Genomic DNA, 56,524 nt, shown 5'->3' on the forward strand with positions numbered 1-56,524 from the left:
CCAAGCCGGTCCCGGTGACAACACCCCCCGGATCATTCATGACTGGGGGCAGAAACCATGCCGGGACCGACCGGCCAACACCCCTTATCCTGCAACAGGACCGGGGCTACGAAAAAGGTAACGGGGGCCAGCTCCTAAACTGACCGCCCCGCCGCTGTTCAGTCAGCCGTGGCTGGCGCAGCGACCATTGTGCGGCATGAGGGCCAGCGATACGATTCTGGCGGGGAGAGGTCCTTGTCTCGCACATCGACCGTTAGGGGCCTTCAAATGACTGATTTCTTCACCATGCAGCCCGGCGAGACCGCAGCGCCGTTGCCGCCGGGACCCGTCCTGTGTAGGGGAACGGCCGGCATGCGACGCATCCACCGCTTTTTCCTGTGGGCGTACGAGGAGGCACCGGGACTGGTGCGCTCCGCCGCAGCCGGCGACACCGCCCGCGCCGCTTACGTGGGCGAAGTGCTGGGGAACTTCGACAAGGTGCTCCATCTTCACCACGATGGCGAGGACCAGCTCATGTACCCGCAGCTCGCGGAAAGGGCACCGGCGTGCGCGTTGCACGTGGCGCAGATGCTTGAGCAGCACCGGCAGGTGACGCAGCGGCTCGAGGGCATCGAGCCGGTCCGGCTTCGCTGGATGGAGACGGCAGACCCGTTGATTGGCCGGGACCTCGCGGAGCGCTACGAGGACATGAAGACGGTCCTCAACGTTCACCTGCGCCGCGAAGTCACCGAGGTGATGCCCGTCGTGGACAGGGTGCTGACCGAGAAGGAATTGCAGGAGGGCGCTACGCACGGGATCGATCAGCTCGACAAGAAGTTCCTGGTTGGCTACCTCGGGATGGTGCTGGCCACGAATCCACGCCAAGACCAGAAGGAAATGATCAAGGACATCCCCGCCCCGGTGCGCCTTGGCTACCGCCTCGTGGGGCGCAGGATGTTCCGGAAACAGTATGCGACGCTCTTTCCCGGGCGCCCGATTCCGGAGACACTATAGGCCGCGCCATCGGGCTGACGGTTGCCCAAGAGGGGCAACTCATCGCAGACGCCGCTACCTCGCCTCAAGGCCGCCCCAACCGATGCAATCGAGCGAAGCGGTTCGGATTCCCTCTCCCGCCCAGCAGAGGAAGCAGCACGTCAGCAGCAGGCGCCGCCCGCACAGCCCGCCGTCCCCGCAGCTCCGTCCGGATGCGATCCAAACTATGCGGGGCCATGCGTGCCTATTGCATCGGACGTAGATTGTGCCGGAGGCAGCGGCAATGGTCCTGCGTATGTACGGGGACCCGTTACCGTCGTCGGATCTGACATCTATGGTCTCGACAGGGATGGCGATGGAGTGGGATGCGAGTGATGGCCTAGTAGTCCAGCGGAAGCAGGCCGGTCGACGATGGCTTCCAAAGGCCTCCGTCAACCGGTCCTGCCCCGAACGCCTAGGAGAACGAAATAGGGCTAGCCCCGAAGGCTCAGTCCAGGACCGGCGTCGAGCGACGCCCCGGCGAGAACATGAGTACGACGGCCGCGATCGTAAGCAGCACGAATACGCCAACCAGCAGCTTGATTGCTGTTGGCACGTCGACGAAGAACGCCGGCAGTGCGGTGAGGGTGATGAGGATGATCGCGCCAGCCGCGACACGGAGCGCGGCGCGGTTGCCGGTACGCCAGGTAACGATCACGGCGACCAGGCCGACGACGCCGAGCACGCTGTCGATAATGAGGATGCCGCTCGGCGGGCCAACCTGGCCGTCCGGAGTGGGGAACAGCACGCTGAGGATGTTAAACGCGCTGTAGCTGCCAGCCAGAAGGAGGCCGACCTTCTGTCGTTTCGATGTGGTATTCATGGTTGCTCCTCGGATGGGTCGGATGAAGTGGACCACTCCACTGTCGGCCCGCGCCGCTTCCCTCCACGAGAGACGGCCTGCCCGTTCATTTTCCCGCGGATTCCCGGCGAAAGGGAGGAAGTTCCCGGGTCAACCGGAGCGGACGCGCCCATAATGGGTTCATGAACCTCAGGGTGCTGATCGCGGACGACCATCCTGTCGTCCGCGGCGGGCTCCGGGCGCTGATCGAGACCCTGGAAGGACTCGAGGTGGCCGGCGAGGCAGGCGACGGCGAGACCGCCGTGCGGGAGGCCCAGCTCCTCCGGCCCGACGTCGTGCTCATGGACGTCCGGATGCCCGGTCTCGATGGCGTGGAGGCCACCCGCCGGATCCGCGCCTCGGTGCCGGAGACGGCCGTGCTCATGCTGACCATGTACGACGACGACGCGACAGTCTTCACCGCGATGCAGGCCGGAGCCCGTGGCTACCTGCTGAAGGGAGCCGGGCAGGAGGAGATCGTCGCCGCCATCCGTGCGGTGGTCACCGGGCAGGCGATCTTCGGGCCTGGCGTGGCGGCACGCATACTGGGCTACTTCACTGCACCACCCACACCAAGGCCCGCCCCCTTCCCGGAACTCACCGAGCGCGAGCGCGAGATCCTCGACCTGCTCGCGTCCGGACGGCGTACGTCGGCAATCGCCGAGGCGCTGTTCCTCTCCCCCAAGACGGTCAGCAACCACCTGACCAGCATCTTCGCCAAGCTCGAGGTGTTCGACCGGGCCGCGGCGATCATCCGCGCCCGTGAAGGCGGGCTCGGCACGTGACCGCCTATCCCTCACTGCTCGCGCTGGCCGTCCTTGGCGCGAGCGCGGTCATCAGCGGGTTGGCGTTGCTGGGCGTGCGGCGGGTCCGGCCGAGCGCCGTACTCATGGTGTTCGCAGGACTGGCCATCACCTCGGGGACCGTTCTGGAAGCGACCGGAGGCGGCTACCCGCCGCGCCTGGCATTCATCATCGGCGGCGCGTTGCTGGCGCCGCTCGCACTGACCGCTTACCCGGCGCTCACCTGGCGGCACCCGGTGGACTTCGTCTCGCTGGTGGTGATCGGAGGCTCGGGCGTCCTGGCGGTGGTCTGGGCGGCGAGCGACGCGGTTGCCACCGCGATGGTCCTGGTGATCGGCTGTTCCCTGATCGCGCACACGTGGTGGAAGATCGAACGTGCCACGGACCGCGACCGGTGGGCCCTCAAGTGGATGGCGCTCGCGGGTTCACTGGTGCTGATAACCATGTTCATTACCCCGTTCATGCAGCTCGGCACGGTCGGAGAGGTGATTGCCTACCTCGCCCTGGGCACCATCGCACCCGCCCTGTACGTCGGGGTCCGCCGGCCCGAGGTGGTCGATGTTAGGGGCCTGATGGTGCGGCTCGTGGTTTTCGTGACCGCGGTGGTCGGTTACGTGGCCCTCTTCATGACGGTCGAGTCGCTGGTCGAGATCCTGGGCGGCCGTGTCCCGCCTCCGGGCACGCTGGCGATCATCGGCGCCCTCGCGGCGACAACCTTCCATCCGCTGCAGGTGGTTCTGCGGGCCGTTGTTGACGAGCTCCTCTTCGGCGCACGCCCGGACCCGCTGGGGGCGGCCACCCGGGTGGTCGGCCACATCGGTGACGACCCGGTGCTCGCACTGCGGGCGATTCGCGAGGCACTGGTCCTCCCATACTGTGCGCTCCGCCTGGACGGGAAGACCGTGGCCCAGTCCGGGGCGGAGGTCACCCACACCAGGACCCTCCCGCTTTCCTTGGGGCCGGACCGGTCAGGGGAGCTCGCGGTGGGGCTGCGGCCCGGTGATCTGACTCTGTCCGCGGGTGACAGCAACGTGCTCAGCCTGGTCGCGCCGCTGCTGGCCCAAACCCTGCGGGCCCGGGTACTGGCCGACGAGCTGCGGGAGTCACGCGGGCAGGCCATTACCGCAATCGAAGAGGAACGCCGTCGGCTGCGCCGCGACCTCCACGACGGCCTCGGCGCCCGGCTGTCTGGGATCGCGTTCACTTTGGACGCCTTACGAAATACCCTGCCCAACGACTCCTCCGCGGCAGAGAACCTGCTGAGGACCCTGCGCCAGGAGACGGTGACAGCGATCGAGGACATCCGGGGGCTGGTCTACGCGATGCGACCACCTGCGCTCGACGAGCTCGGTCTCGTCACCGCCCTGCGGCAGCAGGCCCTGGCCCTGCGGGCTCCTGACGGGACACCATTGCGGGTCGATCTGCACGCAGACAGGCTGCAGGCGCTGCCCGCGGCCGTCGAGGTGGCGGCCTACCGCATCGTCATCGAGGCGCTGACCAACGTGGCCAGGCACTCGACGTCGACTAACGCGACGGTCAGCCTCACCCTCAGTGACGAGGCCCTCGAGATCGAGATCACCGACGACGGGAGCACCGGTACGTCGTGGCAGGCCGGCGTCGGCATCACCTCCATGGGCGAGCGGGCGGCCGAGCTCGGCGGCACGCTCTCCGCCGAGAGCACACCCGAAGGTGGCCGGGTGTATGCAGTACTACCAACCTCGCCGTGACTGGATACGGCCATTACGACGCCGGGATCCCCCGTCAGCACGAAAGCCTCCTTCGCCGTCCAGGACGGCGGCTACCCCCGTCGTTGGGTCCGTCGAAACCTACGCGCCGCGGCCAACAGACACCAGTTCACGCTCCGGCAGGTGCTCACGGGCTGGACGATCGACGTCGGGCTCAAGCCTTTTGTTTGCCCATCGGCGGAGGGGCTGCTCCACCAGACGGAACGACGCCCAGGCCAAAAGCACGGTCAGCGCCGCAGCCAGCGCGATGCGTAGCGGCAGTTCCGGGATCAAAGGCATCAGCAGGAGATACACAGGGATGTGCCAGAGATACATCCCATAGGAAAGGTCGCGGCCGGGCCCGGCAAGCCAGGGGTGGCTGAGGACCCGTGCGATGAAGCCGGCGGGCTGCAGGACAAGCGAGCCGATCAGCACCGCAGCCAACAGGGAAAGCACCGTGGGGCCGGCAGTCCAGAACGCGTTGAACCAGCGGCCGGGCGTGTCCGGTTCCTTCAGCAGGAACAGCGCTGCCACCAGGGTGAGGGCAGCCAGCGGCGCGCCCCGCCGTGCAGCAGACTGAAGGTAAACGTGGAGCGTGGAACCCGGGCGGATACTGGTGAACAGCAGGGCCAACGCGCATCCGATCAGCAACTCATCGGCCCTGGTGTCGGGCCCGTTGTACAGGCGCCCCAACGGCGCACCGACCAAAACCAGCAGGGACCGTTCCAGCAAGAAGGCGGCAGCCAGGCCGGCAGTCGCCCAGGCGACGGTGGGGACCCTCCAGAACCGCAACATCACCAGCAGGAGCAGCGGCCACACCAGATAGAACTGCTCCTCCACGGCGAGTGTCCACGTGGGGCCGAGGGTCTCCCCGGTGATGGAACCGCCGAACACGCCGACATGGGCCAGGTTCATCACGTACGCGGCCGCCGGCAGGACAAACCCGGTTTGGCCACCCCACGCGGAGCCCGGAAAGACTAAACCGACGGCGACGATCACCCCACACAACGCCAGGAGTGCAGGCCAGAGCCGGGCCAGCCGCTTGGCATAGAAAACACCCAGCCGCAGCCGTCCGGTGGCGAGCCGCTCCTTCAAGATCAGCAGGGTGATCACAAAGCCGCTGAGCGTGAAGAAGACGTCGACGCCGATGAAGCCGCCGGGAACGAGTTCCGTTGCCGTGTGAAAGAAGAAGACACCGACCACAGCCACCGTGCGGAGCCCGTCGAGGGCGTGCTTCCGCCCGGAGATCAGCCAGGTTTCGGGGGCTGGAGGACATTCTTGGACTGACAATTTTCCGCTGCTCGACCTAAAATCCATCCATCCAGCCTACATAACGTTTCGGTAACTCCCCTGAACGGTGTCTGGATGCACGCTTGGAACGTGGGGTTGAGCCCCTTGAACTCACGCTTCTTGATCGCGAGACCGCAGCGGCCCAGAACCCGTCGACAATAGGGTGACGACCGTCCCCCACGGCACCAGCGCAGCACCCTGCATCGGGGCCGCCATTGCACCCTAGCCGTCGAGGATTAGTTCGACGTCGGTCCTGAGACCGCCGCGTTGCCTCAACGCATGTCCTGCCGCGTCGGCTCCGAGAACATCGCCGGCGTCGCTACCGCGATCGCCTTAGGCGGACCGGGCGCCCGTTCTGGATGTGGGCAGTCGCCTTCGTGGGCGCGTCGACGTCGTTCATCGACTAGACGCTCGGCCATTTCTACAACACCGGCGACCCCCTGACCGGCGAGTATCGCGTACCGGCCTACTCCTTCTCCCGCACCTTCGCCCACACAAGGGCGCCGCGTTCTTCAAGGTCTCCAGCTAGTCTTCGCCGGCGTGACCGTTCTGACCTGTGACGTTCTGATAAGTCGATCGGCGGCGCCTCGCGCTGCCGGATTACTGAGGGCTGGGTGGACGCGAACGTCCGCAACGCCATTGTCTTCACCTGTAACGTGCACAGCAACTGGGCCGACGACCTCAAGGTGGACTAGAAGAACCCGGCCTCACCCGTGGTCGGCTCGGAACTGGCGTGCACCTCCATCACGTCCACCGGCAACGGATCCTGCTCCATCGTGGATCCGAACATGTCCTGGAACCGCACCTGAAGTTCTCCAGCGACAACTGCGCCTACGGGAACACGAAGATCATCAAGGACGCGCTCAACGCCGACTTCCGCGTGCTGGGCTAACTTCACGACGCCGGGAGCCCCCGTCAGCACGAAGGCCTCCTTCGCCATCCAGGACGGGTCCCGGGCTGGATGGCGCGGGGCTAACCTGCGCGGTCAAAGCATGACGACGCCGAGCAACGGCTACGTTGCCGGCAGACTGCCGCATTCCACGCCGGGGGCATCGACCGCGCTGCTCCAGGGCGGAGGTGCTGGTAAGCCATTGAGGTTGGTACTCGAAAAGTTTACAGTCGGGCTCAAGGCAGATGTCTACGGCGTACCGTATATCCCGAACCCGCAGGGTGTGTGGTGCCCCAGTTCAGCCGTGCACTCCAAGTGGCATTCAAATTTGGTCGCGCCAGTTTTTCGTTTGCGTTTCAACGCAGGCCCTTAGGCCAACTGCTATTGTATTCGTCCAGAATTGAAGATGATATGAGGATATCAAAAGATTGGATCAAGAATTCCATTCTCTCGCGCTGATTCGAAGCAAGAATATCCGTCCTCTATTGCGCTTTAGGCCGTAAATGCCAAGATTATCAAATGACGACGTATAACCGCCGAGGTCACTACCGGCGCGGGCCGAAAGGACAACGTGTTTGGGTTTCCAGCCACACGGTTACCCGAACGAGCGGACAGACGTATTCGCCCAGATCATCGCCCCGCTATGTGCCCGCCTCATACGTGCAAACGCAACCTAGCTATAAGAATCCGGTTTCTCCGATAGTCCGGATGCCCCGCTCCACAGGATTAATGCGCCCCAATGCTGTCTGCCCGGTTTGCGGTGCGTATGTGTACTTTTACTCGAATGAGTTTGGAAGCCGGGTGTATTTCGACGAGATCGGTCCTCCTTGGCCCATACATCCCTGCACTGATAATGCACGAAACCTTAGTTCACCGAACCCTGGTTCTAACAAGCGCCGCGCTCCAGCGCTTTATCCGGCTGCCGCCGGACGCCGGAAGTTGGTTTCCGAGCAAGTTCCTGCCTCTGTCATAAGAAAAGCGTTCACCATCCTCGGCTTTCGGCAACACGAAAGTGGCACGACGCTGCGTCTCCAGCCGCTTTATCAGAGGTTTGGTGAAGAAGCGTGGGTGACGCCTTTATATGTCGCTCCGCCAGTCGGCCAGCTAGTGTTCGTGCACGATAATGTGCTGTCTTACGTGGATGAGGCACGGATTGAGGCAGTGCAGTTACCCATTCAACTTGATCGGCTGTTACCAAAGGATTCATTTATCGCGCGGCTTCGAAAGAGGTGGAGCTAGGTGCTTTCCTTTGGATGAAGGGAACCGGCGATTGGCCAGCCTTCCCAGAGACGCAGGAATAGACGAGCAAGACTCGAGAGTGTCGTCGAGTCCGGAGCCCGCTGACGCACATTCCGGGTGGTCCACCATAGAATTAGATTTCGCCGCTGGGTTTGACTTCAGCGCATTACTCTTGGTGGCACTCATCACAGTAGACGCTGATATCAACGCACAGGACTGGCGGGCGTGCTCTCGAGGATCCGCCACCAACGATGCGTCCTAGAGTGGGAAAGATGACCAAGAAGACACCTGGAAGATTTCATCGGTTAGCTCATTTTTGAAGCACTGAAGCTCGCATAACTTTGTCGAACCCATTAATCAGGAGTCAACAGTGAAATTGTCCACAATTCTTGACCAGATCGACAGCCAAGATATGGCCCTTCCTGAGTTTCAGCGTGGCTATGTCTGGAACCGCCAGCAGGTCCGTAGCCTCTTCACATCACTGTACAAGGGTTACCCCATTGGCGGCTTCATGACTTGGAATACCGCTGTAATGACGGCCAGAACACGAGGCGGGGAAATTGATCGGGACGGCAGTGTCAAGCTGCTCCTGGATGGACAGCAGCGCGCCACGACTCTCTATGGCGTGATGCGCGGGGTACCCCCGAAATTCTTCGAAGGGAATGCCCAAGCATTTACTGATCTGTACTTCAACGTTTACGACGAAGTTTTCGAATTCTATGCCCCGGTCAAGATGAGAGATAACCCTGGATGGGTCGATGTTTCTGAACTGATGGTCAAGAACGTCGAAAACTATTTGGCTTCTCATCCCGACATAGCGGAACTGGGACCGACGCAGATGCTGAAAGTCATGGCCCGCATAACTAAGCTCGCCGGCGTGCAGCACCGGGATGTTCACATCGAAGAAGTCAGCGGGTCGGACAAGACCATCGACGTCGTTGTAGACATTTTTAATCGGGTGAACTCTGGGGGCACCAAGCTGTCCAAGGGAGACCTCGCCTTAGCCAAGATCTGTGCATCCTGGCCTGAGGCCAGGTCTGAGATGAACGGACACCGGTTGAAGTGGGAATCTGCCGGCTACCGATTCACACTCGAGTGGCTTCTCCGTAACGTGAACGCTGTCGTGACAGGTGAGGCGCTTTTCACCGCGCTGGCACCAGTCACTGAAGACGAGATTCGTAAGGGGTTAAAGGAGACGGCCGGTCTCGTGTCCATGGTTTTGGATGTTATCGCCGCGCGCCTCGGGCTTGATTTCGATCGCGTGTTCCCGGCGCGTTTTGCCGTGCCAATCATTGCCCGATACCTGCATAACAACAACGGACGGTTCCCCAATGCGGTCGAGCGAGACCGAATTCTGACTTGGTACATCCATGCAGCCATGTGGGGACGTTTCGCCGGTTCCACCGAGTCCTTTCTAAATGTCGACCTCAAGGCCGTTGATGAGAATGGTATTGAAGGTCTGATGACGCAAATGCTCCGTTCTCGCGGCGACTTGGCGGTTAGAGAGGGAGACTTCGGAGGCAACACAATTGGCGCCCGCTTTTATCCGATGCTGTACATGCTTACACGTACACAGGGGGCGAAGGACTTCACTACGGGCATTGCTCTCTCAGCTCATATGCTCGGCAGGAACTCGTCCCTTCAGGTCCACCACATTTTCCCCAAAGCCCGACTCTACGAGGCCGGGTACACGAAGGAGGAAGTCAACGCTGTCGCAAACTATTGCTTCCTCACACAGGACGCGAACCTTGATATTACAGACCGCGATCCCGCCGAATACTTCCCTGCCGTCGAGGCCGCCTTTCCGGGGGCGCTTGCCAGCCAGTGGATCCCCCAGGACCGATCTCTATGGTCACTTGATAAGTATCGCGAATTCCTGGCAGCTCGCCGTCAGCTCCTGGCGGACGCCATGAACACCGTTCTAGACGAGCTCTGGCACGGTACAACCTCGGATGACCTCGAACGAACGGCACTCGCACCTGATGTCTCCACGACCACGTTGGCGGAAGTTGAAGAGCTAGTTAGGGACCTATCGGATATGGGGTTCGCTGTTGGTGAGGTAGACGCTGAGGTCCGCGATCACGAGTCCGGTGATCTCGTATGCGTAGCAGAAGCGCACTGGGCCGACGGCCTCCAGCCAGGGATGACCCCGCCGCTCGTGCTGGAACTGGATGGGAATGAGAGTGAACTGAACCAGCTTGCCAGTCTCGGGTATCTTGTTTTCACGGACGTTCAGGCTGTTCGACAACACGCCACTGAGATCGTGCTTGCTCCATCAATTTAGCCGTGCCGGAGGAGCCCGCCGCGTTCCTTCTTGGTGAGTCACACATAGCGCGATGGAAGTGTAACTCGAAATCTTAGTCGACCCCATCGGGTCGGATGCGCAAATCGCTGCTTCGTGAGATGCTTTCCTCTAGCCGTGTCGCCGCCCCGTTTCATCCCGTCTGCTCGCCTTCGCCCCACTCCTCGTGCCCGAGCGGGGCTTCGTTCAGCTCGTCTCGCCGTGCGCGCCAGTTGGGAAGGACCTGGTCCATCAACGCCACGAACTTCTCGCCGTGCCCACGTTCACGCAGGTGCGCGAGTTCGTGGACGACGATGTACTCCAAGCACCGCGGGTCCTTCTTCGCCAACTCCGGATTGAGCAAGATCGTCCGTGACGTGGTGACGCAGGTGCCCCACTTGGTCTTCATCCGACGCACGACGAACCTGTCCGCCTCGACCCCGAGGATCGGCTGCCACTTCTCCAGCAGCGCGGGCACGGCCGCCCTCAGCTCACGCCGATACCAGCGATCCAGTGCCCCAAACCGCCCGACGGCGTCGGTTCCATCGGGCGTAATCACCCACAGCGTGTTGCCGTTGGTCTCGACACCGTACGCACCGCTCGACTTGGAGACGTCGAGGAGATACCGCTGACCCCAAACGTAGTGGGTCTCCCCCGAGACCATCTTGCGCTCTGTCTGCCTGTCCGCATTCTGGAGCTGCTCCCGCTGACGCTTGATCCACGAGAGCCGCTGCACGACCGCGAGCCGGATCGCGTCCTCAGTCGTCCGCCGCGGTGCAGCGACCCGCACCCGGCCTACCGGCGGGTAGACCGAGATGTGCAGGTTCTTGATGTCTTTGTAGACGATGTCGACGCCAAGGCCCGCGACGGTGAGGTAGCCGCTAACGGTACTCATCGTTGTTCTTCAACAGTTCAATGAACTCAGCCAGTGAGTACTCTTCGACGCCTGGGAGTTCCTTGCGCAGCTCACGAGCGAGCGCGCGTTCCTTCATCCTGCCGGCACCGGCGTCGGCCCATCCGTGTTCCTTGCTCGATTGGATTCGGCGATGCAGTGCTTCTTGGTCGACGACCAGATCTCCTGGATGCCACTCAAAGTCCACGATTGCCCGACGCGCAGGTGTGGTCGCCCATTCCGGGTAGGTCTTGCCGTCTGCTGCCTCTCGGGTGCCGACCTTCTTCGTCAGCTCGATGAGATTTCGGAGGTAGTCCGCGTAGTCCTCGGCATCTTCCTTCTGCTTCTCGATGAGTGCGTCGAGGAGTTCGGACATGTGCTCGTAGTAGCGCGGGTTCATCGCGTGCTCGTCCACGATGGTCTTGCGGACGTTGTTGATGATCGTCTCCGCTGTGGCTGCGCTGCTGCCCCTAATTCCAGGTGGCAGCGTGTCGATCGCGTCCGGCCCGCGCTCGACGATCAGCTCAACCAGGGTCTTTTCCAGTTCGGCGACCTGTTCGACGGGTTTGGCGTTGATGTAGGTGTCGAGCAATTGACGCATCCCGGCCTCGTACTGCTTCATGTCGATGTTCTCACCGGCTCCGGCCTCGACCTCGCTCTTGGCGGCGGCGTAGTGGGCGACTTCATCCTTGATCGACGCGATGTCAGCCGCCGTGTAGCCGGCGGCTTCCATGTCGCTGGCGACGGCTCCGAAGGCGCGTACGAGGGTGGCAACGGACTTGTAGAGCAGTACGCGTTTGGGTTCGTTGTCCTTGATCTGGTCGGCATCGCCGGGCGTGGACGCAACGAAGTAGCGCTGGTATTCGAGCGTATCCTTGGGCGGGGCGACCGGCTCGCACAGAGCACGGACGGCGTCGAGAGCCTCCTCGAGATCTTTGCGGTCTTGCTCACTGCGATCGCTGATCAGTCCGTCGACGTCATCGGTCTCGTACTCGCCGAAAGCTTCGGAGGTGTAGTCGGTGACGGTCTTGTCGAGCGACTTGAACAGGTCTCGGTAGTCGACGATGTATCCGTAGGTCTTGTCGTCGCCGTCGAGGCGATTGACGCGGCAGATTGCTTGGAAAAGGCCGTGGTCGCGCATCGACTTGTCGATGTACAGGTACGTCGCACTCGGCGCATCGAAGCCGGTCAGGAGTTTGTCGACCACGATGAGCAGCCGCATCTGCCCGGGCTCTTTGATGAACTTCTTCTTGACGTCGGACTCGAACTCTTCAACGCGGCCGATGGCCTTGTCGGGGTGCTCGCCGAAGTGGTCGGCAAGCATTTGCCTGTAGATCTCGTACTTGCGGAGCTCTTCTGTGTCGCCGTCGCCCGCGTCTTCCTTTGAGATCGCGGTCGGGTTGGGCTTGTAGCTGGTGACGATCGCGACCTTGCCCTTGAAGCCGCTCTTCACGAAGGCCTCGTAGAACGTGCAGGCCTGGTAGACCGAATCGCTCACCAACATGGCGTTGCCACGCCCGCTGAGCAACCGCGGCTGGGTCTCCATGTCCATGAGGATATCTTGGACGATTTGCGCCGAGCGGGGTGCAGAGGAGAAGACCTTCTGCATCGTGCCCCACTTCTTCTTCAGCCGTGCCTTCGACAGGTCGGTAAGGTTGCGGGTCTTAGCGTCAAACCACTTGTCGACCGCGGCAGAGCCCTGAAGCTCCTGCTCAACCTTGCGGGCCTCGTACTTCAGATCGAGTACGACGCCATCGCGGACAGCCTCGTCGAACTTGTACGTGTGGATGAACGAGCCGAAGGTCTCGATGCTGGTCTTCTTGTCGCTCTTCAGCAGCGGCGTACCGGTGAAGCCGATGAACATCGCCCCGGGCATCAGGTCCTTCATGATGCGGTGCATCTTGCCGCTCTGAGTGCGGTGGGCCTCATCGACGAAGACGAAGATATTACCCTTGGCACTGAACCCGTTGGGGATCTTCGTCCTGAGTTCCTTAGCGAAGTCCTCGGCATCTTTGTCGCGGGCTTCGTCGTCGGTACCGCGGAACTTGTGTACCAGCGAGCACATAAGCGGCGGGTTGGATGTGTTGAGCATCGCAAGCATGTCCGCACCCGACTGGGTACGGACGATCTTCTCGCCGACCCCGGAGAAGCCGCCCTCAATCTGCTCGTCCAGCTCAGTGCGGTCAGTGATTACAAGGACACGTGCATTATGTTGGGTCTCCAAGATCCACTTCGCCAGCCACACCATGGTCAAGCTTTTACCCGACCCCTGGGTGTGCCAGATGATGCCTCCCTCGCGCTTGGCGATCCGATCCTGCGCGGCCCGGACGCCGAAGTACTGGTTGTGGCGCGGGGACTTCTTGACGCCCGCATCGTAGACAATGAAGTCATGGATGATCTCCAGGAAGCGCTCCTTTGAGCACATCTGAGTGATGGCGAGGTCGAGGTCGGCGTTCTCGCGTTCTTCCTTCCACCGCAACCAGTACTTCTCCGGGGTCTCAATCACCCCGTAGTGCAGCCCCCCTACATCGTTGCCCGCGAACAGCAGTTGGATGGTCGTGAAGAACGGGCGGACGAAGTCATGGCGCTGGTTGCCGATGTTTTGACGGATACCACTGGCGACGCTCACCGTCGAGCGCTTCAATTCGACCACACCGAGCGCGATCCCGTTCACGTAGAGCACGAGGTCAGGTCGCTTCGTGTGCTCGCCTTTGACCGTGACCTCTTCGGCCACGACGAAGTCGTTCTTCACCGGGTTGGACCAGTCGATCAGGTGGACTGAGTGGGTTGTCACGCCGAAGTCGGTCTTGACCTTCGCGCCGTATCGGAGCAGCTCATAGACCTTCCGGTTCTGGTCGTACAACGAAGAGCCGCCGCCGAACGCAGCGGCGGTCAGGAGCTGCTGTACCGCTCGAGAGGCAAGAGCCTCGTCGTACCCACGACCGAGCAGGTAAGCGCGGAGCTTCACCTCATCGACGTTGCGGTTGTCCTGATCCTTCAGGTTCCCGCCGTAGGCATAACCGAGCTTGTCCTTGAAGAGCTCGACGACCCGGCGTTGTGTCGCGCGCTCCTTCTGACCGACCGTGCTCATGCTTCCTCCGTCACTCTCAGGCGGGTCCGACCCGTCAACAGCTCCTGCATCATCCCAACCTTCACCGCACGAGCAGACTCCAAACGACGCTCCAACGCCCTGATTTCGGAATCAGCGTCTCTGAGCAGCTGTGCGATTGCTGCCTGCTCCTCGATAGTGGGAGGAACCAAGAGCTCAAGAGTCACCAAATCACGCTGATACAAGTGAGTGATCGTTGAGCCTGCACTGAGTCCTGCAACGAACTCCTCGAACACGCGAGACCGCAACATCCAGTAGATGAATTCGGAGTCGTAGGCACCACGCTTTGGACGCAGAATAAAAACGCCACTGTTCAGTGTTGACGGTCCAGGCATCGAGTCGACTATTGCAACTTTCCCAATCGTGCCATCCTTCGTTATAAGCACGTCGCCATTCTGAAGCTGAATGTTCTTGTCCTGATCAAAACGCCGCTTGTCTACGAACGCAGTGGCACCCCAATCGACATGGCCACTCTTGAAGTCAGTACCGCCGACGAGCCGATACTCGCCCGAGGTCAGATATTCCCCGGTGGTCAGTCCTTGCCAGCCGATGCGAGCTTTGAGATGGGAGTAATCCGCCACCGGAAGGATCGCCCATGCGCCGCTGAAACCGGGGAGGCGTGTGCGGCCGGTGAGAAGTTGCTGCATCACGCCCCGTTTGACATCACACTTCTTCGCGATCAGTCTTTCCAGCGCGTCCAAGAGGTCATCAACCCGTCGTATAGCTTCAGCGATCGCACGCTGCTCTTCGATGCGCGGTGGATTGATTTCGAGCTGCGCGAGCTGCTGCGCATTAACTCCAGGCTGCCCGCTACGCATGGACTCCGCGGCGATCCAGTTCCAATAGTTCTTACTCTGGAAGATGCACGATAGATAGTCCGGATCTAGAACATCCGGATCCGGGCGTACCGCCATGAGGAATCCCGCGAAGACGAGATCGCCGTCGACAGGTCGATAGCGGTACGACTTGCCCACACTAGCGCCTGTACGGGCGACGACGAGATCGCCGTCCAGGAGAGAGTAGTTAATTGCCTTTGGGTCGGCGACGCTAACGGCCGGGTCGGGACGAAACCGGCCATACTGGTCGATATCAGTAATCCGAATGTACGCCGGCAGCTCCGCGCTCCACGGGACGGCCGATGCCCCGATTCCATAGCGAGGACGACTCTCAAGGTAACTCTGGAGCGATGGCATCAGACTCCCATCCTGCCCAGGTCATCAGCAACCGCAGCTCCAAGACTTTCAACCTGAGCTTCCAGGGCTTGAACCGTGTGCTGATATCGCCTCCCAAGCACTCCGAGCCGCGCAATGAGGATCTGCCCGAGGGCCGTTACTTCACCGTTAATCTTACGCTGGAGAGTGCCACCCCATTTATCTTCGATGACAAGGTTCTGCACTTCAGTCTCCGTCAGCGACTTGTACTTCGCGACCACCTTCTCGTTGAGAGCCATGGTCGCGTCCTTGGCCGCGCCCTTGGCCTTGGCCTCTGCCGCGTAGAGGACCAGGACATTGGCAAGTGCCGCGATCTCGTCCGGGTCCCCCGTGGTGGTCTTGAGTTCCTTCAGTGCGGCCTTCGCGGCAGCATTGGTGAGCTTGCCCTCGTCGTCCGCGGCATCGAACAGCAGCCCGCCTTCGACGGCGTTCTCTTCGATGTATTCAGCGACCGCGAGAGTGGCTGCGTCGCGTGCCTCTGTGAGGCCGTCCAGTTCGGCCCGTTCCATGGCGAAATAGCGGGCGACCACGTGCTCTGGCGGGAGGAGGTCCATCACCCAGCGTTTCGCCGTCGCGCCTGTGCCGAAGACGATGTGGGCGTCTTCGTACTTGGGCTTATCGTTCTTGTCCTTCCACATGCGTGCGGTGCGCGGCTGCACAGCCTTTGTCCAGCCTTCGCTGGCGATCAAGAAGACATCGTCGTGCATGACGTCGTTCCAGTAGCTCATGAGCTGCTCGTAGACACCGTACTCGTCGATCAACGGTCGCGACCGTTGTGCTTCCAGGAGTGCCTCGGAGATGTCAAGGATGAGGTCAGCGGGCTTGGTACGCGGTTCGATCGTTTCGAGAAGGCCACGCTTGCTCGCCCACCACTGCTGCAACGTGATTGCAGTGTTGTGATCGAAAGCTTCGTACTCACGGGAGCCGGTGACCATGGACCGGATCGCACTCGGCTCGACTTTCAACTCCGAGTAGCCGTCACGCAGCGGCGCAAAAAGCTCGCCACGGAGGCTCGGGAAGGCTTCCCAGTAGGGCTGGAGTGCGTCGAGGTCGCAGTTGGGGATGCCGCCGAGCATATGGGCCCGCAGGTTCTGGATGTCCTCGGGTTCGGAAGAATCGATGTAGCGCGGGATGTTGAGGTTGTAGTCGTTCATCGGATCTGCGATCTCGCTGACGGGCACCATCCGGGAGTACCTCGCGATGTCCTTGCCGCTTGTGAAGGCGTCGACGATCTTGTGCATATCGCGCGGGCGCAGCCGGTTCTTGGGGCCGTCCTTGGCGAAGCCCTTGCTCGCGTTGATCATGAAGATGCCGGTGCGTGCCTGGGCGTCCTCCTTGTCGAGGACGATCAGACAGGCGGGGATACCGGTGCCGTAGAAGAGGTTCGCGGGCAGACCGATAATCGCCTTGATGTAGCCACGCTTGATCAGTTCGGTGCGGATCCTCGCCTCCGAGTTCCCACGAAACAGCACACCGTGCGGGAGAACAACGACGCCCTTGCCCCGCGGCCGCAAGGACTTGACCATGTGCAGGAGGAACGCGTAGTCGCCGCTCTTGTCCGGCGGGGTGTCGAATCCGTCGAAACGGCCGAAAGAGAAGTCGAATCCGTTGCGCCAGGTCTTGACCGAGAACGGCGGGTTGGCCACCAGGTAGTCAAAAGTCTGGAGGTTGCCGTTGTAGGTAAACTTCGGGTTGGCCAGCGTATTGCCCTGCCGCAGGTCGTGGGTCTCGTTGTCGTGCAGGATCATGTTCATGCGCGCGAGCGCCCAAGTGGCGTTGTCGTTCTCCTGGCCGTAGATTGTCAGCCCGTTCACGGCGGCGTCGGCGACCTTGATCAGTAGCGATCCGGAGCCGCATGTCGGGTCGTACACGGTGGTGGACTTCGGGGTGTTTGCCGGGATTTGGAGCAGCTGCGCCATCACGCGGGAGACCTCGGCTGGAGTGTAGAACTGGCCCTTACTCTTACCCGACTGGGTGGCGAAGTGCCTCATGAGGTACTCGTAGGCGTCGCCAAGGAGGTCGTCCCCTTCGGCTTTGGAGCCGGTGAAGTCCATGTCCTGGAAGATGCCGATCAGGTTCGAGACCTTTTCTTGCAGCTCCCTGCCGGAGCCCAGCTTCGCCGGGTCATCGAAGTCGGCGTTGTTGATAACGCCCAGCAGGTCGTTCTCTTCGGCGAGACGCCTGATCGCGATGTTGACCTTTTCCCCGACGTCGGGCTTGCCTTTGAGCGAGATTAGGTAGTCGAAGGAGCCGTCGTCGGGGACGTAGATGAGCGCCGACTTGTCAGCCTTAGCCTTGTCCGAGACGTACTTCACGAACAGTAGGGTGAGCACGTAATCCTTGTACTGGCTTGCATCCATCGATCCGCGCAGCTCGTCGGCGCTGCTCCACAATGAGGAATACAGATCAGATTTCTTCAGCGCCACAACTCACTCTTTCTACGTAAAAATTGGTATATCTGGAACGGCGAGAGGTTTTCCCGGACCCGCTAACACTGCACAAGGTCGTTACTCGCCGTCGCCCGCGTCCGAGATGGCGGCCCCGCCGCTGCGTACCCAGGCGTCGACCTCGATGGTCTGGAACTTCCAGAGCCTGCCAACCTTGTGGGCCGGCATAGAACGTTCGGCGATCCAGGTGTAGACCGTCTCTTTGGTCACGCCTAGGTGGGCTGCGATCGCGTCGGCAGAAAGCCACGGTTCTTTCACTACTGCACTCCTCGAGACAGTGAGCGGCCGACTGGTCGCTGACTGTCCCAATCTTAGCGGTGACTTACACGAAGTGACTCGGTTTAGATCGGATTGACCCAAATATGCAGCTTTTCTCGGCGGCAACGATTGAGAAATGGAACATTCGACGAGAGTCAGAGAGCCCCCCGCGGCGATGATCGTCGATAACCGCCGTTACGTCCCGGCCCTGCTGCCCGGGACTGTCTACGATTTCCAGTCCAGGTCCGGCCCACTTCCCTCAGGAGCCCACGGCAGCATTAGGAATCGATTCCGGGGACGACGAGCATTTCCCGCGCGATTCTGCACGTGCCCCGAAGCTGCGGACGGTCCTCTACGAGCTCGCGCTGACGCGACCCCAGTTCATGCAGCACGTTGAGGATCACGATGGCCGTGATCACGTCCACGACGGCGATCAGTTCGTCTATGGAATGAGTGGGAGTCTTTCCTTCGTACGCCATTGTCGTCCCGGACCAAAGTGGTCCGCCTCAGCCCACGATTTCACGTCCGGCAGGAGAAGTGAGGTTGCCGTCGGGTCGGGATGCGTAGCAAGAGCGTACAGGCGGTCTCGCAGTGCCGGGTCGTTGCGGAGGGACCCTTTGAACCACTCCTTGGTGATCCTGATCCGCGGGCACTTGCCCCAGCATCGCTTCGCGCATCGTCCTGAACTCGTCCGCCGGGATCGGCCGCTCGTCCATGCATACATCGCCTCCTTACCCGTCATAACTAAGAGACCTAGCCGAGTTCGTCCCCTCCGTAAATCACGCCAAATCCGCTCGGATTGCGAAGCACCCTACGATTGCCCACACTGTGGACATCGCCAGTGATTTCAACAATCTTGTCGGAGCTATGTGCCTCTGCAGCTACCAAATAATCCTCAGCGGTCAGCTCCACCCAATAATGTCCAAAGGAGTTCTCCGGACTATCAACATCTCGACCAGCAATTGTAATCTGCCCAGGGCCGTCGGAAGGGCCCTCGCGGACCAAGCGCACTACCACCCCGTGGATGGTCACGCCTTCATCCACGGCTTCACGCCTGAACTCCCGTCCCGCCCACGCTATGATCTCGAGCTCTGGCAATGAAATCTCAATTGGCTCTAGCCAGGCACCAACAGGCCTGCGAGTTGCCCAACGGAACCGAATCGACAGCGGACTCCGCCCGCTCGAGGAAGAAAGGTCTAACGCTTCACATAGGTTCGCCGTGACCCCCTGATTTATACGTTCACGAAACGGTTCGAGAGAACCGCCCTCCCGGTGCACTGTCTGTGCCGCGCTGACGGTAGCCATTGTCGATGAGTAAAGAAACTTAGTAGTGAGCCGGGAGTAATCATCTAGGCCATTCCCTCCAGGGATTTCATCAAACGAAAACGAATCTTGTCGTGGGTTATCTGCTATCGGGGTGGAAATGCGCCAAATGAAACTCCCAACTCCTGGAACAAGAAGATTGGTCGCAGAAATCAGGTCCTGTGCGCGACCTGGCTTTCGTCGCGGAAGAACTGCTTGCGGATGGCCAATTGCCACGCTGACTGCCGCGCTTTCGATCCATTTGCGGATCCCCTCCACAGCTTCCACACCATCTGAAAGGCGAGTTTCGCCTGGCTTCTCCCCAGGGAAGGTTCGGATCTCCTGGATGTCACGGTCCAAGTCCAGCACATCGCCAAGAATCTCTCTGTACGGCCGACTTTCTCGATCTTCGAGATTTCGTAACAGCTCCAGAATTCTAGTCCTAAAGGTTATTACTCGTGTGTGGCTTGGTAGCCATATCTCGCCGTCCTCGTCCGGCTTAGCCCAATAGCTACCGGAGCTTTCACTATCAACTTCCATCCAGCCCGATGATGCGAGGTATGCCCTAAGATTCTCAAGGGGAAAGCCTTCGATCGGCAATTGATGAACTACATCGATAGCCATTCGCAGGCCCTCTCCGAGTCTTCCAGAAGCACTTCGGACAATAGATTCGGAGTGAGCAATTGCGCAGTTGGTAGTGTCATTGATTTTGAGGACTGCTCTTGTCCTACTGGCTGACTTGACATTAGGTCGATCAGATATGCTTCATGGCTGAGGGCCAGCCCCTGATCTGTCATCGCACCGTAGCCATGAAGCCGTTCGGGTACAACCACAACGACTAGGTAACGTCGGATATCGAAGTCCACGCCCATGGACCCGCACAGTACGTCGTGGGCACCTGACTTGATCTCATACATGAGTCCGTCATCGTTATAAGTTCGAGAGGAGGTTGATTTGACCGAGACCTCGATGGTCTTGGAAGGCCAGGGGACATCTTTCCGACGTTCATATTTGATCTGGAGATCTATCCCGACCGGCTCTGGATCAGACTTACCAACGCTAAAGCCACTGGCGCTCGCAAGAGCTCGAACGTATTGCTCGGCATAGTGGCCCTGGCCCCGATTTCGGTAACCTCTGGCCGATCGCTGTGCAAGTGAAGTCGACAATGAACCCCCTGTTATTTATGCCACCATACTATGGACTGAGCTCTCCCTAGGGTGGGGTCCTCGTCATTGCGCCACTGCAGCCGCGGCCGCGTAGACATCCGCTGGCATCGGCCGGTGCAGTTTCCAAGTGATCGCAACCGGCTTTTCACCCGAGTGCTGCACGTAATCCACCTGCCCGAGACACGTATAAGGAACCGTCAGGCCGGTCTCGTCGTCCGCCGTATCCCTCGTGAAAATCAAGGCCTTCGAGCCATGCGAGGCCCGGTCCAGGTATCGCCTGCCTGTCGGGCTACCCGGCGAGGTGGCATTCTGCGATTCCCAATGGAACAGCTCAGGGCTGATGGCGTAGTCCTTGTACATCGTCGTCGCCGAGTGCTTCTTGTCGTCCTTGTTGAGGGTGACAAAGAAGGCATCCGTAGACGTCGCCGGGCACCATGCCACGCCCTCGCGGTGCTGCACGTTTTTGCCCAGCTCCAGGGAACCATACTGCAGCGCGGCCAGCACCTCTTCGCGCCGATAAGTCGCGTGCGAGAGCAGTGGAACGTGTTGCAGCCCCGAGCCGAGGCTCTTGGCAGCGTGCTTGGAAGCAGCCACCCCGAGTTTCACGACCTGGCGGATCTCGCTGCAGACAAACTGGTAGCCGCGCAGATGGTCCAGTCCGGCGTCGTACGTCTGAAAACCGCCGCCGTCGTCCCAGAAGGTGTAGAACAGCATCCTCGCGAATGTCTGCTCACGCATGCCAAGCTCCGCGTAGCGTGGCGCATCGGGGCCGACCAGCATCGAGTACGCCTCGGCACGTTCCGGATCGTCCACATGGATGAGCGCCGCCATGCGGCCCAGCAGCTTCTTCTCGTTTGTATCGGTTAGCTCCTGGACTTTGCCGCGGAACACAGCCTCCAAAGATGAGAATCCCTCGATCAGGCCGGCCTGGCGCAGGTATCCGGTCCATGAGTCTCTGGTGGAACGGTAGATGGACTTCAAGTCATTCCCCGACTGCTCGAGATAAGCCTCGAGCTCCGTCTCCGCATACGACGCTATATCCCGGACTAGCTGCGCCTTGTTGAACCGCAGCTGCGCCTTGATATTGTCCAACACCACCTTCTGCGCCACGCGGTCAAGCACAATCTGAGATCCTGATGGCAAGTAAGGGAACTCGTCCTCGACAGCCTTTTCCAATTCCCTGCGTCCGAAGCCGGTGAGAGCCCGGTAACGCAGATCGAAGCGAAACTCACGCCGCTGCTGGCCGATGAAGTCCATGACCGTCAGCACCGCCTTGCCCTCGGCACGGCGCAGCCCCCGCCCCAACTGCTGCAGGAAGATGGTGGCACTCTGAGTAGGGCGAAGCATCAGGATGGTGTCCACCTGCGGCAGGTCCAAACCCTCGTTGAAAAGATCCACCGTGAAGATACAGTTGATCTCCAGCTCCCCAAGACGTGACAGCGCAAGCGCACGTTCGGCGTCGTTCGTTCCTCCGTGGACGGCGACCGAAGCGATCCCTGCCCGGTTGAACACCTCCGCCATGTAGTGCGCGTGCTGCACCGAAACGCAGAAGCCCAGAGCCCGCATCTGTTTGGTGCCGGTGACCTTGTCCCGGAGTTCGCGGATCACCTTTGCGGCGCGGGCGTCGTTGCCGGTGTACAGGCGGTCGAGCTGGGCGGTGTCGTAGTTGCCGCGCTTCCATTCCAACTGGCTCAGGTCGACGTCGTCCGAGACGCCGAAGTAATGGAACGGCACCAGCAGGTCTGCGTCCAAGGCGTCCCAGAGACGCAGTTCGCTCGCAGTGCGGCCGTCGAAGAACTGCTGGGCCACATTGACACCGTCCCCACGTTCCGGCGTCGCCGTCAGTCCCAGCAGCTGTTGCGGCTGAAGGTGGTCCAACAGCCGGCGGTACGTGGGCGCCATCGCGTGATGGAACTCGTCGATGACGACGACGTCGAAGGAGTCAGAAGCCAGCTTGTCGATGCCCAGAGAGTTGAGCGACTGGACTGAAGCGAATAGGTGCTTCCCCTGTTCGGGTTTGTGGGCACCGACGTAGAGCTCTCCGAATGCGCCGTTCTGCATGACGTCGCGGTAGGTGCGCAGAGATTGCTTCAGGATTTCCTGGCGGTGGGCGACAAAGAGCAGTTTCAGCTCCCTGCCGGCAGTCTCGCACAGACGTTTGTAGTCCAGGGCTGCGATGACAGTTTTGCCGGTTCCGGTCGCCGCCACGAGGAGGTTCCGGTTGTAGCCCTTGAGCCGTTCCGCTTCCAGGTCCTCAAGCATTTCTTCCTGGTGGAGGTACGGCTGGACCTCGAGGCCGGTGGCGGCATCCGGGGCGGCTGTCCGCCGCCCCCCGTTGCGTTCGAGCGCGGCATCGAGCTTCTCAACGTCGCGCTCCGGATCATAGCTCTGGAATGCGCGTTGTTCCCAGTAGCTGTCGAAGGTGACCTCGAACTTCTGCAGCAGGGTAGGCGTTCCAACAGAGCTAAGCCGTACGTTCCATTCCAGGCCGTCCAGCAGGGCAGCCTGACTAAGGTTTGAACTCCCGACGTAGGCCGTGTCGAAGCCCGTATCCCGGCGGAAGAGCCAGGCCTTGGCGTGGAGCCGGGTGGCCTGCGTTTCGTAGTTGATTTTGACTTCGGCGCCGTAGCGGTTGACGAGCTCATCGATGGCCCGGCGCTCCGTGGCACCCATGTAAGTGGTGGTGATGACTCTAAGTCGGGCGCCGCGCTCCTGGAGTTGTTCGAGGGCTGGCTGAAGGAGGCGGAGGCCGGTCCACCGCACGAACGCGCACAGGAGGTCGACTGTGTTGGCAGACTCGATCTCCGCTCGTAGCTCAGCTGCGAGGTTCGGCTCGTCCTTGCTGTTTGTGAGCAGTGCCGCGTCTGACAACGCGGTACTGGGGCGCCGGAGGTTGCGGCGCTTGAGGGTGTCCGGACGGTGTAGTGAATGTAGTTGGGTGGGACCTTCGGAGATCCGGTCGTGGTGCTGCAGCTCTTGGAGGAGCTTGTTTGCAATTGCTACACGCTCCATCGGCTTGGCTCCTACGAGCGCGTTGCGGACGGCGACGGCGATGTAACGAGAGAGGATGTCGGGGCTATCCTCGTCGTCGACGGACTCGACATGAGGGTTAAGCTCATGTGTCCTGAGTAGGATGGCGGTCAGCGCATCTGTAGTAAGCAGCTCGTAAAGCCCTTCTGGCAGCTGACCAGCTACCGATCCCCCATCGGATGCATTCATTTGGCCAGAGTATGCGACCACGAGCCATTCCAGAAACTCTGGGGCGACGATAAGAACAACGTCACGCTTGATCCTTGGCGTTGGCCGCTGCGTCTGTACATCCGATGTGGAGTAGAACAGTCGTGAGCCAAGTGCGTCGGACGCCACGGGCCTGCTGGTGTCGTTGCGGCTGCTCGGGATGGACAATTTTAATGCTTCATCCGAAACGCCCCAGTCAGCTGTGCTCTCGCCGTCCCAAGACATTCATGTGCTCAAGCGCAGGCATTTCTCAGCCCTTCAGCCCGTAGTAAACCAAGGGACGGCGATTGTCGCTAGGCGTGGAGCGGCGATCCCAGCTGTTGACAGCGGTTCAGGGACGTGACCTGACGGGGGTGGCGGATCCTAGTCTTTTATTTGTGTGCCTCACGTTTCCAGACCAACTGTCCCGGTAGTGTCTTCCAGGAACCTCAACTGGATGGAAGACAGGAATCATGAAGGAATCTACGGAGCGCCGCATCCTCACTACTGACTCCAGGCGGGGCACCTGGCTCGATTGCACAGGTAACTGATATGGCCGGGACCAAGGACCCATCCAACCTTCACGGTTTTGCCCGAGGCGCAGCTGCAATAATCGGGCTAATTGTCCTCGGCGCCGGCGTCCTAGCCGTTTTTACGGTCGTTAGGGACTGGGGCCCGATCACTCTCCTTATCATCGGCGCCGTCCTCTTGCTCCTCGCCCTCGTCGGTCGTCCGCCCCGACTTAAATGGGAAGGGAAGGAGGTCGAATGGCCTGCTGCCGAGGTCGGTGCCGTTCTTGCCGATCATGCCGAAGACCTACCTGCAGCAGATCGCGATGCCCTGCTGGACGAACTTTCGCGGATTTCCCCCGAGACCGCCAACCCGGTGCTGCAGGCGATGCTGGCAGAGACGAGGATAATGGCGTTGCTGGAGCGCGGACTTCCGGAAGGCACTGAGTTGCTGCCCAGCAGTGAAACCCAGAAATACGTGCAGGTCGGCGGCAACCTGCTCGTGGATGGCGTCCTACGAGACGAGACAGGAAAGCAAGTGCTTGTTGAGGTCCGCGGCGGAGGGAGGCTCCCGACCTCACTCATGGACGCACTTGACAGGATCAAGAAGCTAGACGCGACTCTCGTCGGAGGGCTCCTCGTCACCGAACGGATGCCTCCGAAGCTAATCCGCGACCAATATGCTGCACGTGGCTGGCACGTGCATGTCGTCGATCAGTCCAATCTTGACGTGGCCGCCCTTCAAACCGCCATCTGGTCGGCATTCAATTCTTCTGGTCAGGTCTAAAGACGACTTCTATGATGGCGAGTCCAGCCCCGAGCGACTGGAGTGACGCAAGATCTGATTGGCAATGAAGCCCTCCTGTCTACGAACCGCCACGTCTTTGGCAATGCCGCCGGGTACACTCTGCCCGAGCCGGCGCTCGAACGGCTCCAGGCCGCCAACCATCAATTCCTTAAGCAAACGGAGCAGCCGGAGGGCGAAGTCATGGTTGGCCGGCAGCAGGCCGCTGAGCTGTACGAGCTCCGGCTGGAAAGCGACTGTCTCCGTTGCGACTCAGCTTCCAACAAATAGCAGCGGTCAATCCAAAAGAGCTGCGTCCAGCCCGCAAGGAAGAGTCAATCAGATTGCGCTGCTGACCACCAAGGAGCGTCCCCCGGTCCACCGGGACTTCTCTGACCGGAACGCCACCCCTGAATACTGACAGAAATTCCATGCAATGAGCGAGAATCTATGGCCGCGTTTTGGGGTTCAAAGGGCTTGAAAGCTCCGCGGTTAATCCTGTGCGTCAACGGTTTCAAGGACATGGGAACCGCATCGGAACAACGCTACATGGGATTGTCCAGAGCACGTACCCTGCTTGTCGTCGTTGGCGATTCCCAACTGATGGAACAGGCGGGCGGCAGAGGCTGGCAAGGACCCTCTCCGGTGCTCAAAATTGGAAGCCGATGGCTGGACCAGAATAGGATGAATTGAGGGGCCGAATGCCGAGGCTTCTCTTGCCGCACGCGGAACGCTCCTTCAAGGATGAAGTTCTACGGGATTCCTCGCCTCCCTAACTCCTCAAGCCTCGAGCGCAGAGCCGCTGGGCTTTGCTCCCGGACCGGTGTACGCAGCGGAAGCGTCGCCGCCCGCTGCTGGTCCCCGCCGCGGCGCTCCCAGTCAGCGCGCTGCGGTACTACATAGCCTGCACGATCAGCAACAAGAGTGGTTTTAGAGTAATCGCCAGACACTCGCACAAGTCGCTGTTGGGCGGAATAGCCGAATCGCCCACCAGGGACCGCATTGTCGCACCGTCCTGTTAACGTTGTCGCTGCACCCATATGACACCAGTACACCGGTATTTCCGCGCTAGTTTAGAGCCGGCAGTAAAACCTACAAAGGAGGAAAGATATTGGCCGAATTTATTGCGTACGCATTTTGGCTATCCGTTGGTCTCGGACTCGTATTATTTGCCGTATGGGCGACTTTTGCCTGCGGTTCAAGCCCGACTTTCGGGACTAAAAAATACGGGCTTACGAAGGGGGAGACCAGATTTCTCAGAATTCCTGATTGGCTTCCCGGAATTGTATCTCGCCCCTTGCCTGCAACCATCGAAATCGGTCCAAATTGGACCGCGGTGGAGAGAACCTTCGGTTCGGCCACACGAACAGCAGCACGTTGGAACGCCTCTCTGACTGCAGTGCCTCTCGCCACCTCTCTGGGCATCTTTCTGTGCGGAACCATCCATATGGCAGCCGCTCTTGCTTGGGGATTCAACTGGGATTCTTTCAGATTTGAACCGGATTTCGAGCTTTTTGCGGGGTTCGGAGTCTTCTTGTTCTCGTGCTCGCCATTCGTTGTTACGTACATCCTGCATGACTCCCGGTGGAGAGCTAGAGCCCCATTTGAATGGCAATACGTCCAGGAGTGCCTGTGGCTGATGCACCACACTCAGGCTGCATGCGACAAAGGCGACCACTACCCGCCGTTCGCATCACTCGACCGCATCGAACGGCTGCTCATTAACAGGTTCTTGCCCTCTAATGGACTCGCATCCCCGAGCCGAAACACAACCCACACCCTGTGGCTCGCGCGAATCCAATCATTAATAAAAGATAAGGCGCACCTTCATGCCACTCCTAACGCAACTGATCCGCAAATAGTCTATGGATGGATTGAACAATCGGCGGCAGTAGTGTCTACGCCTGTTCAGAAACCATTTCGTCTGAGTCTCTCACGTCCGAACTTCGCCCTGGCGTTAAACAAAACGAATCCCTTGCCGGAATCTGGTATGCCTGAGCCACGCTATCTCTATCACACCGTAGCTCTCCTCGTCCTAGTCTCAGCCCTGATGGGCGCTTTGTCCTTACTCGACGAAACAGCGTTCGGAAGTGACTCAATATCTCAACGCACGGACCAAATACTGAAGATAATTGGCACTGCCGCCACAATCTTCATTCCCGCGGCGTCCTTGTACCTCAACTGGAAACGCGGAAAGAACTAGCGCCGTCAATCGGCATGGCCTGAAATCGCAGCCCGCCGCCGTCGTCCTCCCCTGAAAAATGCACTAATTACCACCCAAAGAACAGCAACCAGAACCTAGGCGGGCACCAAACCCTCACAGCACCTTAGACAGGAACGCCTTGGTCCTTTCCTGCTGTGGGTTGCCCAGCAGCTCACGGGGCGGGCCTGATTCCACCACTACGCCGCCGTCCATGAAGGCGATGGAGTCCGCGACTTCCCGGGCGAAGCCCATCTCGTGGGTCACCACGATCATGGTCATTCCGCTCGTTGCCAGTTCCTTCATCACATCCAGCACCTCGCCCACCAGCTCCGGATCCAGGGCACTGGTCGGTTCATCGAAGAGCATCAGCTTGGGGTCCATCGCCAAGGCTCGGGCGATGGCCACCCGCTGCTGCTGCCCGCCGGACAGGTGCGCCGGGTAATGGTCCGCCTTGTCCCCCAGCCCCGCGCGCTCCATGAGCTCCCGGGCACGCAGGGTGGCCTGGGCCTTCGGGATCCGTTTCACCCGCATGGGCGCCTGGATGATGTTTTCCAGGGCGGTCATGTGCGGAAACAGGTTGAAGCGCTGGAACACCATCCCGATGTCCCGGCGCTGGATCGCCGCTTCCTTGGGCCGCAGCTCGTGGAGCTTACCGCCCTTTTGCCGGTACCCCACCAGCTGCCCCTCCACGAAGAGGCGGCCGGCGTCGATCTTTTCCAGGTGGTTGATGCAGCGCAGGAAGGTGGACTTGCCGGAGCCGCTGGGCCCCACGACGCACAGCACCTCACCGGTCTGGACCTCCAGGCTGATGCTGCGCAAAACATTGTTCGAACCGAAGCTCTTGGATACCCGGTCCGCCTGGACCATTGCTGTAGTGCTCATCCCTTGCCTCCCATTTCGTTGCCGAGCGGCGCCGCCGTGACAGCCGCCACCGCGGGGTCCATGTCCGCCGTCGGGCCTGTTTGCCGCCGCCCCGTGCCACGGGAGAACCGCTTTTCGATGAAGTGCTGGCCCACCATGAGGACGGAGGTGAACAGCAGGTACCAGATGGACGCCACGATCAGCAGCGGGACCGGCGTAAAGGTCACCGCGGAGATCCCGCGGGACACCCCGTAGAGGTCGATCTGAGCGGAATGGCCGCCACCAGCGACGTCGACTTCAGCATGGAAAATTTCCTCATTGCCCGTGGGCGGAATAATGATCTTCATGGCCTGCGGCACCACCACATAACGCATGGTCTGCCCCCAGGACATCGCGAGCGCCGTGGACGCCTCCTCCTGGCCTTCGTCCACAGACAACAGCCCCGCCCGGACAATCTCGGACATGTAGGCGGCCTCATTGAGCGCCAGCCCGATCACCGCGGTGATGAAGAGGTTGGTGAACACGCCGTTCTCAACGGTGATCCACGGCTCCATGAACGGTATCCCGATAGTGAACACCGGGTAGATCAGCGCCACGATGCCCCAGAACACCAACTGCACGTACACAGGGGTCCCCCGGAAGATCCACAGGTGCAGCCAGGCGATGCTCTTGACCACCGGGTTGGGTGAGAGCCGCATGATGGCAAGCAGAAGCCCCAGGATGATGGCGGCGATCATGGACAGGACGGTGAGCGCCAGCGTCACCCACGCCGCCTGGCTAACCCGGCGGTCGAAGATGTACTTGCCCACGTCCGCCCAGCCGTAGTCGGGCCACTGGGCGGCGTCCACGATGAACAGGGCGATCAGGAACACCAGCACAACTGCGATGGCGATCCGCCAGGGGTGACGCAGGGGAACCGCCACAATGGCGTCCCCCTGCGTTTCAGTTCCGCTTGAGGCGGGGTTCGGCCGGGTCGCCTCAGCAGGCTTGGAAACAGTCACTCCGGTTACCCGTTCGACGACGCGACGTTGAGCGCCGCCGTCTTCACGCCGCCGCTTTCCACGCCCCACTTCGACAGGATCTTGGTGTAGGTGCCGTCGTCGATCAGGGCCTGGAGTGCCTTCTGCAGCACCGGGGAGAATTCGCTGTCCTTATCCACTGGGATTCCGTACGGGGCCACTTCGAAGGCATCCCCGGCGGTCTGCAGCTTCTCCTTGGTCTGGGAGATCGCATACAGGGTGACCGGCGAGTCAGCACTCATCGCGTCCACCTGGCCGACAACCAGGGCGTTGGTGGCCAACGCCATTGTGGCCGCCGAGCGTCTGGGCCTCCACGTCAATACGGTCCGCTACCGTCTGTCCCGCGTGGGCACTCTGTTCGGACTCAACCTCGACGATCCGGAGACTCGGCTGCTTTTGTGGCTCCAGCTGTGGGCCCGGAACAACTGAGCCTGGGCAGCGGTTGATCCTGACTGTCGCTGCATGAATTCGTACTTGTGGTCAGCGCAGGCGTTAGGCAATTACCGAGAAGCTAGATCTTTCACCGGGATCTCCAGGAAGCAGGAAACAACCCGGCAGGATCCGAATAGCCCTTCGCGGTCAGGCCAACCCCGTCTTCACGGACACGTGGGGCGCCGGCATGCCTGTGGCCATTCCCGCCCACAACAGGTCGGTTGTCGCAACAATCAGAGAGTCGACGGATGTTCCATCCAGGAGATTGCCCGCCGCCAGCACAGCGGCTCCGTGCAGGCTCACGAAGCATACGAGGGCCAGCATCTCGCAGTCGCCTGGAGCCAACTCCCCGGCGCCCTGGGCTTCGGCAATGACGGCTCTGGCTACCCTTATTCCGTCTTCGCCGATGCTCCGGAGTTCATCGCTGGCATCGGGGTGGTGCTTGGTGGAGTGCATCACCGCCAAGAGGACCGGGTGGGAGACCGCGAAATCCACATAGGCCCTTGCGATCCGGACAAACCGTGAACGATGGTCTCCGGCAGCTTCAGACGCTCCAATAATTCGGGCGTTCATGCCACGGAAGCCGTCAAGGGCGAGGGCATCGAGAAGCGCTTGCTTGTCACGGAAATGCTTACCGGGCGCCGCGTGGCTCACGCCCAGGTCGCGCGCGAGTTGCCGCAGGGAAAGTCCGTCGACCCCTGCTTCTTCAATGAATTCCGCTGCCCGGGCGAGCAACGCCTCGCGGAGCTTGCCGTGATGGTAGGGCTGACTGGTCATGCGATCAGTGTATCGGAATGTAGGCGTTGACAACAAAGTTGTCACTGCCTACTATGTTGACATTGGCTACAAAAGTGGCCGCGACACGGATCGGATTCACCATGACCATGACCTATACCGGAACTACGGCACTCATCACTGGAGCGAGCTCCGGGCTTGGAGCCGAGTTTGCCGAGCGGTTTGCAGCGCGCGGGGCCAACCTTGTGCTGGTCGCACGGCGGACCGACAGGCTTGAGGATCTCGCCCGGAAGCTTCGCACCGCCCACGGCATCTCGGTCACAACGCTCTCGAAGGACTTGAGCCGGCAGGGAGCCGGTGCGGAAGTCCGCGATGAGCTTGCCGGCCAGGGCATCCACATCGACACCCTGATTAACAACGCAGGCTTCGGCACGAGCGGTCCATTGGTCGAGGAGGACCCTGCGGTTATCGCCTCGGAGATCTCCCTCAACGTGGCCTCTCTCGTTGACACCACGCGGGCGTTCCTCCCCGAGATGCTCGCCGAAGGGAAGGGGGCCCTGATCAACGTGGCCAGCACTGCAGCTTTTCAGCCAGTGCCCGGCATGGCGGTCTACGGAGCAACCAAAGCCTTTGTCCTAAGCTTTACTGAAGCCTTGGCATATGAGACGAAGGATTCCGGCCTTCGTGTACTCGCGCTCTGCCCGGGGGCAACCCGCACCGAGTTTTTCGATGTGCTCGGTAGCCAGGCCGCAGCGGTGGGCCGGCTGCAGAGCGCCAGCGCCGTCATCGACACTGCCCTGCGCGCTCTCGATCGCCGCAATACGCCGGTTAGCGTCGTCTCAGGCTTTGGAAATCGCATGCTTGCCGGACTGGCCCAGCGCCTCCCGCGACACATCTCCCTCGCCATTGCCGGCAGAGCCGTGCAGGACTAGTGCTACAGTCGCATTTCGCTTCGCTCTGCTGTTCTCCACCCGCCCGTATGCTCATAACCCATCGAGGATGTACCAATGAATGAGACTTCCGGTGTACTTCGCTATGCCGCCTTCGCCACGACCCGCGGCGGAGGAAATCCGGCGGGACTGGTATTGGATGCAACCAGTCTCGATGATTCACAGATGCAGGTCATCGCGGCCGACGTCGGATATGCGGAAACGGTGTTTGTCACCGAGGCCGGAGTTGACGGTGACTCGCGGCGAAACCGTGTGCGGTACTTCTCCCCGATTGCCGAGGTGCCGTTTTGCGGTCATGCCACAATTGCCCTGGCTGTCGCGCTGTCGAGGGTACACGGTACGGGAACCTTTATGTTCGATACGCAGGTTGGGCCAGTCTCGATCGAATCTGCCGGCCAGGGAGCTGACCTCACGGCGTCCTTTACGAGCGTGGAGCCTCGCGTGGCCGAGTTCCCGACAGGTGTTCTGGATACTTTGCTCGGGTTGCTCGGCGTGGGCCGGGACGAACTGCACCCCGGCTACCCCCCGATGGTTGCCTATGCCGGGAACTGGCATCCCATACTGGTCTTCGCTGACCGAAAGACCTATGACTCCTTCGACTTCGACCCGGAGCCCATGCGCACGCTGATGGACGCCCAGGGTTGGGCCGGTACTGTCACCACGCTATGCGAGGTTGGAGCGGGCGAGTTTGACTCGCGCAATCTCTTCCCGGTGGGAGCCATCACTGAAGATCCGGCGACAGGTTCGGCTGCCGCCGCTTTCGGTGGATACCTCCGACTGCTCTCGCTTGTGGAAGCACCCAGCGGGGTGGTGGTTCTCCAGGGGAGCCACGTCGGACGTCCGAGCAGACTCACCATTGATATTCCATCACTCGGCGGGATCATCGTGCGCGGAGGAGCCGTCGAGATCGCCTGAGCCGTACGAGACCCTGTACTGGTCATCCCGGGAGTGGCTGGCACTGTTTCCCAGCGGCCCCCAGCCTTACGCAGACCTTCCCCTGCCAGCAGGTCGCCGAACTCATCCTGAGAGGGCATGCCACCCACCGCGTAGCCCACAGGCTTGAGATTTCGCCGTATACGGCCCAGGAGCACCTGCGCCACATTTTCGCCAAGGTGGGCGTCGCCAGCCGCGGGGAACTCGTGGCTGCCCTCATCTTGGAGCGAAGCGAGTAATGCGCCCCTTCACAGCATCAGGATATCGAGATCCTCGAAATGAGACTCACCACTTGCGTCGGCATAGATCCTCATAAACGACACCATCGCAACTCCTCGGGTTGACGCGCTGAGGGCGGCTGCAAACTGATGCCTCTATTCTCTTCAGTCCGCTCGGTTGAAGCCAGCGCAGCTGCCAGCCAGTTGCCACCCTCCCGAACCAGGAGCATAATGGTTAGCGTAGCTAATTAGCACTGCTAAGCATTTCAACAAAGGAGGAGCAGCCGCTCCATGAGCATCACCGAAACGTCGAACCTGGGCCCAAGAGACAGCATCAAGCCGGACGTCCTGGCCATCGATCTTCGAACCGCAGTGATGCGCACTTCCCGCAGGCTCCGTGTCGAGGCAACCGGTGACGTCATCACTCCCGGCCAATACACGGTCCTTGCCCAACTCAACGCCAATGGCCCGCAAACCCTCCGCACACTGGCCGAACGCGAGCACGTGCAGGCACCCTCCATGACCCGGATCGTCAACGCCCTCACGGAGCAAGGCTTTGTCACCCGAACAGCCCACCCCAACGACGGCCGTCAGGTCCAGGTAGGAATCACCCTGGCCGGAAAGGCCGTCCTGGAAGAGGCCCGCGAACAGCGGACAGCCTGGCTGGCCCAACGCGTCGCCGGGCTCAGCGACGACGACCGCAAGATCCTCAGCCGCGCCGCCCACATCATGCAGGAGATGGCCGGCAAATGAGCGCCATGTTCCGGGCCCTGGAAAATCCCAACTACCGCATCTGGGCCAGCGGGGCGCTGGTTTCCAACGTCGGCACCTGGATGCAGCGGGTGGCTCAGGACTGGCTGGTCCTGACCGTCCTCACCAACCACTCGGGCGTCGCCGTCGGCATCACCACAGGCCTTCAGTTCCTTCCCATGCTGCTGCTTGGACCGTACGGCGGCGTGCTGGCCGACAGGTACCGCAAGCGCACCATCCTGCTGTGGACCCAGCTGGCCATGGGCCTCTGCGGCCTGGCCATCGGACTCCTGGTGGTCACCGGCACGGCCGAACTCTGGCACGCCTACCTCGCCGCCCTCTGCCTGGGACTTGCCAGCGCCATCGACGCACCGGCACGCCAATCCTTCGTCTCCGAACTCGTGGGGCAGGACAACATCGCCAACGCGGTTGCCCTGAACTCAGCTTCCTTCAACACCGCCAGGCTCACCGGTCCCGCCATCGCCGGCGTCCTGATCGCCTGGGTGGGCACCGGACCCGTGTTCCTCCTGAACGCGGCCAGCTTCGCCGCCGTCATCATCTCGCTGTTCCGGATCCGCACCTCGGAGCTGGCACCAGCCTCGCCCGCCGTCCGCGGCAAGCATCAGGTTGCCGAGGGCATCGCCTACGTGCGCCGCCGCCCGGATCTGGTGCTGATTCTCGTTCTGGTGGGCCTCCTTGGTGCTTTCGGTATGAATTTCCCCATCACCAATGCACTCATGTCCACCACCGAGTTCGGAGTGGGAGCGGGCGAGTTCGGGCTTCTGGGCTCCATCATGGCCGTCGGCACGCTGGCCGGTGCGCTGTTCGCGGCCCGCAGGGCCGGACCACGGCTGCGGTTCCTGCTCGGCGGGGCACTGGGGCTCGGGTTCTTCACGCTGGTCGCCAGCGTGTCGCCGTCGTTCTGGCTCTACGCGGCAGTCCTGATCCCTGTGGGCCTGGCGTCCATCACCTTCCTGAACAGCTGCAACACCAGCATCCAGCTCTCGGTGGAGCCGCAGTTCCGGGGGCGCGTGCTGGCCCTGTACCTGGCCGTACTTCAGGGCGGAACTGCCCTGGGGGCTCCCCTGATGGGATGGATCGGCAGCGAATTCGGCGCGCGGTGGTCCGTGGCCGCAGGCGGCATCATCGTCCTGCTGGCCGGCCTGGCCGCCGTGATCGTGGTCAGCCGGAGGAACCGGCTGACCTTCCGGGATGCGCTCCGGGTCGCGTTCAACAGGAACAGGCAGCCCGCCGTTTAGGGATCGACGACGGCGGAACCGCCACTCCCCTGCGCCAGCCAGACCCGGCCATGTGGATGGTTCCGGTGGTGCAGGATTCAGGCTTTCGCGAGCACGATCGGCTGATAGTAGCCGCTCACGTCAGGGATGAGCCATTCGAGTGCGGTGAACCCGGCCGATGTCAGCAGGCTTTCGAGTTTGGCGCGTAGCAGGGCCCGGTAGCGGGTGGTACCCGAGCGCGCCCGCCAGGATCCGGCCGCAATTTCGGTGAAGGTGAACAACTCGATGTCCACGTACTCCGCATCCGCCGACCACCGCCAAGACTGACCCGACCCATGTCGCTGCCCGACTTCACCGTGGACTGAGATCGGCACCCCGTCCGGTCGGGTGATTCTCAACGCGTCATAGTCGCGAAGAGAGACGAGCAACAGCCCGGCCGGTCGCAGGCACGCACGAACACTGCGCAATGCACTTTGCAGGTGATCGTCGGTGAGCAGGTGCGGCAGTGCGTTATCGCACGAGATAACCACATCGAAGGTCCCTTCGACGTGGTCCCGAATTTCCCGCACGTCGCAGGCCCTGAAATCGACGTCGATTCCTCTCCCGGACGCCTCCACTCGGGCCCGGTCAACTGCCGCTTTGCTCACGTCGGTGGCTGTGACGCCGTATCCAAGCGTTGCCAGCGGCAGGGCCTGGGTTCCGATACCGCAGGTGCAGTCCAGCAGGCGCCCCTCGCTTATCCCGCGCCGGGCGAGGATGCCGGCGATGACCCGCCCATGCCACTGGGCCGCTGACCACCAATCGCCGAAGAGCAGATGATACTCAGACGCCAGGGCATCGTAGAACTGTTCCGGGGTGGCCATAACGGCTAGCTGTCCGCAGGGTGTCGCTATGTGCGCGGGTGTTCTGCCAGGACCCGGCTCAACGTTTTGAGGTTGCGACGGAGAGACCGACCCAGCAGTCGGTTCACCAGCGGATCGGGCAGTCTGCCCAGGAGGCCACCCATCGCGCCGGTCTCAAGCCGCTCCGTGACGCGGGTGCCGCTGTTGACCGGTTCCAACGTGAACGACGCAGTAATGTCGCGATCTCCTTCGACTGAGCGGGAAACCATTCACCGAGGCGGCTCGAATTCCGTGTATTCGACGGTCCAATCGGACTGCTGGCCCATGAAGCGGGTGGTTCCCCAGCCTCGGGTTCCCAACCCTGGGGGTCCATCCCCAACCTGCCCGGACGCAGTGACGAATGCATCGTAGACCGACAGGTTCTCGAACTTCGCCAGGAATTCGAAGACCTCCTGCGGCGGCCGGGCGATGACGACGCTTTCTTCCACTAGAGGCATCGGGTGCTCCTTTGAGGCCACCTGGTTTTCCTCGCTCGATGAGGAGGGACTCGCATAGACGCACCCCTCCGGAATTCCTGGCTGCAATTCGAGGAGTTGGCGCCATAGGCGGTTGGGATGACAGATGCTCCCGCCATGGACACAAGGTACTACTTCCTTCTTGGAACGTCACTACTTTATGGCGCAGGGCCCGAGGTCAGAACGGCGGTTTCTCACCAACGACGCAACAGGATCGATTTGCTCGCTCTGCTAGCCTCGGCAAGGCTAAGAACGGATTTTTGGGGGAACAGACGAAGTGAAGAACAGCGTGCAAGAGACTTTCGGACTGGGAGTCAGTCAGCGCCTTACCGGCGCGCAAAAATGGTCAATCGCTCTGTCACTTATCGGGGCAGTAATTTGCATGCCGGCTGCAGCTTTCTTTGGATTCGCCCTCGGGCATTACCCTTCCCGGATGGAATGCGCGCCCGAGACGATGGGTTCGGGCTGCTATGAAGGGGACCTCCTATATGCCAGCATCATCTTCATCGTACTTTTTACCCCGTTCTTTGTAGCGTCCCTGAAAGTGGCCTTACTGCATCACAAAACGAGCCGACCGCTGGCCAACTGGTGGCCCCTCTCCGTGCTATCCGCGGTTACGCTAACAGTCATTGCGCTGTCCATCCTCTCTGCTACTGCAAATCCGAACGAATACTTCTAGAAGCGGAAAAGCGATGCCATCGTGGTCAGCCGGAGGAACCGGCTGACCTTCCGGGATACCCTCCGGATCACGTTCAGCAGGAACAGCCAGCCCGCCGTTTAAGGAACGACGACGGCGGCACCGGACCACCGCCGTCAAAGCAAATTGGAAAGCTCGAAAATTGGCTCCCATTTCGTCTTTTCCCAATGCCAATTCATGCAGCATTATTAGCTATGTTGCGGCCCAAAGATTTGCTCTTGAAACTCCTAGAAAATTGCGGCGCATGTGGTCAGGTGCCGGGCTCCGGCCAAGCGCAGGACAAGCCACCGGACCATGTTGTGGTCTTTGTTCACGGCATGGGCAAAGCCCTCAAGGGCGGAACACTGCAGGAGTGGGCACAACCCTTGGCGCAGAGCCTCAGCGATTTCTCTTTGGATGATGTGCCCAACAGCGTATGTGCACCCTTGATCATCGATAAAGCCAATGCTGTTGGCGACACCCCTGAAATGCGCGTTTGGGTCCTCCGGGAACATGAGAAAGGACAAGACCCTCTTTATACTTCCATCCTCATGACTGAAGCCTCCTGGGGCGCGGATTTTGCACCCGCCACGGCCACGGACACATATTGGTGGGGCTGGACGATGGCCTCACGAGTATTCGGCCGGTCAATGTATCTTTTGTGGTGGAACCTTTATCCGGGACGCCTCTCCTCGAAGAACCCATTCTGGTTCTTAAAAAGGTTCCAGCAAATCATCCTGTGCACAGTGGCGGCCGTGGTCGGTTTTATTCTTCTCATTCCGGCACTCATCCTTTTGGGCGTACTGATATTGCTTGCGAATGTTCCAGGAATCGGACGTTTTGTCGGTGCTTTCGTCGCACTCTTCGCGGACTTTCTGGGCGACCCCCAGGTCTGGAAACGCCGTCCACTCCAGGCCGCGGCCATGCGGCAGCGGATCCGGCAAACTCTGGCGCCGTGGGACAACGAGAAAATTCCCGTCACACTCGTGGCCCACAGCCAAGGAGCCGCGGTCGCTGGGCAGGTTCTTTTCCAACACGGGAAGAACGGCCCGATTGCGACGGTCACAAACTTTGTGACCGTCGGCAGTGGGCTCAGCCTGCTCGGCTACGCCCAATGGGGCGGGTCGGGGACAGATCCGGTAGACGACTGGATAAAAAATACAAATATCCGCTGGATCAACATGTGGGGAAAATTCGACTTCGTTCCGGCCGGGCCGATCAGTACCGACCTCAACGGGACCACGCCAGTGTTTAAGAAGGTTTTCGATCGGGACAATCCGGAAGAAGCAGGACCCGGCCCTGAAGAGCATCCTGTCTACAACCGCGCTGCACTTATTTACGATCACATTGTCTACTCCCGAAACCGCATCGAGGTCATCGACCCCATTGCCCGGCTTATCCTGCCGGCCAAGGAGGCGCATGGTGATAACCCGCCGCCGCCCGAACACGCTGTGCCTATCGGCGACCAGGGTGACCGCAGACTGAAACCGCACCGTGTTTTGGTTAAAGGCCTTACCGCCGCGCGTGCACTGTCAATCGTTGCAGGGATAGGAATGGCTCCTGCAGTGATGTTCGAACTGAAATCGTTTGGCTGGGCGAGGACTCTTCTACAATGCAGCACCACCGAGGATGAACAAGGACCTTGGTGGTCCGTATGGCTCTGCTACGGCTCAAGTTTTAGCTGGGCTTCGGCCGGGGACTGGTTGGTTCTGGGCCTTGTCGCTGCCCTTATAGCGGCTCTCTACATCGCCATACTCAACGGTCCGGTCTGGCGCAGTTGCCACGGAATGGTGGAACGCCGACGGAAAGAAGCACCGAAGAGGCTTCACCGCAAACCCGGAGATCTTGCCCGCAACCGGCCAGGTGAAGAAGTAGGGAAACCTTGGCGCGGCGTGTATCTGTATATTGCCGCTGCCTGCGTTGCCACGCTGGCGCCGCTCTTTTTCGTAGCAGGAATAAGCGCAACGCTGGTGGGCGTCCTGACCGCCGTCGTCCTTTTTTCTGACAGTTTCCGGGGCATCGGAATCAGTCCGCTCGCCGCCCGGCGGTCTGCATAACCAGTACTGATAGAGCAGGCGCTCGTCAGAGGGCTGGCAATGGCTTTCTCCCGGGCGCAAAATTTAAATCTGAAGGCTGGAGAGAAAGGAACCGTCGCAGTTCCCGTGGGAAGGGCGGGCAATGGACAATTACGAGGGGTTCATCGAGCGCCTCGACTCTGCCACCGCCAATCTTGAGAGGCGGAGGGACCTGCTGGATAAGTCGCTCGACGTCGTGCAGGTGCTGTTCAAGCAGAACAACACCGGTCTTCAGCTGTGGAGCCAGCGGAGAGGGCGCGTCAGCCAGCTGCTGGACAGGTACAGCGGGAAACCAGCCGGATACCGAGCCCTCAGCGAACTGAACGACGCCGCCGTCAGGATGGAGACCCTGTTCCGGAACCGGACGCGACGGATCGATGAGTACATCGCCGATATCCGCGAACGCTCCAACGTCATTGATAAGTCGCTCGTCGACTTGGAGAAAAGCCGGGCGAAGCTCCACTCCTCCCGAGTCGTGTCGCAGGACCGGGAAAATCTCAACAGGGCCATAGCGGAGCTCTCCGGCACCCCTGACAGGGCCATTAGCGCCGTCCCGGACGCCGGCCTGCGGGATGCCCTTCAGGAAGCACGGGAGGCCATCATCCTGGCCGAGGCCCTACTGGAAGTAAAAGGAATCCAGCCATGACGCTTTCAACACCAGAGCGGAGAGTTCTCGCCACCTTCACCTCCGAACAGTGGAGCGGGAGGCCAGGCCAGCACGTGTTCGGTCGACTCATCGGAAACGGCCTGATGGGCCTGGTTGTGTGTTTACTCCTGATGATTCCCGTTCCTTTTCTCAGGAACCCCGTGGCGCTGATTCTATTTGCCGCCGTATTTGCAATTCTTTTCACAACTGTGTCGCTCAGAACCAAATTCTCGAGTGAAAACCTGTTCCTCCAGGAACTGACAGCTGACGTGAACGAGACCATCCTCCAGCTCACCGGCAACCCAAAGGACCAGCTCTCAGTCGGAGATTTTCAGGAGCTGATCGAGACCGGGAACAGACTCCCGCTGACCATCAACGGGCTCTCAGGAATTGACCTCCGCGTCATCCAGAAACGCACGCAGCAGGCTCAGGAACCTGCTGTAAGGATGGATGCAAAAGTCACCACGACAACCCGTGTGGTCCTGACCATCACTCCTCCCGATTACGGGATTGAGAGCTTCGACCGGTTACTCGCTGCCGCCAAAGATATGTGAACGGTTCTCACGGCCCCGTAGGATCAGGGCCGCCCCGGTGGCAAATCCAACTAAATACACGAACAGGGGAGGAATGTCGCCGGTACCAGCCAACACTCCGGCGAAGGCTGCCGCACCTCCCAGATTCAGCCAGCCCGGCCAACGAGGGATTCCCGAACCAGAATCTCTGCGCTTCTCCCTAAGCAGGGCGCCACCAAGGGCCGCCATCCCAGCCAGGCTCGACCACATATACGCGTGGAATGGCCACAAAGGCTGGTGCCCCAAGGCAAAGCCCTCGGGGTCGTTGAATCTGGCAGACAGATCCACCAGAAAGGCACCAGCTCCAGCAGCCAGGAGAACTGTGCCGGCAACGGCCAGCCGCCGCCCGGGCGGGCGATCCAGCCCGTGCAGCCCTCTGTCCTCGCCCCAATGCCGGGCAAGCATGGCCACACCGACAGGCAGCACGATTGTTCCCGCTCCGAGGAACGCCAGCTCCGCCCTCCACTGAACGGGGTCCGCCAGCAAGATCTCCAACTTGCGCTGCGGTTCCCGTTCTACATAAACGCGGGAGACAGGCATAAAAGCACCCGTCAGAAAGGACGCAGAGCCTGCAACCATGACAGCTCCCGCCGCTCTGATACCTCCACGGATTCGCCGATTCATGCAACAACGGTAGGCCTGGTATCTGGCCGGGACAAGCACTTTGGGGCACTGCCTCGGGAAGCTAGCTGCTCGTCGTCGTTCGCGTCATCATCGTCCTGCTGGCGGGCAGGACGGGTTACGGGATACAGCGCCGCTGATGCAGATTGGCCCACCGATTGTCGGGGATCAGTCGGGCAGCATCAATATCAGGACGTGCATGTCCTCAGTTCCGGTAGCGCGGCTGACGTGGCCTTTCCCGGCAGTGTCCTCAGCAAAGAGGACGGTACCCGCTATCAACTCCCTGGTCTCGCCGTCGCTGGCGGTCATCTCCCCGGAACCCGAAAGGTACACAGCCACTAGCCGCCTCGGAACAGGGTGCCAGTCCCCATGCCAGCCGGGATGGACACGCTCGAAGCTGAACTCCGCGGCAGCTTGCGACGGCGAGAGAAGGACAGGTGGCGCGGGCGGGACAAAGTGGTGGCCTGTTGCAACCTGGTCAAGGGCGCGTTGCTCGGAGGAATAGCCTGGTTGGGATAATGGAAGCATGACCGATCAGGATCAGGAACGGGACCCCTGGGAGGAGTTCGACCGGCTTAAGCCCGCCGCTCCCGACCGTGTGCCAGGCTACCCCGGCGGCGAGCCGCTGGGCTTTGGCTTCCGGACCGGTGTGCGGAGCGCACGGGTGGCCTTTGGCTTCGCCGTCTACGCGCTGGCCCTTGGAACCGCGCTGGTCCTCACCGGCGTCGTCGTCTTCATTACCCAGGGCCAGTGGCTGCTGCTCGGACTTATGGTGCTGATCGAAGCCGTCTTCGTCTTTGGCTTCATCCGGCTCGTCAAGCAGGCCCGTAATCGCCACTGACCCAAGCCGTCAGCCCTAGCGGCCTTCTCGCTCACTTGGGTATCGCTCAGCCGGGTGTCGCTGAATGCGCTCTGCGCTCGAGCGCGTCTTTGATGTGGTGCATGTTGGCGGCCTCGTCGCGTCGCGCGACAAATAGAAAGATGGGGAATAGGAGCCTGAACCAGCCGTGCGGGCGCGGCCTGAACTCTGCGTCGAGGCGGGTTCCTTCCTGGACCGGTTCGAGGCGGCAGGTGAAGGTAACCTCAAGCGGTCCGCCGTTATGCATCGTCCAGGTGCGTGGCCGGTCATAGGCGACGGTCTCCATCTCAATAAGCGGGCTGCCCTTCCACCGCGCCCGGTACCTGGTGCCGAGGCCGGCAGGCCCATCGGTAACCTTCTCCATCACCGTGCACTTCGGGTTCCACTCCAGCTCAGCGCGGTGGTCGGACAGGTAGTCGAACGCCTCCTCACGCGTGCACTGGATCACGACCGAGTTATTGATGACTGACATCGGAGCTCCTTTTGGCAGACTTTGCTCACTAAAGGGTCCACTAGTGGTTCCTCTAGTAGACTGCTGGTTGTGACCCAAGTCAAGCCCCCCATAAAGCAGACTCGCGCGGAGCGGGCCAAGGAGACCCGAGGACGCATGGTCGCCTCGGCCCGCGAGATGTTCGTCTCCCAGGGGTACGCCGCCACCACGATGGAGCAGATCGCGGCCACGGCCGGTGTCGCCGTCCAGACGGTCTACTACACGTTCCGGACAAAGGGGCAGCTGCTCTGCGAGGTCGTCGAGGTAACGGCTGCAGGAGAGGAGGACCCGGCCCCCGTCATTCAGCGCCCCTGGGCGCAGGCGATGCTGTCGGCCACCTCTGCGCAACGCGTACTGGCGCTCGGCGTCGAGCACGGCACCGCCATCTTCGAGCACGTAGCTCCGCTGTGGCCCGCGGTCCGGGCCGCCACGGAGGCCGACAGCTACGTCGAGCAGTACTGGCGCAATGTCACTGCAGGCCGCCGGGCGGGCCAGGCCAGGATCATCGACCGGCTCGCCGAGCTGGGCGCACTGCGCCCGGACCTCGACCGCCAGCGAGCTACGGACGTCGTCGTCCTCCTGATCGGTCACCAGGTCTTCAGCGAGCTGGTCCAGGACTCCGGGTGGAGCGTTCCCGAGTACAAGGCCTGGCTGTTCCGGACCCTCGTCCAACAACTCCTGAAGCGGACCCGGCTCGAGGTGCAAGCGGTCGACGACCTCTCATTCGCGGCGCACTTATCCTGACCGACCTTGGGGGTGAACCCATTTCTTAGAGCACGAGTTGAATTCACCAGTCTCTTCCGCCGCTGGAGGCTCTACTCCACACTGGTTGAACCGGCTCCCCTGGTGGTGGGGTCGAAATCATAGGGTGATGGGCCGAAATGAGGAAGGTTATGCGGAAGGCGCGTATCGCGGCTGTGTTGACATGGATCTATGCCGCGGGGTTCGGTGTCCCGGCGGTTCCGGTCAGCGTCTACCTCCTCCAGCATGGGGAACTGCCGATGTTCATGGACCTATTCCCGATGTATGGGGGGCCATGGGATGTTATGGAAGACCGAGCCTTCGTCACGCTGCTCATCGCGTTCTTCGTCGTACTCCTGGCCGCGGCATGGGTGGCCTGGCTGGCTTGGAAGGGACTCAGGGCCGGTGTGGTGCTCGGACTAGCCCTCCTACCCGTGGAAGCGGTTTTCTGGTTTGGCTTCGCACTACCGGTTCCATGGTTGTTCGGTGCCGCACGCGTCCTGCTATATGCCCTCGCCTTGAGGTCCCTTCACCAGAAGCCCGGCTAGCTCTTGGCCGTGGTTGCAATCCTGGGAGTCCTGCCCACCGGTTTCATTTCGGCGGTGATCCGCAGGGCATCCGCAAATGTAGCTCCGTCCAGCCGCTCCACCACGCGCTTTGCCTGACGGATCACACGCTTGGTCCGCCCTTGCGCATTCTCGGCCAGGGCATCAAAAACGGTGTTCAGGCGTTTCTGTGACTGCCGGCCGATCTCGGCCGTCCCGTCCTCAAGCCAGATGCCGACGTCGTCCAGCAGCCCATAGAGCGCATCCTGCACTTCCGGCCGTTCCTCCGCCAGCATGGCAAGCGCCGGGCTCGCAGCGGCAAATTCGCCCCACCACGCGCCAAGCCCCGGATTCCCGCGGAAGCCATCTTCCCGGAAGACCCGCATGGCGTCGAAGCTTTTGGCCTGGGACTCCCCCTGCTGGGCCTTGTTGCCTTGGGCCTTGTTGTCTTGGGCCTTGTTGCCGGCACTGAAGGAGAAGATCGATTCGAGATTGCAGTCCACATCCGGGAAGCCGAGGAACAGACCGTCAATCTCCCAGTCCCCGTCCCCCGATTCATCCCCGGACCAGCGCCTGTTGATGGTGATGGCCGGCGTGGCCACGAGTTGATCGCTGGTGGTGGTGAACGCTTCCGTACCAATGGTGTCATCGTTGTCGCCGAATGTTCCGTACCAGATGAGCTGCCAGCCGGACATGGCGTTCTTGACTGCCGCCTTGACCGATGTGGCAGCGGAAGCCTTGACCACATCGATCTGTTCCTTGATCTGCTGGGGCGTGGGTGCCGCCAGGGCATGCTGAAAACTGGCGACGACTTTCACGACGGCGAGGTGAACGGCATCCACGAAGGCCGTGTACCCGGTGTTGGCCAGGTGGTCCGGCCACCCATCTTCCTCCATCAGCGCCACAACGACACCTGCTATGGCAGGTAAATCGTCCTCGCCGAGCAGGGCGCGCAGGCCGGCGTCGTTGATCGGTATGGGTTTAAGTTTCGTGGTCCAAGTGCCCACGGCTTCTGGCACCGGAACGACATTCCCGGCGTCCACGTCGGTGTTGCCCAGGTTTCCGTGGCTGCCGTTGCTGGAGACGATCGTGGGTGAACCGATGAGCCCGGATCCGGCTAGGACGGCGAAATTGTCCCCGTCAACTTTGAAGAACACAGTCCAGATATATGGTTCTGCATTTCCCCAACCGTCGCCTTCGTCGTGGCAATGCACTTCCTGCAGCAAGACTTCCAAATTCTGAGTGGCACGCATGGAATTACTTGGAACTTTCGTCGCCAAGCATTGGCTGCTCTTTTTCGCCCGGTAACGGACGGTGCACGGGACGGCGGATTTGGCGCCGGGCGGTCGATTGAATGTGCGGCAATTCTGCGGTTACTGTCAGTCCGGATACCGCCGTGCCCTCACAACGGCCGGAGGAACTCAACTGGCTGGTGAAGCACATTGTTCCGGGACCGTATTGCGTACTGCCGAAGATGCCGAAGGAAAAGGCCCACCACGTGTAGAGCGTTCCGTTTTCACAGCCTTTGAGGTGGCTGGCCAGTCCGTAGCCGGTTTCTTCAACCCAACTGAAGTCATAGCACCACTTGGTCACCTGGCGGGTGCAGGTATCGAACCACTCCCATGGCCAACCGCCAGGGCACCAATAAGTCTCCGTTACCACTACTTGCTGCGGCATGGCCGCCTCCTGACACTCCGCCGGCGGCTTGGGGGCAGGCCGGCATCCCGGCACGCCGGGTAATGCGGGTTAATTAGGACCGGTTCCGTTTCCGGAACCGCGGCAGGCGGAAGAGCCTGTTAAGGAGGGCTGCCCGTTGTTCGCAGCCACTGCACGGTGGGATTCCGGCCAAGGTTGTCAGGTCTTTGACCGCGTCACCCAATCCGATGGTGTCAGCATCGTTTATCCAAAAAGGGGTTATGCGCCGATCCTGCCAATGACGTGAGCGCAGGGGCCATTCCTGAAATTGATTCTGGACCATTACCAATCCCTTTTGGATTTGCTTGGCAGAGTATCTTGGCCTTTCCGGCCACCTGCCTACGCTTCAATATCTTCCTCGCCGCCCGACCCGCGGTCAATGGTTTTTAAGGTATTTACTAAAGTCGTTGTAGACTCTTGTTTTCGCGCATTGCCGGGCTCCATGGTGACTCCACGTCCCTTGCAGGGTGAACACCGCCAAAGCCGCCGCCAAGCCATGACTCCCCCAACCAGGCGGGTGTTCCGGTCACCCTTGCCAAGTGTCCCTGATCACCGTCTCCAAGGAGGGAGAAAGCGCAAAAATCCGGTAAAATTTATGGAGGAATTGTTCGGCCAGCAGCGCCCGGTTCCAACCCCTCCCCCTTGAATGGAACCCCTCCCCCATGTCCTCCGCGATTTCCGCGCCGGTGTCCCAGCGTTTCCCGCTGGCCGCCATGATGGTCCTGGCCACCATCGCCTTCACCGCTATCACCACCGAACTTCTCCCGTCCGGCCTGCTCCCCCAGATCAGTACCGGCCTGAACGTGTCCGAACCGGTAGCCGGCTACCTCGCCGCCGCCTACGCCGCCGTCATCGTGGTGACCGTGGTGCCCGCCGCGCGGTTGCTGGGCAAAGTTCCGAAGCGTCCGCTGCTCGTAGCGCTCGTCCTCACGTTCGCCCTCAGCAACGCCCTGGTGGGCCTCGCCCCCAACTTCACCGCAGCGATGGGAGCCCGGCTGGTGGGTGGCCTGGCCCACGGACTGCTCTGGACCACCATGGCCCCCTACGTCACACGGGTGGTACCGGCCCACAAGGTAGGCAAAGCCCTGGCGATTGTCTTCAGCGGCAACAGCCTGGGCCTGGCCATCGGAGCTCCAATCGGCACCGCCCTGGGTGGCTTCCTCGGCTGGCGCGCGGCCTTCCTGTTCCTCGGCGGCTTCAGCCTGCTGCTCGCCGTCCTCGCCTTCTGGCTGCTGCCTTCCGTCCGGCGCGCCGCCGGCGAGGCCCGCCCCTCCCTGCGCAAAGCCATCGCCCAGCCCGGCGTGAAGCCCATAGCCATCGCCTGGCCGCTGATGATCCTGGCGCACTTCGCGCTCTTCACCTACATCGCCCCGTTCATCCGCGACGCCGGCCTACCCGACTACTCCATCAGCCTCGCCCTCACCGTCCTCGGTGTCTCCGGCCTGCTCGGCATCTGGATCGCAGGCCTCACCGTTGATTCCCACCCCCGACGTTCGCTCCTGATTACGACGGCGGCAGTCGCCGTCTCGATGCTCCTGTTGCCGTTTGTGGGTAGCAACCTGCCATTTGCCCTGGTGCTGATGACCGTGTGGGGCGCAGGACTGGGAGCCATCGGCATCTACAACCAGTCGGCAATCCTCCGGGCCGGCCGCGAGAACAAGGATGCTGCCAACGGCCTCACGGTCCTGACCATCCAGATGGGCATCACCATCGGTGCCCTCTACGGCTCCGCGGCTCTGGTGGTAGCAGGTCCGCTCTTGGTGCCCCCTGCCGCAGCAATCCCGGTCATCGCCGCCCTGCTCGTCACCTGGGGTGGCAAGACGGCCGCATACCCACCCGGCCCACGGGAATCAGTGTGGAAGAGGCCACGGCCGGTCGAGGACACCGTCACTGTCCAGCGCACCGAAGCCACGGGCCGCCGTCGTACTTCCTAGCAAAAGAGCAGCGATGGGGACTCACCGAGGCCCGGCCTACAACCTCCGTTGCCTGAACATCGGGAACAGCTCCCGCACCCGGGCCACCGCCTCAAGTGAGACATCCACTGGACGAACCCCGGGCTCCAGCCCAAGGTCAGCTTCAACCACTCCCATTGGATCAACCAGAACGCTCCGCCCCACCGAGACCGGCGGCGTCTGACACACCCCGGCCACATACACGCTGTTCTCGATGGCCCGCGCCGCGTTCAAGGCCAGCCACTGCTCCGTCTTGTGGGTGCCCGGCACCCAGGACGAGCAGACCAGCAGAACCTGCGCGCCGGCGTCGGCCAGTGACCTGGCCAGCTCCGGGAACCGGAGGTCGTAGCAGGTCATAAGGCCGAACCGCATTCCCCCGTGGTCGAACACCACCGGAGCGGTGGACGGACCCGGTTTGATGAACGTCGATTCCCCGAAGCCCTGCGCATCGAAGAGGTGGATCTTCCGGTAGAAGGCCAACTGGTCCCCGTCGGGGCCGAATGCCACCAGGGTGTTGTGCGCCTTGCCATGCTCGTCCGAGGTTTCCACGACGCCCGCCACCAGCGCGATGCGGTGGCGGCGGGCTGTGCTGGCGAGCTCCTGGCAGACGGGACCGTCGAGCGGCTCGGCCACCTCGGGGAACGTCGCGTCCACCTTCTTCTTCTCGTACGTGGCGTATTCCGGGAAGGCGACCAGCCCGGCGCCGTCGCGCGCAGCCTGGGCGGCGAACCGGTCCATCGCGGCCAGGTTGGCCTGGATGTCGGTGCCGGACTCCAGCTGCCCAAGCGCTATCCTCACGGCTGCTCCTCCCTCACGTCATGCGCCAACCTAGGTCAAGCGGAACCCAGGCTCAAGCGGCCGCCTCAACCGTCGCCTTCTCCGTGGCGGTCATTTCCGGCGGTGCCGCCTTGAATCCGCGAGTGATCAGGGCCAGAACCACAATGCCCAGCACCAGCCAGGACACTCCCAGCGTAATGGCGTTGCTGTCCAGCTGGGAGAGCAGGTAGGCGCAGATGAGGGCCCCGATCACCGGGACCACCACGTAGGACACGGGGTTCAGCCGGTGCCCGGCACGGCGCTGGCGCACATAGTGGAACACCACCGAGGCGTTCACCAGCGTGAAGGCGGTGAACGCACCGAAGTTGATGAACGAAGTGGACGTGGCCACGTCCAGGAAGATCGCGATCAAGCCCACGACGCCGGTGATGACCAGGTTCACCACCGGGGTGTGGAACTTCTCGCTGAGCCGGCCGAAGAGAGCCTTGGGCAGGACCGAGTCACGGCCCATCGCATACAGCAGGCGCGAGGCGCTGGCCTGCGCCGCGAGGCCGGAGGCGAACTGCGCCACTACCAGGCCGGCGAGGAACACCGCACCGAACAGCTGCCCGCCGATCTGCAGGGCGATGGAGCTGGCCGCGGAGGCCGAATCCTCGAACACGCCCCCGGGGTGGACGAGCTGGGTCACGTAGGAGACTGCGACGAAGATGCCGCCGCCGATCAGGGCAATGAGCATGATGGCCCGGGGCATGTTCTTGCGCGGTTCGATGGTCTCCTCGGTGAGCGTGGTGACGGCGTCGAACCCGAGGAACGAGTAAGCGGCGATGGCGGCGCCGGCGGAAATGGTGGCGAAGCTGGAGGTGTCGTTGAAGAACGGCTGGGTGCTGACCAGGCCGCTGGCCCCGGAGGTTGACACCACGTTGCCGATGGACAGCGCCACAAAGAACACGATGACCAGCAACTGGAACGCCATCAGCACGTAGTTGGCCTTGTCCGCCACCTTGATGCCCAGGATGTTCAGCAACGTGGTGATGAGGATGAAGCCCACGATCCAGAGTCCGATGGGGATGCCGGGGAACTGAGCGGTCAGGTAGGAGCCGCCGATCAGCCAGATGACCATGGGCAGGAAGAGGTAGTCCAGCAGGATGGCCCAGCCCACCATGAACCCCACCCGGGGATCGATGGACCGGCGGACGTAGGTGTAGGCGGAGCCGGCCACGGGGTAGGCGACGGCCATCCGGCCGTAGCTGTGGGCCGTGAACAGCATGGCCGCGAGCGCCACGAGATACGCGGCTGGCGCTGCGCCGCCGGTGGCTTCGGCGATGATGCCAAAGATCCCCAGCACAATCAGCGGGGTCAGGTACGCCAGGCCGAACAGGACCAGCGAGGGCAGTTTCAGCGTGCGGGTGAGTGTTGTTGTCACTGTGTTTCCTTAGGGCTTGTAGGACGGCGGTGTCCAGGTGGCCGGGTTGATTCGGCCTTGGTAGACGGAAAGTTCGACGGCGGGCTCCCCCTCGCGGAACTGCGACCAGGGGCGGTTGAGGTTCTCCGTGCCGTGGGTTCGGACGCGGTCGACGGCGGCAAGGTCCAGTTCCGCGGTGAGCAGCACCGGGGCGTCGTCGGGTGCCTCGGCGAGGGTGTTGCCCTCTGGGTCCACGATGATGCTTTGGCCCTTGCCTATGGGGCCGGCGCAGTTGACGCTGACCATAAACACCTGATTCACGATGGCGTTGGCCTTGGCGAGGATCAGTTCCTGCTTGCGGTCAGGGGTGGTGGTTTTGACGACGTTGAGGATCACGTCGGCGCCCATCCAGGCGAGCTGGCGGGACACCTCCGGATACCAGGCGTCGTAGCAGATGTTCAGGCCCACCCTGCCGATGCCGGCCAGGTCCACGGTGGTGAACCTGTCGCCGGGGTCGTAGGGCTCGAACGGGCGCCAGGGGAAGATCTTCCGGTAGTAGCCGGCGAGTTCCCCTTCCGGGGACAGGACCAGCTGGGTGTTGAACAGCTGTCCTTCCGGTCCGCGTTCGCAGACGCTGCCCGGGACCAGCCAGATGTTGAGGTCTTTCGCGAGCTGCTTCAGCTCCTTGACCCGCGGGCCGTCCAGCGGTTCAGCACTTGCTTGGAGCATTTCGGTGCGCTGCCGGTCCGGGTCTTCGTCGCCGAAGAGATGCAGCTCGGGGAAGACCATCAGCATGCTATGGGGCTGGGCTTGGAGGGCTGCTTTGACCTCGTCCGCAAAGACCGAGACGGGCTCGCCGATGAGCCGGGGCCGGGCCTGGGCAGCGATGAGGGGAAGGGTGCGTTGCATGGGTTATCTCCGCGTTGGGGATGTGATCTGTCTTATATTAGATCAGAATGATCCAATTATGGGAAGAGGCAAGTTTTCACCGTAAAGTAGCGGATATGACCCGTCAGCTGGAGGACACCGCCGAGCCCTCGCCTATCGGCGCCGGCAGGATGCCCGGGATGGAGCGGCGCAGCGCGATCGATGCGGTGCGACTGCGGATCGGCATGGCGATTTCGCTGGGGCTGCTGAAGCCCGGCGAGCGCCTGCCCGATCAGGAGGACGTGGCTCTAGGCCTTTCTGTCAGTCCGATCACCGCCCGCCGCGCGCTGGCGAGCCTGGCGGAGCAGGGCGTGGTGGTCCGCCGCCGCGGACGTGCCGGCGGAACGTTTGTGGCTGATTCGCCGCCCACGGACGTTTTGGCAGAGCTCTCGGCGTCCCCGGCCGAGTCGCGGGCTGTGAACCGGCTGGTGGACCGGAGGCTGCTGTTCGAGTGCGCGGTCACTCACTACGCGGCGGTTAACGCAACGGCTGAACAACTGGATGAGCTCGAGCGGCTGACGCGTGAGATGGCGGAGTCGAGCGACTGGTCCTATTACCACCGGATGGACGAGCAGTTCCATCGGCTGGTGGGGACGGCGTCGTGCCTGGACACCGCCGTCGAGGTCTACCACGAGACCCTCGCTGAGCTGTACGACTACTTCATCCCCTACCCCATCGAGAAGCTGCACACGTCGAACCGCGACCACATCGCACTGGTGGCAGCCCTCCGCGCGGGGGACGTGCAGGAAGCGGTGGAGATCGCCCGGAAGCACGTGGACATCCTGCACCGAACTATGTTTATGGGGCTGGCGTCGGGCAGCACTGGCACGATGCCGGACTGACTCTGCTGCTGCCTTTTGGGCTGAAAAGTTATTGTTATCTATCGGAGCTGCTTCGCCCAGCGTGTAGCCAGCTCGTCCACCGCTATTTGTTCGGGCGGTGTCGCCTGAAAAGGGCAATCTCTATCTCGTCGGCTCGGACACGCCGCGTCCCATCCAGCCGTTCACCTGCTTGATCGGCCCATCGTCCAAGGAGCCCACAGTACCGTTCGTATGTTTCTGGCCACCAACCTGCAGTTGGCGCCTGTGGCCAAGCATCCAGACGGAGATTCTTTGAGACAACCTGATCCAGGATGACGTGCTTCGGGTCGATCGAACTGCCTTGGGAGAAATACAGGAATTTGGTGGAGAAGGCCGGCCCAAACCACGGTATTCGTCCAGCGCCTCGATCCGTGGTCAAGGCCCGATAGGCATCGTGGAGAGGCGCTCCATCCTGAACCAAGGTCCAGGCTGTTACGAGACGCTGTCCCGCCTTTTCCTGGTGAGCGGCCAGTCCATCAAGCCGCTGGTGGAGTCGGGGCGCGCGGGTACCAAGGCCCCAGGCGAGAGAGTAGTAGAACAACTGATATGCGTTCTCGGCTGACGGGGTCTGGTCACCAAGATCAAATACTTCCTTGCGGGTGACTGATGTACGCCCGGGGCCTGCAAGTTTCCCCTGAGCGAGTGGTAGTCCACGAGCGGTGAGCGCACGTTTCCATCGACCACCATCCACGGATACGGTGTGGTTCAAAACTGCGGAGGTTCCTGCCAGTTTCTCGAAAACGTCATCGGGCAGGTCCGCATTTTCGTTGATCATGAGCTGACTCTACTGGCGCTAGCTGCCACGGGAATGCAGGACACCCTGCGCAGTTAGCGCCTGTGCGGGTTGCGTGCGATACCTGCATGCGGCCACACGTGCCGATCCCTGGCTGCTCGGTTTATAAAATGAAGTTTGATGGCTTCCTTCTTTGGACTGTGTCGAGCGATGACCCAAGCACACCTGCCAGCAGGCATGACTGGGGCCCTTGTCGTCTTGCGAGTTTTGCTCAGCCTTTGTGCGATCGAAGCGGTCCAGTTGTTAGAGCGCGGCCGAGTCCTAGTGTGCGCGATTTCGTTCCGCCGCGGCTACTTCCACTAAGGTTCTTCCCAGTAGTGGCCGAGCAGTTGCGATCAATTGGGGAGAAATGAAGAACCCGTCAAGACTTGTGCCGGCAGTTGTCGGAATGCTGATCGCCGGGCTCACGGCCTGCGCCGCATCAGCGGAGACACCGGAGCCAACACCAACTGCGGTCGCGTCCAAAGCCTTCTCGGAGTCTGAACTGGCAAAGCTGGTCATGTTTGGCCCACGGGACGGAGAGAAGTTCACCGTCGTCACTTCCCAACAGATACGAAAGGCGCGCGACAAGACCAGGGCTGCTATGTCGCAGTGGGAGTCGGAGCCCTCAGACTGCGCCGACATGCCCATAACAAGCGTCCTAGACCTCCCGGAAAACGCTGTCATCACTGCAGCGACTAACGGGACGCCGACGACGGCCGGGACACTGTCCATCAGCCTCCTCCCCGAGCTGGACGCGGCGGGATTGGAGCAGGCCCTCCACGCCAAGGCCGCCCTGATGGAGAGGTGCCCGAAGGTTGTTATCGGTTCGGGCGCGGGTCCGATTCACACAACAGGGAAGCACGTGACGGTCCCGACCAGGACACCCGGTTCGGTTGCGGTGCAGAGTAGCGTCGATTTCCCCACAGGAGAGAAGAAGACAACTGTGTTCATCACTGCCGTAAAGGGGGGTGTAGTGCTGAGCGTGCAGACCACCGGCAGCACTCTCTCCGAAGCGGACCTCCGGGCAGCCGCTGAGATACTGGACCGAGTTGCCGACCACATCGAATGATCCCGCGGTCCCGGCAGCAGGCGCGACCGAGGCACCAAAGATGTAGTTCCTGCTGGTTGGTGCAGGCAACTTCTGAAACGACAAAGAGGGCGCGCCCGGCCAAACCGGACGCGCCCTTCGCAATGCAGCCAACCCAAGAACCGGTTCGCTACCCCTGATTCAGTCGACGAGCACCGACTGCTTGGCATCTTCCGGTGATTCGACAGCGGGCGGAACCTTGCCGGAACGGTGGTGGAGCCAGTTAGCCACTGCCAGAAGTGCCACGAGTCCGAAAGTGCTCAGGAGCTGGGGACGGGAATCCTCGCCGATGAAGCCCACCGTGAAGATCGCCGCGAGGATGAGGAGACCGAAACCCGTGAGCCACGGGAAGCCGGCCATCCGCAGGGGAAGCTCCGTCCCGTCGCGGTCGGCGCGGAGGCGCAGGGCGAGCTGGGCCAGGAGCGCGGACGTCCACACCAGCAGGCAGGTCGAGCCAACAATATTGAGCAGGACGGGAAGGACCATCTCCGGGAAAGCCAACTCCAGCACCACCGTGACAACGCCGAAGGAAACGCTGGCCAGGACTGCAACAACCGGAACCCGCGCCTTGGACACGGAAGCGAGCAGGCGTGGTGCTTCGCCCCGCTCGGCGAGGGAGTAAGCCATCCGTGAGGCACCGTAGAGGTTGGCGTTGAGCGCGGAGAGCAATGCTGCGACGGCTACCAGGGTGATGGCCGCTGCGGCCCCGGGCATGCCCGCGGCCTCCAGCACGGCGGCGAACGGGCTCTTCAGCCCCGCCGAACCCACGGGAACCACCGCCGCGATGATGAAGATCGCACCGATGTAGAAGACCAGGATGCGCCATAGGACGGTCTGGACTGCTTTCCGCACGCTGCGGGCCGGCTCCGCGGTCTCAGCTGCTGCCACGGACACGATCTCGGTGCCGCCGAAGGCGAAGGCCACCACGAAGAGTGCCGTGGCAATTCCGGCAAAACCGTTGGGAGCGAATTCGTCGCCGGTGAAATTGGCCAGGCCCGGCGACTGAACGCCCGGCAGCCAGCCGAAGAGCAGGGCAGCGCCGACAAAGAGGAACACGACGATTGCCGCCACTTTGAGCAAAGCGAACCAGAACTCGAATTCACCGAAGTTTTTCACACTGGTGAGGTTCACTGCGGTCAGCACCACGATGAACACGAAGGCCATAAGCCACACCGGCAGTCCGGGGACGATGGTGGACAGCAAGCCTGCAGCGCCGAGCGCTTCCGCGGCAATGACCACCACCAGCTGCAGCCACCAGAGCCACCCCACCGTGGCACCGGCCACCGGCCCGTACGCCTTGGCGGTGTAGACGGAGAAGGCACCGCTGTCCGGATTGGCTGCGGCCATCTCACCGAGAGCCCACATAACCAGGATGATGAGGGTGCCGGCGACGAGGTAGGAGATCAGCACGGCCGGGCCGGCAGCCTGGATGCCGGCACCGGAGCCGATGAAGAGGCCCGCACCGATGGCGCTTCCGAGCCCCATCATAGTGAGTTGGCGGGGTTTGAGTGCCGCGCCGAGTGCGCGGCGGCCAGACGTCGTTGTCTGTTGTTCCATGGGGATTCCTCTGGTTGTTGGGGAATGGATTGGGTTTCAGGTCAGCGGTTTGTCAGGGTGTGTGGGCTTCCAGAAGCCGGAGCACGCGATCGTTGGAAGCGCGGCTGGCAACGGTGATCCGAACGCCGTCGCCTGGGTACGCCCGGACCATGATGCCCGCTCGGTCAAACGCGTCAAGCAGCCTTGCCTGGAAGCGGTCATCCGCACGGATCCACAAGAAGTTGCCTTGGCTCGCCTGCAGTTTCCAGCCTTGGGCTTCCAGCTGCGCGGCCATCCGTGCGCGCTCCTGCTTGACGGCGGCCACCCGGGCTTCCATCTCCTCCCCCGAGTCCAGCGAAGCGATGGCAGCCTTCTGGGCCAGCGCGCTAACGGAGAAGGGAAGGGCGGTCCGGCGCAGTCCCTCTGCGATGGCCGGCGCCGCCAAGACATATCCCACGCGAAGGCCGGCGAGTCCGTAGGCCTTGGAGAAGGTGCGCAGGATGGCGACGTTCGGGTACTGGCGGTATAGCGCCAGGGAATCCGGGCCGCTGCCCGCTTCGGCGTATTCCACGTAGGCCTCGTCGATCACCACGAGGATGTCGGAGCGGACGGATTGCAGGAAGGCCTCGATACGTTCGTGGCTGATCGGCACGCCGGTGGGATTGTTGGGGGTGCAGAGCAGGATCACCTTGGTGCGGGCAGTGACAGCCGCGGCCATGGCATCGAGGTCGTGGCTCTCAGCGCCGTCCAGCGGAATACGGACCGGCCGGGCGCCGGCCAGCTCAATCAGGATGGGATACGCCTCGAAGGAACGCCAGGCGAAGATCACCTCATCCCCGGCATCGCACAGGCCGGTAATGATCTGCTGGAGGACGCCGACGCTGCCTGGTCCCACTGCAACCTCTTCGGCCGTGACGCCGAGGTGGCTGGCGATCCGTTCGCGGAGTTCGACGGCGGCCATGTCAGGGTAGCGGTTCATCGTACCGGCCGCTGCGGCCACCGCAGCGGCTGCGGCGGGAAGTGGCTCGTAGTGGCTTTCGTTGCTGGCGAGGGCTGCGATGTCAGTGCCGGCGCTGCGCCGGCCCGGGACGTAGGGCGGGAGGCCGGCGACGGCGTCGCGAAGGCTGGGCAGCGCGGTATCCGGTGCGGTCAGGAGCTGATCACGGGTCATGAAGATCGATCATGAGAGTGACCTGCCCCACATTGCAAGATACGCTCTACCTATTGGGACTTCTGCTCAACTTCTACTGTCTGTGGTGAAAATATGACCATCCCGAACCCCCGCACGCTGGATTCTCTCGATGGCAGGATCATCCTGGCCCTGGACAAGGATCCCGAAGCCAGCGCCCTTGCGCTCTCCCGGACGCTCGGCGTCGCACGGAACACTGTCCACGCCCGGCTGGCAAGACTCGAGCGCAGCGGCGCACTCCGCTCCTTCAGCCGCAGGCTGGATCCCGCCGCGCTTGGATATGACCTGATGGCCTTCCTCTCACTGTCCATCAGCCAGACCCGGACAGGTTCGGTGGAAGACGGGCTCGCTGCGATCCCGGAGGTCATCGAGGTGCACGCCACCACCGGGGACGCGGACCTCATGGCTAAGGTGGTGGCACGCGGCACGGCCGATCTCTACCGCGTCACCAACCAGATCCTGGAAATCGACGGGATTGAACGGACCAGCACAGCCATTTCCATCCTGGAACTGATGCCGCCCCGCTACGACGGCCTCCTGAGCCGACTCTCGAAGCAGGAATCCAAGCCTTCCGACTAAAGCGTTGGTGAGGCACACCACATGTGGGCACATTTTCACTTTCATCTCCCCTTCTCTGCCAATTATCCCAATCAAAATCCACTCTCTTGCACATCTGTGAACCAGCCCACAAGATTCCTGCATGACCTCACTTACCGTATCCGGCCGCGTGGCGCAGGTTCTCAGCAGCTATGTCAGCGACGTCTTCGGCGTTATGGGCAACGGAAACGTCTACTTCCTGGACGCCGCCGAAAAGCTGGGTCTCCGCTTTTCCGCGGTCCGCCATGAAGGCGCCGCCATCGCCGCGGCCGATGCTTACTACCGGGCGTCAGGACGTCTCGCAGCAGGCACCACCACCTACGGCCCCGGCTACACCAATGCCCTCACCGCCCTCGCAGAGGCGGTCCAGGCCCAGACCCCCGTCGTGCTGGTCACCGGGGACGCTCCGAGCAGCGGCGCCCGGCCCTGGGACGTGGACCAGGCGGCTATCGCCGCGGGCCTCGGAGCGGCCACCTTCACCGTCACCCGGGAGGCCGCGGGTTCCATCACCCAGCAGGCGGTGGAGTACGCGCTTACCAAGCGGACCGCCGTCGTTCTCGCCATTCCCTACGACCTCGTGGCACTCGAGGCTGCGGAAGAAGAGCTTCCCGCGGCGCTGGCACCGGTGGTGACTGACGACGTCGACGGCGGCCTCTTGCAGGTAGCCCGCCTGCTCGCCGGGGCCAAGCGGCCGTTGATCCTTGCCGGCCGCGGCGCCCATCTCGCCGGAGCCGGCCCGGAGCTCGGGGAGCTCGCCGACCGTCTGGGGGCACTGACCGCCGGAACCGCCCTTGCGCTCAACCTCCTCCAGGGCGAGGGATACCTCGGCGTCGC

54 protein-coding genes (1 of these 54 cut by a window edge) are annotated in these 56,524 nt (G+C 61.8%); 24 read left to right on the forward strand and 30 right to left on the reverse strand.

The features are described 5' to 3' along the window. The first annotated feature begins 267 nt into the window (after window positions 1-267). On the forward strand, window positions 268-993 hold the full coding sequence (locus tag MU551_RS19190; RefSeq protein WP_247048148.1) for a hemerythrin domain-containing protein: 726 nt from the start codon (window positions 268-270) through the stop codon (window positions 991-993). 466 nt (window positions 994-1,459) lie between these two features. Here the strand turns inward: MU551_RS19190 and MU551_RS19195 are convergent, their stop codons facing one another. Beyond that, the gene (locus tag MU551_RS19195) at window positions 1,460-1,834 is read right to left on the reverse strand and encodes a hypothetical protein (protein ID WP_247048149.1); all 375 of its coding nucleotides are present in this window, start codon (window positions 1,832-1,834) and stop codon (window positions 1,460-1,462) included. Window positions 1,835-1,995: 161 nt separating this feature from the next. Between MU551_RS19195 and MU551_RS19200 the strand changes: the two genes are divergently transcribed. Together MU551_RS19200 and MU551_RS23520 are read left to right on the forward strand one after the other, a co-directional pair. Beyond that, window positions 1,996-2,637: a response regulator gene (locus MU551_RS19200; RefSeq protein WP_247048150.1), complete on the forward strand. Its 642-nt coding sequence runs from the start codon at window positions 1,996-1,998 to the stop codon at window positions 2,635-2,637. Beyond that, window positions 2,634-4,382 (forward strand): sensor histidine kinase, encoded by a 1,749-nt coding sequence (locus tag MU551_RS23520; protein WP_247048151.1) that lies wholly within the window; start codon window positions 2,634-2,636, stop codon window positions 4,380-4,382. Before MU551_RS19200 ends, MU551_RS23520 begins: the two co-directional genes overlap by 4 nt. A 99-nt stretch (window positions 4,383-4,481) precedes the next feature. Here MU551_RS23520 and MU551_RS19210 read toward each other — a convergent pair whose 3' ends face one another. Beyond that, the gene (locus tag MU551_RS19210; RefSeq protein ID WP_247048152.1) at window positions 4,482-5,669 is read right to left on the reverse strand and encodes an acyltransferase family protein; all 1,188 of its coding nucleotides are present in this window, start codon (window positions 5,667-5,669) and stop codon (window positions 4,482-4,484) included. A gap of 279 nt (window positions 5,670-5,948) precedes the next feature. Between MU551_RS19210 and MU551_RS23385 the strand changes: the two genes are divergently transcribed. Then, the gene (locus MU551_RS23385) at window positions 5,949-6,113 is read left to right on the forward strand and encodes an alanine:cation symporter family protein (protein WP_308198327.1); all 165 of its coding nucleotides are present in this window, start codon (window positions 5,949-5,951) and stop codon (window positions 6,111-6,113) included. Between the two features lie 247 nt (window positions 6,114-6,360). Here the strand turns inward: MU551_RS23385 and MU551_RS23525 are convergent, their stop codons facing one another. Continuing rightward, window positions 6,361-6,591 (reverse strand): hypothetical protein, encoded by a 231-nt coding sequence (locus MU551_RS23525; RefSeq protein ID WP_308198325.1) that lies wholly within the window; start codon window positions 6,589-6,591, stop codon window positions 6,361-6,363. A 1,576-nt stretch (window positions 6,592-8,167) separates the two neighbouring features. Here MU551_RS23525 and MU551_RS19225 point away from each other — a divergent pair. Continuing rightward, window positions 8,168-10,081, forward strand: a complete 1,914-nt coding sequence (locus MU551_RS19225) for a GmrSD restriction endonuclease domain-containing protein (RefSeq protein WP_247048153.1) — start codon at window positions 8,168-8,170, stop codon at window positions 10,079-10,081. Window positions 10,082-10,232: 151 nt separating this feature from the next. Here the strand turns inward: MU551_RS19225 and MU551_RS19230 are convergent, their stop codons facing one another. The 9 genes from MU551_RS19230 to MU551_RS19265 form a co-directional block, all read right to left on the reverse strand. Further along, the gene (locus MU551_RS19230) at window positions 10,233-10,973 is read right to left on the reverse strand and encodes a M48 family metallopeptidase (protein WP_247048154.1); all 741 of its coding nucleotides are present in this window, start codon (window positions 10,971-10,973) and stop codon (window positions 10,233-10,235) included. Further along, window positions 10,960-14,061 carry a type I restriction endonuclease subunit R gene (locus MU551_RS19235; protein ID WP_247048155.1) on the reverse strand — a complete coding sequence of 1,034 codons (3,102 nt, stop codon included), beginning with the start codon at window positions 14,059-14,061 and terminating at the stop codon, window positions 10,960-10,962. Before MU551_RS19235 ends, MU551_RS19230 begins: the two co-directional genes overlap by 14 nt. After that, on the reverse strand, window positions 14,058-15,272 hold the full coding sequence (locus tag MU551_RS19240) for a restriction endonuclease subunit S (protein WP_247048156.1): 1,215 nt from the start codon (window positions 15,270-15,272) through the stop codon (window positions 14,058-14,060). The genes MU551_RS19235 and MU551_RS19240 overlap by 4 nt, the downstream gene beginning before the upstream one ends. Next, window positions 15,272-17,716 (reverse strand): type I restriction-modification system subunit M, encoded by a 2,445-nt coding sequence (locus MU551_RS19245; RefSeq protein ID WP_247048157.1) that lies wholly within the window; start codon window positions 17,714-17,716, stop codon window positions 15,272-15,274. The genes MU551_RS19240 and MU551_RS19245 overlap by 1 nt, the downstream gene beginning before the upstream one ends. An 81-nt stretch (window positions 17,717-17,797) precedes the next feature. After that, window positions 17,798-17,995, reverse strand: a complete 198-nt coding sequence (locus MU551_RS19250) for an excisionase family DNA-binding protein (RefSeq protein ID WP_247048158.1) — start codon at window positions 17,993-17,995, stop codon at window positions 17,798-17,800. A 278-nt stretch (window positions 17,996-18,273) separates the two neighbouring features. Beyond that, window positions 18,274-18,474 carry a hypothetical protein gene (locus MU551_RS19255; protein ID WP_247048159.1) on the reverse strand — a complete coding sequence of 67 codons (201 nt, stop codon included), beginning with the start codon at window positions 18,472-18,474 and terminating at the stop codon, window positions 18,274-18,276. Between the two features lie 274 nt (window positions 18,475-18,748). Beyond that, complete coding sequence (locus MU551_RS19260; RefSeq protein WP_247048160.1) at window positions 18,749-19,921, reverse strand: hypothetical protein; 1,173 nt, start codon at window positions 19,919-19,921, stop codon at window positions 18,749-18,751. Beyond that, complete coding sequence (locus MU551_RS23670; protein WP_372489899.1) at window positions 19,906-20,463, reverse strand: DUF4365 domain-containing protein; 558 nt, start codon at window positions 20,461-20,463, stop codon at window positions 19,906-19,908. The genes MU551_RS19260 and MU551_RS23670 overlap by 16 nt, the downstream gene beginning before the upstream one ends. A 63-nt stretch (window positions 20,464-20,526) precedes the next feature. Then, complete coding sequence (locus MU551_RS19265) at window positions 20,527-23,682, reverse strand: DEAD/DEAH box helicase (protein ID WP_247048161.1); 3,156 nt, start codon at window positions 23,680-23,682, stop codon at window positions 20,527-20,529. A gap of 549 nt (window positions 23,683-24,231) precedes the next feature. Between MU551_RS19265 and MU551_RS19270 the strand changes: the two genes are divergently transcribed. Both MU551_RS19270 and MU551_RS19275 read left to right on the forward strand, forming a co-directional pair. Further along, entirely contained in the window at window positions 24,232-24,975 is a 744-nt protein-coding gene (locus MU551_RS19270) for a hypothetical protein (protein WP_247048162.1), read from the forward strand. A 42-nt stretch (window positions 24,976-25,017) separates the two neighbouring features. After that, window positions 25,018-25,263, forward strand: a complete 246-nt coding sequence (locus MU551_RS19275) for a hypothetical protein (protein WP_247048163.1) — start codon at window positions 25,018-25,020, stop codon at window positions 25,261-25,263. A 2,026-nt stretch (window positions 25,264-27,289) separates the two neighbouring features. On the opposite strand, the gene MU551_RS19280 is transcribed toward MU551_RS19275, so the two are convergent. Genes MU551_RS19280 through MU551_RS19290 form a run of 3 tightly spaced genes read right to left on the reverse strand, consistent with a single transcriptional unit; the run spans window position 27,290 to window position 29,342 of the window. Then, window positions 27,290-28,057 (reverse strand): amino acid ABC transporter ATP-binding protein, encoded by a 768-nt coding sequence (locus MU551_RS19280; RefSeq protein ID WP_281507329.1) that lies wholly within the window; start codon window positions 28,055-28,057, stop codon window positions 27,290-27,292. Further along, window positions 28,054-29,037 (reverse strand): amino acid ABC transporter permease, encoded by a 984-nt coding sequence (locus tag MU551_RS19285; RefSeq protein ID WP_247048164.1) that lies wholly within the window; start codon window positions 29,035-29,037, stop codon window positions 28,054-28,056. The genes MU551_RS19280 and MU551_RS19285 overlap by 4 nt, the downstream gene beginning before the upstream one ends. A gap of 5 nt (window positions 29,038-29,042) precedes the next feature. Beyond that, window positions 29,043-29,342 carry a type 2 periplasmic-binding domain-containing protein gene (locus MU551_RS19290; protein ID WP_247048165.1) on the reverse strand — a complete coding sequence of 100 codons (300 nt, stop codon included), beginning with the start codon at window positions 29,340-29,342 and terminating at the stop codon, window positions 29,043-29,045. Here MU551_RS19290 and MU551_RS19295 point away from each other — a divergent pair. Continuing rightward, on the forward strand, window positions 29,329-29,484 hold the full coding sequence (locus MU551_RS19295) for a helix-turn-helix domain-containing protein (protein WP_247048166.1): 156 nt from the start codon (window positions 29,329-29,331) through the stop codon (window positions 29,482-29,484). The two genes, MU551_RS19290 and MU551_RS19295, sit on opposite strands and share 14 nt — an antisense overlap. Before the next feature lie 150 nt (window positions 29,485-29,634). On the opposite strand, the gene MU551_RS19300 is transcribed toward MU551_RS19295, so the two are convergent. Next, window positions 29,635-30,264 (reverse strand): TetR/AcrR family transcriptional regulator, encoded by a 630-nt coding sequence (locus MU551_RS19300; protein ID WP_247048167.1) that lies wholly within the window; start codon window positions 30,262-30,264, stop codon window positions 29,635-29,637. 101 nt (window positions 30,265-30,365) lie between these two features. Between MU551_RS19300 and MU551_RS19305 the strand changes: the two genes are divergently transcribed. From MU551_RS19305 to MU551_RS19325, 5 genes are all read left to right on the forward strand, one after another. Then, window positions 30,366-31,154 carry an SDR family NAD(P)-dependent oxidoreductase gene (locus MU551_RS19305; protein ID WP_372489902.1) on the forward strand — a complete coding sequence of 263 codons (789 nt, stop codon included), beginning with the start codon at window positions 30,366-30,368 and terminating at the stop codon, window positions 31,152-31,154. A gap of 75 nt (window positions 31,155-31,229) precedes the next feature. After that, window positions 31,230-32,087 (forward strand): PhzF family phenazine biosynthesis protein, encoded by an 858-nt coding sequence (locus tag MU551_RS19310; protein ID WP_247048169.1) that lies wholly within the window; start codon window positions 31,230-31,232, stop codon window positions 32,085-32,087. Then, window positions 32,084-32,344, forward strand: coding sequence for a response regulator transcription factor (locus MU551_RS23390; protein WP_281507338.1), 261 nt, complete (start codon window positions 32,084-32,086; stop codon window positions 32,342-32,344). Before MU551_RS19310 ends, MU551_RS23390 begins: the two co-directional genes overlap by 4 nt. Before the next feature lie 270 nt (window positions 32,345-32,614). Further along, entirely contained in the window at window positions 32,615-33,076 is a 462-nt protein-coding gene (locus tag MU551_RS19320; protein ID WP_247048170.1) for a MarR family winged helix-turn-helix transcriptional regulator, read from the forward strand. Then, on the forward strand, window positions 33,073-34,332 hold the full coding sequence (locus MU551_RS19325) for an MFS transporter (RefSeq protein WP_247048171.1): 1,260 nt from the start codon (window positions 33,073-33,075) through the stop codon (window positions 34,330-34,332). The genes MU551_RS19320 and MU551_RS19325 overlap by 4 nt, the downstream gene beginning before the upstream one ends. Before the next feature lie 77 nt (window positions 34,333-34,409). Here the strand turns inward: MU551_RS19325 and MU551_RS19330 are convergent, their stop codons facing one another. From MU551_RS19330 to MU551_RS19340, 3 genes are read right to left on the reverse strand one after another with little or no spacing between them, the layout of a single operon-like run. After that, window positions 34,410-35,174: a class I SAM-dependent methyltransferase gene (locus tag MU551_RS19330; protein ID WP_247048172.1), complete on the reverse strand. Its 765-nt coding sequence runs from the start codon at window positions 35,172-35,174 to the stop codon at window positions 34,410-34,412. 26 nt (window positions 35,175-35,200) lie between these two features. Further along, on the reverse strand, window positions 35,201-35,422 hold the full coding sequence (locus tag MU551_RS19335; protein WP_247048173.1) for an SRPBCC family protein: 222 nt from the start codon (window positions 35,420-35,422) through the stop codon (window positions 35,201-35,203). Beyond that, window positions 35,423-35,650 carry an SRPBCC family protein gene (locus tag MU551_RS19340; protein ID WP_247048174.1) on the reverse strand — a complete coding sequence of 76 codons (228 nt, stop codon included), beginning with the start codon at window positions 35,648-35,650 and terminating at the stop codon, window positions 35,423-35,425. Window positions 35,651-36,256: 606 nt separating this feature from the next. Here MU551_RS19340 and MU551_RS19345 point away from each other — a divergent pair. The 3 genes from MU551_RS19345 (at window position 36,257) to MU551_RS19355 (ending at window position 39,619) form a co-directional block, all read left to right on the forward strand. Then, the gene (locus MU551_RS19345) at window positions 36,257-38,401 is read left to right on the forward strand and encodes a lipase family protein (protein WP_247048175.1); all 2,145 of its coding nucleotides are present in this window, start codon (window positions 36,257-36,259) and stop codon (window positions 38,399-38,401) included. 121 nt (window positions 38,402-38,522) lie between these two features. Beyond that, complete coding sequence (locus MU551_RS19350; RefSeq protein WP_247048176.1) at window positions 38,523-39,065, forward strand: hypothetical protein; 543 nt, start codon at window positions 38,523-38,525, stop codon at window positions 39,063-39,065. Continuing rightward, window positions 39,062-39,619 carry a hypothetical protein gene (locus MU551_RS19355; RefSeq protein WP_247048177.1) on the forward strand — a complete coding sequence of 186 codons (558 nt, stop codon included), beginning with the start codon at window positions 39,062-39,064 and terminating at the stop codon, window positions 39,617-39,619. Before MU551_RS19350 ends, MU551_RS19355 begins: the two co-directional genes overlap by 4 nt. Here MU551_RS19355 and MU551_RS19360 read toward each other — a convergent pair. Both MU551_RS19360 and MU551_RS19365 read right to left on the reverse strand, forming a co-directional pair. Further along, a complete protein-coding gene (locus tag MU551_RS19360) occupies window positions 39,593-40,261 on the reverse strand; it encodes a hypothetical protein (protein ID WP_247048178.1) in 669 nt (222 codons plus the stop codon). The genes MU551_RS19355 and MU551_RS19360 overlap by 27 nt on opposite strands. Window positions 40,262-40,426: 165 nt before the next feature. Next, window positions 40,427-40,786: a cupin domain-containing protein gene (locus MU551_RS19365; protein ID WP_247048179.1), complete on the reverse strand. Its 360-nt coding sequence runs from the start codon at window positions 40,784-40,786 to the stop codon at window positions 40,427-40,429. On the opposite strand from MU551_RS19365, the gene MU551_RS19370 reads away from it, so the two are divergent. Further along, a complete protein-coding gene (locus MU551_RS19370; protein WP_247048180.1) occupies window positions 40,785-41,099 on the forward strand; it encodes a hypothetical protein in 315 nt (104 codons plus the stop codon). The two genes, MU551_RS19365 and MU551_RS19370, sit on opposite strands and share 2 nt — an antisense overlap. A gap of 46 nt (window positions 41,100-41,145) precedes the next feature. Here the strand turns inward: MU551_RS19370 and MU551_RS19375 are convergent, their stop codons facing one another. Then, window positions 41,146-41,589, reverse strand: a complete 444-nt coding sequence (locus MU551_RS19375; protein ID WP_247048181.1) for an SRPBCC family protein — start codon at window positions 41,587-41,589, stop codon at window positions 41,146-41,148. A gap of 69 nt (window positions 41,590-41,658) precedes the next feature. Between MU551_RS19375 and MU551_RS19380 the strand changes: the two genes are divergently transcribed. Both MU551_RS19380 and MU551_RS19385 read left to right on the forward strand, forming a co-directional pair. Continuing rightward, window positions 41,659-42,351 carry a TetR/AcrR family transcriptional regulator gene (locus MU551_RS19380; protein ID WP_247048182.1) on the forward strand — a complete coding sequence of 231 codons (693 nt, stop codon included), beginning with the start codon at window positions 41,659-41,661 and terminating at the stop codon, window positions 42,349-42,351. A gap of 137 nt (window positions 42,352-42,488) precedes the next feature. Further along, window positions 42,489-42,896, forward strand: a complete 408-nt coding sequence (locus MU551_RS19385; RefSeq protein ID WP_247048183.1) for a hypothetical protein — start codon at window positions 42,489-42,491, stop codon at window positions 42,894-42,896. Here MU551_RS19385 and MU551_RS19390 read toward each other — a convergent pair. Continuing rightward, window positions 42,893-44,146, reverse strand: a complete 1,254-nt coding sequence (locus MU551_RS19390) for a hypothetical protein (RefSeq protein WP_247048184.1) — start codon at window positions 44,144-44,146, stop codon at window positions 42,893-42,895. The two genes, MU551_RS19385 and MU551_RS19390, sit on opposite strands and share 4 nt — an antisense overlap. 4 nt (window positions 44,147-44,150) lie before the next feature. Beyond that, window positions 44,151-44,570 carry a hypothetical protein gene (locus tag MU551_RS19395; RefSeq protein ID WP_247048185.1) on the reverse strand — a complete coding sequence of 140 codons (420 nt, stop codon included), beginning with the start codon at window positions 44,568-44,570 and terminating at the stop codon, window positions 44,151-44,153. 680 nt (window positions 44,571-45,250) lie between these two features. Here MU551_RS19395 and MU551_RS19400 point away from each other — a divergent pair. Beyond that, entirely contained in the window at window positions 45,251-46,522 is a 1,272-nt protein-coding gene (locus MU551_RS19400) for an MFS transporter (protein WP_247048186.1), read from the forward strand. 36 nt (window positions 46,523-46,558) lie between these two features. On the opposite strand, the gene MU551_RS19405 is transcribed toward MU551_RS19400, so the two are convergent. The 3 genes from MU551_RS19405 to MU551_RS19415 are packed head-to-tail and all read right to left on the reverse strand — an operon-like array spanning window position 46,559 to window position 49,628. Beyond that, complete coding sequence (locus MU551_RS19405; RefSeq protein WP_247048187.1) at window positions 46,559-47,338, reverse strand: carbon-nitrogen hydrolase family protein; 780 nt, start codon at window positions 47,336-47,338, stop codon at window positions 46,559-46,561. A 52-nt stretch (window positions 47,339-47,390) separates the two neighbouring features. Then, complete coding sequence (locus tag MU551_RS19410; RefSeq protein ID WP_247048188.1) at window positions 47,391-48,740, reverse strand: APC family permease; 1,350 nt, start codon at window positions 48,738-48,740, stop codon at window positions 47,391-47,393. A 9-nt stretch (window positions 48,741-48,749) separates the two neighbouring features. Continuing rightward, window positions 48,750-49,628, reverse strand: a complete 879-nt coding sequence (locus MU551_RS19415) for a carbon-nitrogen hydrolase family protein (RefSeq protein ID WP_247048189.1) — start codon at window positions 49,626-49,628, stop codon at window positions 48,750-48,752. Window positions 49,629-49,675: 47 nt separating this feature from the next. Between MU551_RS19415 and MU551_RS19420 the strand changes: the two genes are divergently transcribed. Further along, window positions 49,676-50,488 (forward strand): FadR/GntR family transcriptional regulator, encoded by an 813-nt coding sequence (locus tag MU551_RS19420; protein WP_247048190.1) that lies wholly within the window; start codon window positions 49,676-49,678, stop codon window positions 50,486-50,488. Window positions 50,489-50,570: 82 nt separating this feature from the next. On the opposite strand, the gene MU551_RS19425 is transcribed toward MU551_RS19420, so the two are convergent. After that, on the reverse strand, window positions 50,571-51,281 hold the full coding sequence (locus MU551_RS19425) for an 8-oxoguanine DNA glycosylase OGG fold protein (RefSeq protein ID WP_247048191.1): 711 nt from the start codon (window positions 51,279-51,281) through the stop codon (window positions 50,571-50,573). A 367-nt stretch (window positions 51,282-51,648) separates the two neighbouring features. Between MU551_RS19425 and MU551_RS19430 the strand changes: the two genes are divergently transcribed. Continuing rightward, window positions 51,649-52,350, forward strand: coding sequence for a hypothetical protein (locus MU551_RS19430; RefSeq protein ID WP_247048192.1), 702 nt, complete (start codon window positions 51,649-51,651; stop codon window positions 52,348-52,350). Window positions 52,351-52,509: 159 nt separating this feature from the next. Here MU551_RS19430 and MU551_RS19435 read toward each other — a convergent pair whose 3' ends face one another. Both MU551_RS19435 and hisC read right to left on the reverse strand, forming a co-directional pair. Next, window positions 52,510-53,925, reverse strand: a complete 1,416-nt coding sequence (locus tag MU551_RS19435; protein WP_247048193.1) for an amino acid permease — start codon at window positions 53,923-53,925, stop codon at window positions 52,510-52,512. Between the two features lie 52 nt (window positions 53,926-53,977). Then, window positions 53,978-55,075, reverse strand: coding sequence for a histidinol-phosphate transaminase (gene hisC, locus MU551_RS19440; RefSeq protein ID WP_247048194.1), 1,098 nt, complete (start codon window positions 55,073-55,075; stop codon window positions 53,978-53,980). Between the two features lie 93 nt (window positions 55,076-55,168). Here hisC and MU551_RS19445 point away from each other — a divergent pair, with 93 nt between their 5' ends. Together MU551_RS19445 and MU551_RS19450 are read left to right on the forward strand one after the other, a co-directional pair. Then, window positions 55,169-55,672, forward strand: coding sequence for an Lrp/AsnC family transcriptional regulator (locus MU551_RS19445; protein ID WP_247048195.1), 504 nt, complete (start codon window positions 55,169-55,171; stop codon window positions 55,670-55,672). A gap of 121 nt (window positions 55,673-55,793) precedes the next feature. Then, a protein-coding gene (locus MU551_RS19450; protein WP_247048196.1) for a thiamine pyrophosphate-binding protein crosses the window boundary here: on the forward strand, window positions 55,794-56,524 show its 5' portion. It continues 943 nt past the right edge of the window; only the first 731 of its 1,674 coding nucleotides appear in the window; it begins with the start codon at window positions 55,794-55,796; its stop codon lies off the right edge, out of view.

The organism is Arthrobacter rhizosphaerae, from assembly GCF_023062595.1.
Classification (GTDB): Bacteria; Actinomycetota; Actinomycetes; order Actinomycetales; family Micrococcaceae; genus Arthrobacter; species Arthrobacter rhizosphaerae.

What these genes read in the sequence shown, in the direction of transcription:
- MU551_RS19190 (WP_247048148.1), top strand. Translation starts at nt 268, where the DNA reads ATGACTGATTTCTTCACCATGCAGCCCGGCGAGACCGCAGCGCCGTTG.
- MU551_RS19195 (WP_247048149.1), bottom strand. Translation starts at nt 1,834, where the DNA reads ATGAATACCACATCGAAACGACAGAAGGTCGGCCTCCTTCTGGCTGGC.
- MU551_RS19200 (WP_247048150.1), top strand. Translation starts at nt 1,996, where the DNA reads ATGAACCTCAGGGTGCTGATCGCGGACGACCATCCTGTCGTCCGCGGC.
- MU551_RS23385 (WP_308198327.1), top strand. Translation starts at nt 5,949, where the DNA reads ATGTCCTGCCGCGTCGGCTCCGAGAACATCGCCGGCGTCGCTACCGCG.
- MU551_RS19230 (WP_247048154.1), bottom strand. Translation starts at nt 10,973, where the DNA reads ATGAGTACCGTTAGCGGCTACCTCACCGTCGCGGGCCTTGGCGTCGAC.
- MU551_RS19235 (WP_247048155.1), bottom strand. Translation starts at nt 14,061, where the DNA reads ATGAGCACGGTCGGTCAGAAGGAGCGCGCGACACAACGCCGGGTCGTC.
- MU551_RS19240 (WP_247048156.1), bottom strand. Translation starts at nt 15,272, where the DNA reads ATGCCATCGCTCCAGAGTTACCTTGAGAGTCGTCCTCGCTATGGAATC.
- MU551_RS19255 (WP_247048159.1), bottom strand. Translation starts at nt 18,474, where the DNA reads ATGGCGTACGAAGGAAAGACTCCCACTCATTCCATAGACGAACTGATC.
- MU551_RS19260 (WP_247048160.1), bottom strand. Translation starts at nt 19,921, where the DNA reads ATGGCTATCGATGTAGTTCATCAATTGCCGATCGAAGGCTTTCCCCTT.
- MU551_RS19265 (WP_247048161.1), bottom strand. Translation starts at nt 23,682, where the DNA reads ATGAATGCATCCGATGGGGGATCGGTAGCTGGTCAGCTGCCAGAAGGG.
- MU551_RS19270 (WP_247048162.1), top strand. Translation starts at nt 24,232, where the DNA reads ATGGCCGGGACCAAGGACCCATCCAACCTTCACGGTTTTGCCCGAGGC.
- MU551_RS19280 (WP_281507329.1), bottom strand. Translation starts at nt 28,057, where the DNA reads ATGAGCACTACAGCAATGGTCCAGGCGGACCGGGTATCCAAGAGCTTC.
- MU551_RS19290 (WP_247048165.1), bottom strand. Translation starts at nt 29,342, where the DNA reads ATGGCGTTGGCCACCAACGCCCTGGTTGTCGGCCAGGTGGACGCGATG.
- MU551_RS19300 (WP_247048167.1), bottom strand. Translation starts at nt 30,264, where the DNA reads ATGACCAGTCAGCCCTACCATCACGGCAAGCTCCGCGAGGCGTTGCTC.
- MU551_RS19305 (WP_372489902.1), top strand. Translation starts at nt 30,366, where the DNA reads ATGACCATGACCTATACCGGAACTACGGCACTCATCACTGGAGCGAGC.
- MU551_RS19310 (WP_247048169.1), top strand. Translation starts at nt 31,230, where the DNA reads ATGAATGAGACTTCCGGTGTACTTCGCTATGCCGCCTTCGCCACGACC.
- MU551_RS19320 (WP_247048170.1), top strand. Translation starts at nt 32,615, where the DNA reads ATGAGCATCACCGAAACGTCGAACCTGGGCCCAAGAGACAGCATCAAG.
- MU551_RS19325 (WP_247048171.1), top strand. Translation starts at nt 33,073, where the DNA reads ATGAGCGCCATGTTCCGGGCCCTGGAAAATCCCAACTACCGCATCTGG.
- MU551_RS19330 (WP_247048172.1), bottom strand. Translation starts at nt 35,174, where the DNA reads ATGGCCACCCCGGAACAGTTCTACGATGCCCTGGCGTCTGAGTATCAT.
- MU551_RS19335 (WP_247048173.1), bottom strand. Translation starts at nt 35,422, where the DNA reads ATGGTTTCCCGCTCAGTCGAAGGAGATCGCGACATTACTGCGTCGTTC.
- MU551_RS19340 (WP_247048174.1), bottom strand. Translation starts at nt 35,650, where the DNA reads ATGCCTCTAGTGGAAGAAAGCGTCGTCATCGCCCGGCCGCCGCAGGAG.
- MU551_RS19350 (WP_247048176.1), top strand. Translation starts at nt 38,523, where the DNA reads ATGGACAATTACGAGGGGTTCATCGAGCGCCTCGACTCTGCCACCGCC.
- MU551_RS19355 (WP_247048177.1), top strand. Translation starts at nt 39,062, where the DNA reads ATGACGCTTTCAACACCAGAGCGGAGAGTTCTCGCCACCTTCACCTCC.
- MU551_RS19360 (WP_247048178.1), bottom strand. Translation starts at nt 40,261, where the DNA reads ATGAATCGGCGAATCCGTGGAGGTATCAGAGCGGCGGGAGCTGTCATG.
- MU551_RS19370 (WP_247048180.1), top strand. Translation starts at nt 40,785, where the DNA reads ATGACCGATCAGGATCAGGAACGGGACCCCTGGGAGGAGTTCGACCGG.
- MU551_RS19365 (WP_247048179.1), bottom strand. Translation starts at nt 40,786, where the DNA reads ATGCTTCCATTATCCCAACCAGGCTATTCCTCCGAGCAACGCGCCCTT.
- MU551_RS19375 (WP_247048181.1), bottom strand. Translation starts at nt 41,589, where the DNA reads ATGTCAGTCATCAATAACTCGGTCGTGATCCAGTGCACGCGTGAGGAG.
- MU551_RS19385 (WP_247048183.1), top strand. Translation starts at nt 42,489, where the DNA reads ATGAGGAAGGTTATGCGGAAGGCGCGTATCGCGGCTGTGTTGACATGG.
- MU551_RS19390 (WP_247048184.1), bottom strand. Translation starts at nt 44,146, where the DNA reads ATGCGTGCCACTCAGAATTTGGAAGTCTTGCTGCAGGAAGTGCATTGC.
- MU551_RS19395 (WP_247048185.1), bottom strand. Translation starts at nt 44,570, where the DNA reads ATGCCGCAGCAAGTAGTGGTAACGGAGACTTATTGGTGCCCTGGCGGT.
- MU551_RS19400 (WP_247048186.1), top strand. Translation starts at nt 45,251, where the DNA reads ATGTCCTCCGCGATTTCCGCGCCGGTGTCCCAGCGTTTCCCGCTGGCC.
- MU551_RS19415 (WP_247048189.1), bottom strand. Translation starts at nt 49,628, where the DNA reads ATGCAACGCACCCTTCCCCTCATCGCTGCCCAGGCCCGGCCCCGGCTC.
- MU551_RS19420 (WP_247048190.1), top strand. Translation starts at nt 49,676, where the DNA reads ATGATCCAATTATGGGAAGAGGCAAGTTTTCACCGTAAAGTAGCGGAT.
- MU551_RS19425 (WP_247048191.1), bottom strand. Translation starts at nt 51,281, where the DNA reads ATGATCAACGAAAATGCGGACCTGCCCGATGACGTTTTCGAGAAACTG.
- MU551_RS19430 (WP_247048192.1), top strand. Translation starts at nt 51,649, where the DNA reads ATGAAGAACCCGTCAAGACTTGTGCCGGCAGTTGTCGGAATGCTGATC.
- MU551_RS19435 (WP_247048193.1), bottom strand. Translation starts at nt 53,925, where the DNA reads ATGGAACAACAGACAACGACGTCTGGCCGCCGCGCACTCGGCGCGGCA.
- hisC (WP_247048194.1), bottom strand. Translation starts at nt 55,075, where the DNA reads ATGACCCGTGATCAGCTCCTGACCGCACCGGATACCGCGCTGCCCAGC.
- MU551_RS19445 (WP_247048195.1), top strand. Translation starts at nt 55,169, where the DNA reads ATGACCATCCCGAACCCCCGCACGCTGGATTCTCTCGATGGCAGGATC.